Below are 57,141 nucleotides of genomic sequence, written 5' to 3'. Positions count from 1 at the left end.
CCTCGCCGCGATGTACGACTACGCGGACGGCTCGGTGGCCATGTTCACCTTCACCGCGAAGGCGGACGGCGGTTTCGCCGATCCGGTCAAGTCGTGGAACGTTCCGCCGGGCCAGTGGTGGCCGGAGCACGTGAAGCTCGCCTCGGGCGACTTCGACGGCAACGGCCGCGACGAGGTGGCGGCCTTCTACGGGTACGCCGACGGGCGGGCCGCCCTGTTCACCTTCAAGCCGGACGCGACGGGCAAGTTCGCCGACCCGGTGAAGTCGTGGAACGTACCGGAGAAGTCCTGGTGGGGCGAGAACGTCAAACTCGCCGCGGGCGACTTCGACGGCAATGGCAAGGACGACGTGGCGGCCTTCTACGGCTACGACGACGGACGGGCCGCCCTGTTCACCTTCACATCCACCGCGACGGGCGGATTCGGCGCCCCCGTACGGTCGTGGAACGTTCCCGAGAGGTCGTGGTGGGGCAAGAACGTCAAACTCACCTCCGGCGACTACGACGGCGATCAGCGCACGGACCTCGCCGTGATGTACGGCTACGACAGCGGAGCGATGGCACTGCACACCTTCCGCGCGAGGGCGGACGGAGGCTTCGCGGACCCGGTGAAGTCGTGGAACGTCGCCCCGGGGGAGTGGTGGGCGCACAACGTCCAGATCACCTCGGGCGACTTCGACGGCAACGGCCGGTCCGACGTGGCGGCGTTCTACGGGTACGACGACGGGCGCGGCGCTCTCTTCACGTTCACGTCGGACACGCTCGGCAGATTCGCAGCGCCGATGAAGTCGTGGGCCGTACCGGCGAAGTCGTGGTGGGGTGACAGCGTGCGGCTGGGCTGACAGCCGGAGGGACGACGGGCGGGCCGGGCGGTGAACTCCGCCGGGCCCGCCGCCGCCGACCGCTCAGCGGCCGTCGATCAGCGCCTCGGCCAGCTCCGGGGAGAACGTGCCGGCCGGCGGGGAGCCCGCCGGGCACTGCGAGGAGTTGCCGTCCGAGTCACCCGGGTTCTTGAGCCACAGCCGGTACTCCGCCCCGCCGGCGCTGCCGACCCGGGACGTCACGCCCAGCTTGCGCGCGGACGGGTTGCAGAACCCGACATGGCCGCTGCCCGGCGAGCCCGGGACGACGTAGCCGCCGTTGCCGTTGCGGGACGTGTCGACCACCCAACGGCTCGTCAGGCCGAAGTCGGCCTTGAGCTGGGCGGCCAGCCGCTTGGCGTAGTCGTCGGCGACGACGGTGTCGTCGAAGTTGGACACGTTGACCGAGACACCACGGGCCATGGAGACACCGGAGCGGCCCAGCAGGTATGCCATCTTCTTGAGGCCTATGCCCTGGGTGCCGCTCAGGTCCGGACCGAGCGTCCAGGTGGCGTTGCCCGCGTCCAGGTACGTCTGCACGAACTTGCCCTGCTGCCGCAGGTGCTGAGTGGCGTACGAGAGCATGTCGAAGCGCTGCTCGGCAGCCCCCTTCATGCAGGCGTCGTCGGAGGACTGGGCCACCGCGTCCGGCTCCAGCACGACGATCGCAGGACGGCCCGCGATGCCCTGCGCGAACTTGTCGATCCACGCCTTGTACAGATCCGGCGAGCCGGCCCCGCCGGAGGAGGCTCCGCCGCAGTCCCGGCCGGGGATGTTGTAGGCGACCAGGACCGGCACGCGGCCCTGTGCGGCGGCGGCGCCGACGTAGTCGGACACCTCGGTCTGGATTCCGGTGGCGGCGTTGTCGTCGGCGTCCCAGTCCCCGAACCACTTCACGGTGTTGTGGTCGGCGATGGCGGCCTTGATCTTCGCGGCGCGGGTGTCGCCCGGGTTGTTCTTGACCCAGGTCGCCGCGTTGTTGGCAGGGTCGACGTAGAAGCCCTCGCGGGCGGTGGAGGTGGTCAGGGAAACGTTGTCGATGACGACATCCGTCTTCACCGGCTGGCCGCCGAACTGGAAGGTGACCGCTCCGGTCGTGGTGTCGATTCCGGAGGTGAACGTCAAGGTGAAGCGCTTGGACACGGTCGTCAGATCGACGGTCCGGTCCAGTGCCGCGGTGTAGGGGGCGGCACCGAGCTGGGCGGTCGTGCGCAGCTTGGCCGCCGCGGAGGCCTTCGCGTCGAAGGACAGCGTGTACCGGACGCCTGGGCGGAGCCGGACGTCGTTCTGGCCGACCATGGCGTCCCACAGGTTGCCCGTCCCGGCGCCGACGGTCGCGACCATCGCCCCGCCGGTGGAGGCCATGGTGGCACCGGAGGACCACCAGCCGGTGGTCCCGGCGGCGAACGTGCCGTTGTTCGCCAGCTCGCCGTAGACCGGCTGCGCGTCGACCGCGGAGGCGGACGGGGCGGTGGACGTCAGCAGAGCGGCGGCCAGCACGGGGGCAGCGGTCGCCCGTAACAGTCCGAGTGTCGTGTTCATGGGGAACGGTCCTTCTTCCAGTCGTGACGGGCCGGCCGAGAACGGCGAAGGAACCCTCATGTGAAGGTCCCCCTCTTCGCGCGGTTGATCAGCAAAACGCACGGACCCACCTCCATGATCGCCCGACTGTCGATCACGGCACAACAACGTCCCGTGGGGAAGCCGTTCCGCTGCGGCTTGACGCCCTTCACTTTTCTCCACGCGCGCCGCGCACCGTTTGCGAGGGGGTCTCCCCGTACGTCTTGCGGTAATAGCCGGTAAAACGGCCCAAGTGCGTGAACCCCCAGCGCAGAGCCACGCCGGTGACGGTCTCCGTCGTGTGGCCGTAGGCGGCGGCGAGGAGGTCACGGCGCGCGCGGCCCAGCCGCACGCTGCGCAGATACGCCAGCGGGGTGACGGCCATGTGTGTCCGGAAACCCTCTCTCAGACTCCACACGCTCACCCGGGCGGCCTGCGCCATGTCGGCCACCGATATGGGTTCGTGGGCGTGTTCGACGCAGAAGTCCGCAGCGCGCCGTACGGCGGCGGGCAGGGCGGCCGGGCCCCGGCCCGCCACCGAATCGACCAGCGTGTGCGGTTGTGCGTCCAGCAGCCCGTTCACGAGGAGCTGCTCGAAATGCTGTACCGCCAGCGGTGAACGGACGGCGAGGCCGGAATCGGCGAACTCGGCGAAGTGCTTCACCAGACTCAGCCACGCCCTCACCGGCTCCGCCGCCTCGTCAAGCACGGGCATGAAGTCCAGGGACCTCTGCGGCGGGTCGCTGAGCCGGAGGCCGAGAGCCTGATCGACCATCGGACGGGGGATGATCAGGACCCGGTTCAGGCTGTCCTGGTTCCAGCGCATCGATACGTTCTGCCCCGGCCCGATGACACTGAGCGGCGAGGAGAGCGCCTCTCCGTCCACGGTGATGGAACCGCCGCCGGCGAGCGGAACATGCACGTTGTAGAAGTCCAACGGCGCTCCGGGGGTGACCTCGACCTCGGCGCCGTACCCCAGCTCGTACAACCCGATCTTCCCTTGGTGGGCACACCGGAAGTGACCGTCGAGCGGATGATCAGCCCGCACCGACAAGCGATTAGGAGCGAACCTCGTGCTGATCAGATCATGCAGCTCCTCCACGTCGCTCCCTCGGAAGAGGAGACCCTGGTCTCCAGCCGCCGCATCCTCTAATTCGGTTTCGTCCATGGCAGGCGTACGCCTCTCTCGTGTGGTGGTGTGGATCTCGGCAGGCCGCCCCGCGGGCGGGCATCCCAGCATTGATCACGCTGAAAGCCCGCAAACCACCGGGGTGCTCATCGTGGAGGCAGGCTCAAGAGGTGAGCAGTTCCACGGCTTCGTCGGTGCCGGGGTCGCGTCCGCCCGAGCGGACCGCACGTCGAAGCGGTGATCGGCGATGCGCCCGCGTGGTGGGACGCTCGCCTGATCGAGCGGATCGTCAGCCACGGGGAGCGGGAGTTGGGCAGCCGTGATGTCTCCGGTTCGCGGCCGGGGACGCGTGTCGGCAGTGATGGCGTACTTCGAGGCCGCGGGCCGGGTCAGTCGTCGAGGCGGGTCGTGCCGAGCCGGCTGACCATGGCCGGGTCGCGGTGGTCGAAGAACAGTGACCTGCCGGTGTCCAGGGTGGCGATCTGGGACATCTGGTCCTCGGTGAGCCGGAAGTCGAAGACGTCGAGGTTCTCCGCCATGCGCTCGGGGCGGACCGACTTGGGGATGGTGACGATGTCGCGCTGGATGAGCCAGCGCAGGACGACCTGTGCCACGGACTTGCCGTGCTGGTCGGCGATGCTGCTGAGGACCGGGTGGGTGAAGAGGTTGTTCCTGCCCTCGGCGAACCCGCCCCAGGACTGGATCTGGACCCCGCGCTCGCGCATGATCTCCTGGTCGGCGGTGCGCTGGAAGAACGGATGGGTCTCGATCTGGTTCACCGCAGGCGTGACCTCGTTGTTCTCGATGAGGTCGACGAGCCGGTCGGGGTAGAAGTTGGCCACGCCGATCGCCTTGATACGCCCCTCCCGGTACAGGTCCTGCATGGCACGCCACTGCCCGTAGACGTCGCCGAAGGGCTGGTGCATCAGGTACAGGTCGAGGTGGTCCAGGCCCAGCTTGTCCATCGACCTCTCGAAGGCCCGCCTGGTGCTCTCCTCCGCGGGGGCGTCCTGGACCCACAGCTTGGTGGTGACGAACAGCTCCTCGCGCGGGATCCCACCGTTCTTGATCGCGCGGCCGACGGCTTCCTCGTTGCCGTAGGCGGCGGCGGTGTCGAGCAGACGGTAGCCGACGGCCAGGGCTTCGGTGACGGCCCGCTCCGTCTGCTCCGGCGGGATCTGGTAGACACCGAAACCGAGGATCGGCATCTGGACGCCGTTGCTCAGCGCGACGGTCTGCATGAGGTTTCCTTACCGTGGTTCGGGTGGGCTGCGGCCCGGGTTCCATATCCGGACTCCGTACGGCGAGGCGTGGCTGACCGAGCCCGCAACCAGCGGACCGCTCATCGCCACATTCCCGCGCCCGGGGTGTTCCCGCGAGCCGGGACGGCGGCGGCTGCGCAGGGACGCGGCAGTGCCGCCGGGCAGGTCAGTACGTGAACGCGGCCTTCTCGGTGGTGGACCAGACCGTGGTGCGGGCCGATGCATTCCCCCGTTCCGGCCGGCACAGAACGTGCTCAGGTGGTCCAGCAGGGTGAGGTGTACGACGTGGCGCGGGCGGCGGGCGGTCGGCCGGCTCGGGGCCTGATTCCGCCGACGGGACGCCGGGCCGGGTCTGTGGTCGCGGGCGGTGGCTGAGGCGGTGGACGCCGAGGCGGTGCGGGCGGCGCACCGGCTGGCGGAGGCCCTGGGGGTCCAGCTCCCGCTGCGCCGGCCGCCCGGAACGTTCCCTGCGGGGTACGGAGCAGGACCACCGCGCCGGAAACCATCAGCTCACGCGCGGCGGCTCGTCCGGGATGCCCGATCGGCGCTGGGACTGAAGCGAGCAGGCACTGCGCACCCTCTCACCGAGGAAATCAAGACCGGCGAGACGCGGGCAATCCCGTCGGTCGCCTCGCTGTACCGGGCGCTCGCCGAGGCCGAGGACGCCACGGCGGACGAGGCCAGGATCCTCATACGTCGCCCTGCCGCCGCCCGCGCGGCCCGGTGTGGCCTGCGGGCGGTGTTCCAGGCGGGGCCGGGCCGGCGCTCTCTGTTGTCCGCGCCCTCGGTTCCGCCGGTGTGGGGCCGTAGGGCAGCACTCTCTGTCGCCCACCCCCTCAGTCCGCAGGAAGCTTGCTCACGCAGTCAGGCTCGCGGTCAGTGCATGAGACGGCCGTGAGGGGAAAGCCGCCGGGTATGACACGCACACCGAACCCAGAGCACAGTGACAACGGCGAGCACCTCACCGGCCGGGATGGCCGCGCGGGCCCGGATGAGCAGGTCGAGGAGCAGGCGCCGGATCGGCCTTCTGAGATGCCCAAGCGGTCATGGCCGGCGGTGCTGCGCGGCACGCTGAAAGAGTTCAAGGACGACGAGCTGGCAGACCGGGCGGCGGCGCTGACGTACTACGGGGTACTGGCCCTCTTCCCAGCGCTGCTGGTGCTGGTGTCTTTGCTGGGCGTCGCCGGCGAGTCCGCGACGAAGCAGGTGCTGGACAATCTTCAGAAGCTGACTCCCGGCTCCGCGCGCGATGTGATCAGCAATGCGGTGCAGCAGCTTCAGGAGAACAGCGGCGTCGGCTCGCTCCTGGCGATCGTCGGACTGGCCGTCGCGATCTGGTCCGCCTCCGGGTACGTCGCCGCGTTCATCCGCACCTCCAACGCCGTCTATGACATGCCCGAGGGCCGCCCGGTGTGGAAGGTCCTCCCGCTTCGTCTCGCCCTGACCGTCACGCTGATGATCCTCGCCGTTGCCAGCGCGCTGATCGTGGTTTTCACCGGCGGCCTCGCCCGCCAGGCCGGAGCCGCCCTGGGGATCGGTGACAGTGCGCTGACGGTGTGGTCAGTCGCGAAGTGGCCAGTCCTGGTGCTGCTCGTCACGATCATGATCGCGATCCTGTACTGGGCGGCGCCGAACGCGAAGGGCCGCGGCTTCAAGTGGGTGACCCCGGGCAGTTTCCTTGCCCTGGTGATCTGGATGATCGCCTCCGCCGGCTTCGCGTTCTACGTCGCGAACTTCGCCTCCTACAACAAGACGTACGGCACCCTCGCAGGCGTCATCATCTTCCTGGTGTGGCTGTGGATCACCAACCTCGCGATCCTCCTCGGCCTTGAGTTCGACGCCGAAATGGTCCGCCAGCGCGCGGTCGCGGGAGGCCATCCTCAGGACGAGGAGCCGTACGTCGAGCCTCGCGACACCCGCACGTGGAGTGATGAAGACCGGCGCCGCCTGGAGTGAGCCGGTGTGGAACGGCCTCTGGCCGAGAAGCCGCTGGGCATTGAGACCTCGACATTCGCGGCCGCCGTCCGGGACTGCCGCCGAGCCGATCCGCACCATGCCTCTTCTGCGACGACGACCGCACCGGCCCCGACCTCATGCGCCACACGGTCGAGGGAGCCAAGGCGGAACCGTCGTGCCACCCGCCACAGACCAGACCGACCACTCCCGGCTGCGCGACACTGCTGGGACGGCTACCAGAGATCAGCCCGACCCGACACAACTCGGCCCGGCACATGCGGGGCTTTCAGCCCCTGCCGCCGAAGTTCCAGGCTTCGATGTCGCGGTAGCGGATCGGTCCCGGGCCCCGGCCGAGGTTGCTTCCGACCAGGTGCAGGCGTTCGGCGTGCCAACGGCGGCCGGTGAACGCGGCGAGTCCGGTGGCGGCCTCCACCGCGCAGGAGGGATCGTTCCGGCGGGAGCGGGCCAGCGTCAGATGGGGGTGCAGCGGCCGGTCCTCAAAGACGACACCGCAATTCTTGACCACGGCGCGCACCTCGGCGGCGAGCACGTGCAGCCCTTCGAGGTCCCCACCGATCCCACTCCACAGCACCCGCTCGCCGAAGTGCCCGCCGCCGTGCAGGGCCAGCTGTACGGGCCGGTGCTGCGCCGCGAGGTCGGCGAGCGGTGGCCGCAGGAGGGGAACGGCCGTAACGGGGAGCTCGCCGAGGAACGCGAGAGTGATGTGCCAGTCCTCGATGCGGTTCCACCGCATGCGCGGGTACGCGTCGTAGGCGGGCCGCAGCTCCCGTGCCAGCTCCTCTTTCGCATCGTCGGGCGGGGCGAGGGCGATGAACACACGAATGGTCGAGACCTGAATCTGTTCGTTCACGAGAGACTTCGTACCGTGCCTCGGGTGGTTCAGTCATCTTCTGTTCCGTACTCGCAGTGTGGCCTGCACCACGCCTCTCCGGCATCTCACCCGGCGCCCCCTCCCGCCTTCGCTGCCTGTGACCGGGGGAGCCGGCACGTCCCCGGTGAACCCCGGTCCTGTGGGTCCGGTCAACGGCCAGACTCGCCCGCGACGGCGGAGAGCGGCAGCCGTCCGGGTTGGCAGCCGTCTCGTCCATGGTTGCCGTCGTTATCAAAGAGCGCGGGCGTTGCCGCGCCATCCAGTGACTGGCCCGCGCGAGCGGCCTCGCCCCTCAGTGGCTAGAACCCTCGCAGGGGGCAGCGCGGCGCCGCGGTCCCTCCACTCCGAGACGCTGACCGGGGGCAGTCGTCGTGTCGCTCCGTGCCGATTCACCCGGTCGGCGTAACAGAGGCGTCATCGGTGTCGGCCGTTGCCTTTCACCCTGAACAGCGCCTGGCGCGGTCCCTTGCACACCGTGATGCCTGTCGGACGTGACGCTGCCGCCGGATATGCCCTGCTCAGCGGGGTCGGGAAGGGACATCCGCCGACAGCCCGACTTGACATGGCACGGCCCCTGCCGCCGGTAGCAAATTTCCTTCCCCTTCAACACGCCAAAATCTGCTCTGGCCGGAGTAGACATTGGATGGTGGTGTGGTTATGGTTTCTCTCGTAGCCGAGATCAAGCAAGGCCCGGCAGAGATGAACTGCCGGGCAGCAGTATGCAGTTGGCGTGGCGGTGCAGTGGTGGAGTTCGGAAGCCGGGTTGTTGCGGGATGGCGACGGGACTGACGACTGGACCGGGTGGCTCGCAGTGTTCAGGGGCCGCCAAGGCAGTTTCCGTAGGTGCAGTGCAGCAGTACCAGCAGCAGTGCAGTACTCAGTGGTCTCTCAGTGAAGGCGTCGGCTGCGGGCGCGCGTGCTGGGAGGTCCGGCAGTGGGGTTCCAAGCCGGTGAAGACGCAGGATGGGCGACGGGGCTGGCTGCCGGACGAAGTGGCTCTCTATCGCCACGAGTAGTTGGCAACACCAGCAGTACTCAGCGGTTGCAGTACAGCGCTTTACCCGCAGTGCGCAGTGTCAGCAGTTCCCCGCAGTACCAGTAGTGGCAGTACCGGTTTGACAAGTAGTCGATTCCAGAGGGAAGAACGGAGGAGTGGAGCGCCATCAGGATCGCCCGGGCGGCGGAAAGAGCCCGGGTACCGCAAGACCTCAGATTGGCAGGTGGTCTCCGGTCACGCACCGCGATCCCCGCACCCTTGCCCAGACGTTCCTCGGGGCAGGCCTGCGGACACAGTAGGCCGGCGCAGTATTACAGCCGGCAGATGGTGTTGTTATTCCTTCGGGGCCTTGGTGCCGTACGGCACCAAGGCCCCTCCACGCGTTCCGTTCCCCCTCACGCCTGATTCCCAGTGGGGTGCTCTGACGGCAGAGGGTTCCCGAGGCCGCCTCGATGGCAACGACTCGACTTGTCGAACACCCGCCCACCGCGCCGTAGAAGCTGCACGCGCCGTCGCAGCGGACGCGCCGCCCGCCCTCGATGTCCGGTGGGTAGACGATCACCGCAGAGCGGGGGAGAGGTTTCGTGCGTCCCAGCATTCCCCGGCGTGGGCGCGGACCGGCAGTCGGCTGGCGCCGTGCCGCGCTCAATCAACCACGCGGGCGGGCCGGGCACCGGCCCCCACGGAAGCGAGGACCGCGAACCCACCGCCGCCCGGCCCGGGCGGAGCGTGCCGCGAGGGGCACCACGATCCAGGGTGACGACCTGCCGGCCGGCTCACCAAGCCTGGCCGAAGACTGGGAGGCCGCCTGGTACTACGCCTGCTACCCGCCGCTGGCCCGGCGGGGGGACACTGCCGGCCGTGCCCCTTACTGTGGCGGGCATGGGCTATGGCGTGTACATCGCCTGGCGTACGCCGTGGTGGAGAGGGTGAGCTGATCACCACGCAGGAGTGGGCGGTCGTCCCTGCCGACTCCGACCTGGAGATGGTTCAGGGCTAAGGGATGACGTGCTCGTCATGGCGGTGGATGTGGACGGTCGGTTCCAGACCCGGGTCCTCGTCGCGGGCTGGCCGTGTAACCACAGTGTGCAACCGTCTTCACCGGGCTGCTGGTTGTGGTCGGCGACGGCGACGGGCCAGATATTCCGGGCGTTGTGTCGGCGAAACCGACCGGCCATGACACACTCAGAACTCATCTGTCGGTGGTCGAGGTCCGCCACGGTTGCCGAGGTGCCCGACGACGCGCTGCTGCGGGTGCTCACCCACCGTCTCCCGGGCGAGTCGGCCTATTCGGATCCGAACGTGAACCCGCGTGAACCGCCGGGAAGCGCGACGCTTCACAACGCCGGTACTCGGAACGTCCAAGCAAACCAACGCTGGCTGGGAGTTCGTAATGGCGCGGATGGTCCTGCGTGACAAGACCGCGAAGAATCCTGGAGGGCAGGTTTCCGGAAAACCTCCCCTGTCTGCGCTCGGCCGGGTGCTGGCCATGATGCTGGCCTTCGTGGGGGCGGTGGCCTTTGCGGTGGTGCTGGCCCGGCTGACTCTGGAACCCTCGGCAGCTTCCGTACAGTTGACGCACAGTAACCTGCGCCCTGGTGACTCCATCCGTGCTTATCTCGAGCAGCCCCTGTCTCGTGACACGGTCAAGCAGCTCGGCGGCAATATCGTGTTGGGGATACCGTTCGGTGTGCTGCTGCCGGTACTGGTGCCCCGAACGCGAGGACTCCTCCGCGTGGCGGCAGCCACCGCTCTCGTGATGATCCTCGTCGAACTCGTCCAAGGCGCCCTCATCACCGGGCGCGCCTTCGACATCGATGATGTTCTGCTCAACACTACGGGTGCCCTCATCGGTTATCTGCTGATCGGCCTCTGGCTTGGCCGCGCAGTGCATCCCCGACGCCGGCACTGGTGGCACCGGTTCACCAAACGCGAGATGAGTTCTACGGACCCGGCATAGGTCAATCCTCGGTGCGGGAATCGCCGCTGCGGCAGGTGGCTTGCCGCCTCTGCGCCGACGTCGGCCACCTCGCTTTTCCGCGTCCGCGGAAGCGAGTGGATGCGTAGCCGACGGGGGCAGGGGGAGCACCACGGCCGGCCCCCGCGAACCGCATCCGCGCCTGCCCTTCGCAGCGTGGTCACCAGCCTCCCGAACTGGCGAGAGGCTCGGCCCGGTAAACGGGGCTATCCAGGACGGCTCCGACGCCGTGATCACATCAGCGTGATCATTGCACTGGGCGAAAGCCTCACCCGCAGGTGGGAGGTGGCGCTTCAAGAACACCCAGTCCAGGACCATCGTTCTTTTTTGGAGTTCGACGACCCCACCAGCGGGCGCTCCTGGCCCACCGCCAGTTGACTCCGCGCGTCATCGTCAGGGAATCAGGGACCGTCCAAGGCGGCCCACGCCCCATCGGCATCCGGGCGGATCTCTACGTAGCGAAGGGCATGCCCGCTGGAGGAGTCCACTGCTCAAGGGCGCGCCGAGAAGGCGCCTGTGCCGGACGTCGTGCGGTGGAATGTCTCCGGCTGCCGCGACGACAGCGTGCGGTCAGGACCTCGAAGGTTCAACGCAGCAGCACTGATGCTGCCATCGCACCGGGGCTGGCTTCCGGACGGGGCATGGGTAGATGTGTGGGCGGCGAGGTGTTCTATGAGACCGCGTTCGGAGGCTCGGTGTAAGAGCCTGTCGTGGGGGAGCCGGCCGGGGTGTAGTAGACGGAGCGCCCCTGCTTGGAGCGCTCGAGGAGCCCGCGGGCGACACCCTGTTCGAGGGTGTTGCGGATGACTGCTGCCTGCACCGTGCGCTCAGGATGGGCCGCGCTCACCATGTCTGTGACTTCGGCTGCGGACTTGGGTTCTGTCTGACCGGTGATGACAGCGGTGACAAGCTCACGCCAGGAAGGACCCTCGGTCTTCTTCGGAGTCCGGGCCTTCGCGGCGGCCTCCCGCGTCCGGGAAGTCTTACCGGTTTCCGACTTGAGTGCTGCGGTCTTCTCCTCCTCCGGAGAGCCACTGCGCGCGGCAGGCACTGATGTACGCCTCGTACCACGCTTCGCGACCTGAGTAGTCGCAGACTCCGCCGCGATACCCAAAGCCTCCTGCATCTTCAGGAGAACCTTCTCGTTGTCCTCCAGCTGGCTCAGTTCCTCCTGCAGCCGCTGCAGTTCGGTCCGCGTCTGCTCCTGCGCAGCCTGGTTCGCTGAGAGATCGCCGGCGATCTGCTGCGCGTAATCGGCCTTGATATGAGCCGCGCTGGTTGCTGTGGTCATGGGTTCCTCGCCATCTTTCGTGTTGATGCGTGTGATGCGATGGTACGCAGTGCGGGTGCCTGCAACGCCGAACCGCGTACCCAGAACCGGTGGCGGTAGTCGGGCCAGGCGGCTGGGTGCGCATCGCGTGCCTATTGGCCGGAGAGCACTTGTTCGGTAGCTGTCGCATTCCTTTCAGCACGCGGCGTGGCGGGGGCTGGTGTTCCTACAGGTACACCGCCTACTCCGCCCTGAGACAGGGAGTTTGGCTGACGTCAACGAACTCATGCAAGCGGCACTGCAAGACCCACTGCACGGGGGCCACGGCGGCGGGGTCCCGCACCATCGAGGCAAGCGGGATGACGGGCGTCGAATTCCGCATCAACACGTCGTTGCCGTTCGTGCCGGTGAGGTTCGTTGAATGCGTCCTGCCGGTGCACGCGAACATGCTCACGACGTCGCGCGCGATGACGGGATCGGGGCCACCGCCCATCCGTTGGTCAGCGAGACGGGCTGTCCTACGGTTTCGGCGGTACGGCGGACGCGGGCAGGTCGAGAACACGGGCGAGGGCGGTGGAGACGGCGGCGGAGTGGTCAGGCAGGTGCTTGGAAATCCAGGCTGCTGCCAGCGCGAGGAAGCCGGCCAGGTCGCGCTCGGCGTCGGCGAGCAGGTGGCGGAACTCGGTCACGGACAGTTCGATCACCCGGCTGTCACTCTGCTCGGCCTCGACGGTGAGCCGGATGGTGTCGCCGACGCGTTCGGCAACGGACGACTGGGGGTCGTGGCCGAACCAGAGCGCGCTGTCCCCGTCGAAGAACTGGTGCCAGTCGCGCCAGTCCTCCAGCCCGTCGCAGCAGCCGGGCACGAAGCTGATGCCTGTGGAATGGTCCGTGACGCGCAGGCCACCGGATGCGTAGAGGTTGTCGCAGGTCAGCAGCCCGTGCAGGAATCCACCAAGCGGGTCGGCCGGCCGAGGCGGGCAGCCGCCATCCTGATCGGGGTCGACGTCATTCCAGCCGACGATACTCATCACCGCCGTCCCGACTTGGGCGGGTGAGAGCTCACCGCTGAGTGGCAGGAAGCTGAACGGCTCAACTTCGGCGACAGGCCAGAGGTCGAAGCCGTCGGCGTTGTATATCTCCAGGACGGGCTGCATCACGATCACCTGGTGAAGTGTTCCGCACCCCCGCCCCTGTCGCCTCCCGATTGCACCGAGCATCCTCGTCCCCGCCAAGCCTGAACCAACAAGGGAAGCTGAGTCCCTTCGGTTGTGCCTCCCTGAGCACATGCCAGGTGCGTGCCGACAACTGAACTCACGGATGAACTCACGGAATCACAAGATCCCCGTCAGAGACGAAAACGTGAATGCTCACAAGAACCCGCTCTACTCGGACTCACTGGTGAGGCAGGCGTGGCAGAGGCATCCGTCCGGGTGTCTGATGACTCGACGCCCTTGCGTGGGGACGTCGTATGCCTGTCCGCGTGCAGCTTGAAGTGGCGGCCGCAGTGGATCGTGTCTCGTTTGGTGACCGAGCACCATGGGCTTCAGGGCTTGGCTGTCGTGGGTAGCAGGGTGAGAGGGGCGTCGCGCGACAGACGCCGGATTCCGGGTGCGCGGTACAGCAGCGCGAGGGCCCCGCCCGCGCGCCGACCACGATCAGCGGCTCCAGCCACAGGCCGGTGACGTCCTCCCCGTACAACGCGCCCAGCAGGCTGAGCATGCCCATGACCAGCGCGACGAGTACGAGCGACAGCGCGGTGACGCCCACAGCACCACCGCAGCCACCTCCAGGACCCGGCCGAACGCCGTGGGGCTCGGGTTCGGGGTTGCTGTGTGCGTGTCGGACTCCCTGGTGCTGACCTTCGGTGACGTGATCAGTCTGGGAGACGGGCGTGGGCAAGGGCTGAATACGCGTACTCAGATCGTGGCGGCGGCCGCATGCTCAAACTGGTGACGGCCAGGCCCGGCGCATCGCGTAGCGGGTCATACGTCGAGGGACTCGCGTTCCTGTCACCGAACGCGGAGCGGAGCACGGCGGTAGGGGCGCCGACACGGGCGATGGGGCAGAATCCCGCGCTGTGATGATCACCGCTCTCGAACTCAACCGGGCGACCCTCAGCCGCCAGCTGCTGCTGGAGCGTGAGCCGCTGACCGTCCCCGACGGGCTGCGGCGCGTGGTCGCGCTTCAGGCGCAGCACCCGGCCTCGCCGTACGTGGCGCTGTGGAACCGGCTCGCCGGTTTCGATCCCGCCGAGCTGGACGCCGCCTACACCGGACGCTCGGTGGCCAAGGCGACCCTGATGCGCATCACCCTGCACACGGTGCACGCCGAGGACTATCCGGTCTTCCGCGCGGCGATGCAGCCCACCCTGTACGCCTCCCGGCTCGGCTTCCGCTTCGCGGCCACGGGGCTGACCCCCGCGGATGCCGACGAACTGGTGCCGGAGCTGCTGGCCTTCACCCGCCGGCCGCGCACCTCGTCGCAGATGCGGGCGTGGGTGGAGGAGCGGGTCGGCGCCGAGAGGAAGGACGGGGCGTGGTGGGGGCTGAAGGCGTACGCGCCGCTGCACCACGCCCCGACGGACGCGCCGTGGTCCTTCAGCCTCCGGCCGTCCTTCCTCACGGCCGGGACGGGGCACCTCCCCGCCGGGCGGGCGGTGGAGCCCCAGGCGCTGCGGACCCTGATCCTGCGCTACCTGGCGGGGTTCGGGCCCGCGTCGGTGGCGGACGTGGCGCAGTTCGCCATGGTGCGGCGGGCAGACGTCCGCGAGGCGCTCGGCGCTCTGGACAGCGCCGTTGAGCAGCTCCGGGGACCGGACGGCGATACCTTGTTCGACCTCCCGGGCGCTCCCCGGCCGCCCGCGGAAACCCCCGCCCCGCCCCGGCTGATGGCGATGTGGGACAGCGTTCTGCTGGCCTACGCCGATCGCGGTCGGGTGATACCCCCGGCCTACCGTCCTCTGGTGATCCGGAGGAACGGCGATGTACTGCCCACCCTGCTGGTGGACGGCCATGTCGCCGGTGTGTGGCGCCAGGTGGACGGGCTCATCGAGGCGACGGCTTTCCGTCCGCTGTCACCCGCCGTCTGGGACGGGCTCGCCGCGGAGGCTCAGCGACTGGCCGCGCTGCTCGGCGACCGCGAGGCGGCGGTCTACGGCCGCCACCACCACTGGTGGGCGAAGCTCCCCGAGGCCGAGGTGCGGCTGCTGTGACCGGCCGTTCTCCCGCCCGGACTTCCGTGGCACGTGGTGGAGAATGCCGCCTTCGGGGCGGAAGACCTCGTAACGGCGGCGGTTGAGTGCCGTTGTAGCGATTCCGTTCCCTCGCAGGCCTTCTGACCTGCGAGGGCGGCTCCGCATACTGACGCCGTGACTGACATCGTCAAGTACCTGCCCCAGGCCGCGATACCCGCGGGCGGCGCCTCTGTCTGGGAGGCCGAGGACGCCCGGCGCTGGCTCGGCGCACGTGCTCCGGCGGCCTTCGCGCCCATTCTCGGCGGCTGGGTCCTCGCGCCGCCGGTCCTCCTCGCGGTCATCCTGCTCGGATGGAACGGCCCCGAGATCCCGGAGGTCGGTACGGCGTGGGCGGGCTACCCCGCGGCGGTGCTCCTGCTCGTCCTGCCCGCCTGGTACCGCTTCCTGCCGGTCGCCACTGCCGTATCCGTGCCGGTGATCGCGCTCGACGCGGCGCTCGGGCTGTACGGATCGGAACCGGGCGACCGGGCGGGCCGGGCGGGCGCGTGGCTGGTCCTGGGCCTCTGCACCCTGGCCCTCACCGGCGTCCTGCTGCGCCTGCGGGCACGGCGGCGCCAGCGGGCCCTCTTCCTCGCCGCGGCCGGCGCCGCCCGCCACCCGGTCCCCAAGAACCTTCCGAGGGGCCACCACCGCCGCGGCCTCCGGCTGAACCTCACCGGTACGGCGCTTTGTGTCGCCGCCGCCGCCTTCCTGTTCTGGGGCCTGGAGCGGGACCTGGAGGCGGCGGGCAACGGGGCTCCGTACGACGCCACCGGCCAGCAGGTCGTGGCCCTGCTGCTGCTCGCCCCCGGTACCCCGCTCCTCGGCCGCGGCATCGCGGCATGGTGGGCCGCCCGGCGGCTGCACCGCGGGCCGCAGCCCGTCCTGCGCGTCGGAGTCCGGCACGACACGCTCACGGACTGCGACTGGCTCTTCGCGGACGCCCGGATCACCACCGCCGAGCCCCTGGTCGGCTTCCGCGACCGGTTCGACGACCGCAGCGGCCCCGACGGGCGGATCCTCGTCGGCGGGCCGACGAAGGCGCTGCGCGAGGAGCACCACGACATCAACGAGAGGCGCGAGCCGTACGAGGCGATCATGTACGGGCTGCCCTGTGAGGGGGCCGAGGTCATCGTCGAGTTCGCCGTCTACCGGAGCTACACCGAGATCGTCTCCAGCGTCACGGCGGCTCCGCTGCTGGCCGTCCGCCGCCCCGGGCTGCGGCTGAGGGAGTGGAGTCCGGCCCGTACCTCGTACGCGTTGCAGCGCGAGGCCGACGAGGAGCGCGACCGCGAGCGCCGCGAGGAGGAGGCCGCCCGCCGTCGGGAGAGTTCCGGCAGCTCCAGCTGCGGCTCCTCCGGCGGCTGCGGTTCCTCCAGCAGCTGTGGCAGCGGCTGCGGTGGCGGGGGAGGCTGCGGCGGCGACTGAACAGGGGCTCTCCCGCCAGGCCGCGGTGGGCCGAGGCGACGGGTTCGCGGCGCGGGCGGCGCGGCGGTGTTCGGCGTTGACGCGCTGGGCTGTCGGGCCTGATACCGCACCGACCTACTGTGTACGCAGGCCTGCCCCGAGGAACGTCTGGGCGAGGGTGTGGGGATCGCGGTGTATGACCGGAAGCCATCTGCCTCTCTGAGGTCCTGCGGTACCCGGGCTCGTTCCCGCCGCCCGCCGTCGGCGGGGTCGCGGTCGATGCCGGCGAGCATGGCGGTGACGAACTCCTCGCGGGTCACGTGCCCGTCGCCGTCGGTGTCCGTGGTGGTGCACAGGTGCTTCCACCAGGTCTCGAAGGCCTCGTAGACCTGTGCTTCGCGCTCGGCGGACAGGTGCAGGGCCGGCAGACGTTGTGCGCCTGGCCTGGAGGTCGGCGCTGCCGACGCGGCCGTCTCCGGTCTGGTTCAGGACTTGGCGGAACAAGGCCCGCAGGCGGGCCGGGCGGCTGTCGCCGGCCTTGCTTCGCCGGGGTGCGGGAAGCCGGCCCCGGCCGGCAGCCGGATCGGGACGCCGCCGGGTACCGGTGGCGGAGGGCCGCGTCGCGGGAACGCCGTCCACCGGGGTGCGGTAGCGCCAGTGCTCGGGCAGCGCGTACATCAGCGTTCGCATGCCGCGGTGCAGCGTGAAGGAGACCAGGGTCGCGCGTCGGGTACGGGGCAGATCGAAGCGTTCCTGGAAGGACTCGGGGAGGCCGGCGAGGGTCAGGGAGCGCAGCGTATGGGCGGCGTATGGGCGGCGTATGGGCGGCGACGGCGCGCAGAAGCGGCCAGGCCGGCTTCAGGCGGCCGAAGCGGCGGGGTGCCGGCGCTTCGCGGAGCATGTCGAACAGGAGTAGCGCACGCGCTCGTTGTATTCGAGGCGCTCACGGATGGCGCGCGGTCCATGTAGGCGGGCACATCCGCCGCCGTGGCCGGGGGAACAGCTCGTCGGGCAGGGCGAATTCCGCGCACACGGTGCGGAATTCGCCGTAGATCTGTTGCCCACACGCGCACCGTGGCGTGGGATCGGCGGTCTGCGGGACCAGCAGCCGCCATTACGTCTCCTCAAGGAAGGGAAGCGGAAGGGGCACCGGGGACGACCGGAGAGAGACGACGCGGTATCCGCAGAACTCGACGCGCGAACGGGGGAGAGGGACCGGACCCGGTCGCTGAATTCAGCCGTCCGGGAGACGACCGCCCACCTGACGCGAAGGGCCGGCGATGTGTCGCGTCGCCCGCATCGTCAACGCATCCCGCACGCCCCGCCGCCCGCTCCGCGGCGGGGGGCGACAGCCCCGCGTCCTCACTCGACGACGAGGTCCGCCCGGGCCCGCCCCGGTGCGATCAGGCGGGCGTTCGCCTCGTCCGACCGGGCCACCCACGCCACCGCGTACGCCGCTTCCTTGCCGTGGCGGACATGGCGGTCGACGAGCCGCCGCACCCGGGTCTCCTCGTCGGGCGCCAGGAACCAGACCTCGTCCAGCAGCGGCCGCACCGCTGCCCACTCCCCCTCCTCGTACAGCAGGTAGTTCCCCTCGGCGATCACCAACGGAACGCCCGGGTGCACCGGGATGCTCCCGGCGACGGGTTCCTCCAGTGAGCGCTCGAAGGCCGGCGCGTAGACCACGCCGGAGGCGGGACCGACCAGCCGGTGCAGCAGGGCCGCGTATCCGGCGGCGTCGAAGGTGTCCGGCGCGCCTTTGCGGTCGGCCCGTCCCAGGCGTACCAGCTCGGCCTGGGCGAGATGGAAGCCGTCCATCGGGACGACGACGGCCGACTCCGGCCCCAGCGCCCGAGCGAGGCGGGCGGCCAGGGTGGACTTCCCGGCGCCGGGCGGCCCCGCGATCCCGAGGACGCGCCGCCCGCCCGACGCCGCCAGCGCGCGGGCCCGCCGGTGCAGCTCTTCGAACTCCATCCCCACATCCTGCACGAGCCGGCGGACCGGGCTCGATCCCGGCCTCCGTGTGATGCGGACGGGGCCCACGGCGGTGTCGTCCTCAGTGGGTGAAGAGTTGCCGCGCGGAGGGTGTCCGTCGGCGAGGGCGGCTGGCGGGGCCGCAGGGCCGCAGCCGCCGGTATGGCGGGTATGGCGGGTATGGCGGTGGCGGAACTGCTGTCCAACGGGGTCGCGAAAGAGCTCGTCGAGCGGCGCGGCCTCCTGAGGAGTGGATCCCGCACGACGACGTCGAGGACCGGCCCGACAGCTCGTCCTTCCCTTCCGGGCATACCGCCGCGATCGGCGTCGCGGCCGCCGCGCTGGTCCGGATGGTTCCCCGTCGCCTGATCCGCAGCGTGGGATGACCACGAGTGGCGGGCGGGTGACCGACGGGCCGCTGGGTATGCGCGCCGTGAGAGAAGCGTGCACATTCAACGAGGTGGGTCTGCCACGAAGGTTCGTTCCCGCATCCCCGTACCCGAGAAGGCCATCGACAGCGTCAAAGCCGGCGTGGCCGAGTTCAAGGAGAAAGCACACCGATGAGCAATCAGCCGCAGGGCAATGAATCCGCGCCTACTCCAGAAGAGCTGCGCGAGCAGGTCGAGTCCACCCGCCAGGATCTCGGCCGGACCGTGGAGGCGCTGGCGGCCAAGGCCGACGTCAAGGCGCAGACCAGGGAGAAGGCGGCCGAGATCAAGGAGCAGGCCGCCGAGAGGGCCACCCTCGTCACCGACCAGCTCCGTGAGGAGGCAGCGCGGGCCGCTCAGCTGGTCAAGGACAAGACACCCGATCCGGTCCTCGACAAGGCAGCCCACGCCGCGGCACAGGTACGCGACACCGCGACCCGCGCCGGACAGCTCGCCGCCGAGAAGACCCCGGACCCGGTCCTCGACAAAGCCCGTCAGGCGGCGACCGCGGCGCGGGGCAACCACACCACGCTGCTCGCCACGGCCGCGGCGCTCGTTGTCCTCCTGTTGCTGCGTCGCAGTCGGCGGCGTCGGTGAAGGCATCCAAGATGGCCTACAAGCCGGTCGGCCTGGTGCTCGGCGCCACGAGCGGCATGATCGCCGGGACGGCCTTCAAGCAGGTATGGAAGATGATCGCCCACGACGACGACGCCCCTTGCGCCACCGACGAGAACCGCACCTGGCAGGAGGTCCTGCTCGCCGCAGCGCTGCAAGGCGCCGTCTTCGCCGTCGTCAAGGCCGCGGTCGACCGGGCAGGAGCCGCCACCACCCGGCGCCTTACCGGCACCTGGCCCGGCTGAACCGAGCCAGGCGGCGTCGGCCCGTGCCCGAGGACCGGCGTCGCCAGGCCCGCAGCCCGAAACCATGGCAGGACGTCGTGGCCACGGGCCGCAATGCCCTCCCCGCCACCACACTCACCCCCCACCGCGACGGGGAGCGCCGGCACATACCGGTCCGGTGCTCTGGGCACACGAGATGTCATGCACGGACAACACGCGCATCCCACGAGCAGCACTCTGTTCGGCTCGGCCCCCACAGCCCTGACACCCCCGCCCGGCCAAGTCGGCGGCAAGCACTCACGCCGCCGCCGGATCGCCGGCCGACTCCGCCGCCGGATCCTCGCGTACCGGGCGATCGAGTTCCTGTCCACGCACATCCCTGACGCCTCCGGCCCCGGCGACGAATGCCTGCTCTTCGTCCACGTGCGCCAGGTCGTCGGCCAGGTCCACTACCGGATCTGCTCCAACTGCGCCCAGGGCGTCATCACCGTCGTCGTCATCGACGAGCGCTTCCACGGCACAGGCCTGGGCACACGCGCGCTTTCGCACCTGCGTTCCCGCCACCCCGGAATCGCCTGGTTCAGCACGCTGAGCATGCGCACCACACGGGATGTCCTGTGCCGCATGCGCATTCCCACCATCACCTCCTCCGACATGCCCTGTCCCCATGCACGCCGGCCACGGTCCCACCCGGCACACACCACCGTCTGACCCTGTCTCGGCGACCGCGGGCTCGCCCAGCAATCATCGAATGCCGGCAGGCAGCCAGGGCAGGGGCGCGGCGCCGACCCGCGTGTCCGTGCGGTCCTCGGGGACGCCGTCTTCCTTTCGGACGTGCCGGCCATCAGCGGGCTGGACGACCGGACCTCTTCCCACGGCGTTCTGGAACAGGCGCATGCCCGAGCCGCGGTCATGACAGGAGGGGCGCGTGGCCTCCGTTCGGGCAGAATCCGCAGCCACCGGTATGACCCACCGGCTCTGGGCAGGAGACCGTGCATGGAAACCACACAGATCCATTCCGCCGCCACGTCCGCGACTCCGCTCCGTGCCGTCGCACTCGTCTGTACCCTCTCCCCTTCCCCCGCCCCCTCCAGCTCGCAACTGCTGGCCGAGCAGACCATGGCCGCCCTCGGCGAGCACGGGGTGACCGGCAAGGTGATCCGGGTCGCGGACCACGACGTCAAGCCCGGCGTGAAGACCGACATGGGCGGCGGTGACGCCTGGCCCGAGATCCGCGACACCATCCTCGGCTCCGACATCCTCATCCTCTCGACCCCGATCTGGCTGGGGCACGCCTCCAGCATCGCCCAGCGGGTCTTGGAGCGCCTGGACGCCGAACTGGGCGAGAGCGACGACGACGGCCGAATGCTCACCTACGGCAAGGTCGCCGGAGTCTGCGTGGTCGGCAACGAGGACGGCGCGCACAAGGCCGGCGCCGACCTGTTCCAGGGCCTCAACGACGTGGGGTTCACCCTGCCGGCGAACGCCGTCACCTACTGGGTGGGCGAGGCCATGCAGGGCACCGACTACCAGGACCTCGACAAGACCCCCCACAAGACCGCCGCCACCACCTCCACCCTCGCCGCCAACGCCGCGCACCTCGCCCGCCGCCTCAAGGCCTCGGCGTATCCCCGATGAGTTCTCAAAGGTCACCACATCGGAGCTCCCGCAGTCCCGCAGCGAGCCGATGATCTGCTGGCCGCTGTCGTTCGACGACAGGCCCCGACCGGCTTTCGGCGAGGAGGCGGTCCAGCCGCCCGTCCAGATCCCCGGCTCCGGCCGCCGCCGTGTTCACGAGATGGCCGAGCGGGTGTTCGGCAGGCACATGGGGCGCTGACCTGCCGCGCCGAGCCGCTCCGGCGGGCGCCCCGGGCCGCATCCTTCAGGCGGCGCCCCTGTCCACTCCCGCCCAGCGTGCTGAGCCGCGTCCGCCGGTATCCGCGAAAGCATGGAAACCGCGGGCGGCGCCCGGTGTTGGCGCATGGGGCCCTCAGGGGCGGGTAGCCGCGCCACCAGACGTCCTGAAGGACGACCCGCATCTGAGGACGCGGGGCTGCCGACGCCATGGAAAGGGTGCGCATGTCGCACGTCGAGGAGTACGTCGAGGTCAACGTTCCTGTACGCACGGCCTACAACCAGTGGACGCAGTTCGAGGAGTTCCCCGCGTTCATGGAGGGGGTCGAACGCGTCGACCAGCGCACGGACACGCTCACCCACTGGGTGACGAACGTGAACGGTGTGCAGCGCGAGTTCGACGCGCAGATCACCGAGCAGCTCCCGGACCGGCGCGTCGCGTGGATGACGGTCGACGGGGAGGCCCGCCAGGCCGGGCTCGTCACCTTCCAGCCGATCGACGCGACGACCACCAAGGTCGTCCTGCGCATGAACTGGGTGCCCGACGGTCTGGCCGAGACGGCCGCCGACAAGCTCGGCTTCGTCAAGCGCCAGATTTCGGGTGATCTGAAGCGGTTCAAGCTGTTCATCGAGTCGCGCCCGGTCGAGACGGGCGCCTGGCGCGGCGCGATCTGATCCCGACCGGAGACGGCGGCCAGGGCAGGACGGGCCGACGGAATCCTCGGCCATCTCGGCCACGTGGCGAGCTGGTGCGCCGGCCGGTACCGCGGACTCAAGCCGGCTCGGCGACGACGGCTTCCCCGTGGCGGACGCCCGGGTGGATCGACAGGACGCGGTGCGTCTTCGGCACTGACGTCCAGGCGCAGCCGTGTGAGTCGAAGCGGGTGGTGGAAGACGCCGCCGTGGTCGATGGCGGTGTCGGCGCTGATCTTCGCCACCAGTTCGGGACGGACCGAGATCGCGTCGAGGACGTCACGGCTGCCCCAGGCCGAGGCGAGGGGCGGAGGACCGTGCCTCCGATGCGGGAGCTGGACGCGGACGAATGAAGCACCGGGGGCGGGGCAAGCGGAGTCAGGGCGGGGCACGAAAGTCGCCGCGCCCGACGTACGGCAAGAGAACGGACGGCAGGGAATCCCTTGGCGTCCTCTGTTCACCGGAGGAGTTGTTTTCGCGTGACTGAGCATGTGTGGAGTTACAAGTCGACCTCGGGTCATCTGGCCGGTACCGATCTGACCGGCTACAAGGTCGAGGCCACCGACGGGAGCATCGGCAAGGTCGACAGGCACTCCGATGAGGTCACTGACGCGTACCTGGTCGTGGACACCGGGGTCTGGATCTTCGGGAAGGAGGTCCTGCTGCCGGCGAGCACCGTCGTCAGCATCGACCCCGAGGAGCGGAAGGTCTTCGTCGACCGGACCAGGGGCCAGATCAAGGACGCCCCCGAGTTCCACCGGGACAAGCACCTCGGTGACCCTGGATACCGCGATGAACTGGGCGCCTACTACGGCACCGGCGGCGGCGTCCCCTTCGGCTTCCCGCACGCCTGACCGGGTCGGACAGTGGGCCCGGGCTCCTCGAGTCCGGGCCCACTGCCTTGCCCGGCCCGTGATCCGCTCGCAACGGGGGGCGACGGTGCGCACGCGCCGTTCGGCACCGAACTCGACCTCTACCGGGCCGGCAGCGAATACCTCGTCCCGTCCCTGGCCCCCGACGGCCGGCACCCGCCCCGGGTCCGGATCGGCGGACCCGACCGCACTCGGCGCTACGACATGGCCCTGCTCCACGTCTCGTCCATGAGTTCCGGCGCATTGTCGGCCCGAGTCGTAGCCCGCGCAGCACACGGGTCAAGTCCCGTGCGAACGTGGATAACTGGAGGGAAGCGGGAGCCGGGCCACCCCGCCCGCCGGGCACAGCACCGATAAGGACGGCGTTCGAGGGTAGACGCGATGTGAGGCGCCACGGCGGATCCAAAGTTCCACCGAATTCCCAACGCGAAAACGAGGCATCATGATTCTCGTCGGACTCATTCTCGTGCTCATCGGATTCCTGACCGGAATTTCCCTCCTGTGGACCATCGGGACCATCCTGCTCGTGGTGGGTGCAGTGCTGTGGATCCTGGGATCGGTTGGGCGCGCGGTGGGCGGCCGCCGCCACTACTGGTAGCGGGTGGGCCCCCACGCCGGCCCTCGTCCCCGGACCACCTGGGATCCCGCCGCGGCCGTGGCGGAGAGGGTCTGACCCGCCTTGACGTCGTCGGCCTCGCTCTCCAGCTTCGCGACGCCTCCCACGACGTTGAACACGAACCGCTTGAGATTGCGGCTCTCCGACACCTCGTCGACGCCGTCGATGCGCAGGGTCAGCGTCTGGACAACGGTGCTTCGAATCGGGTCAACAACCTGACGAACCCTCAGTCTGAGTCGCCCGGCCCCGAACGGACCGACGGCAGCAACAAGCCGTCCTGCGGGCCGCCTGAGCGGCTGCCTCCGACGCACCCCGGCGCGGGCCACCACCCGGTGGCGGCCCGCGCTGTCGTGTGTCCGGGGGCCGGCCCCGGGTGCCCCCGCAGGGGTGAATCTTGCCCTCACGTGTACTACTCGCAGCAACACGAGATACTCGCCTCCTGGGCACCTGGCCCGTGCGAAGCCCAAGAAGCACGGCATGCCCTGACCGCAGCACGAGCCCATGGCATCGTCCAGGCCGTCCACACCCCTCCTGACCTGCACGTATTCAGAACAGAAGAGGTTCAGTGCTCGCAGAGGGAGAATTCTCGTTCGTAGAGCTGCTCGTTGTGTTCGTCGACGAAGAACTTGCGTTCATGCATGAGTTGTTCGCGGTAGTTCCTGGCCTGTTCAAGCGTCATGGTCGAGGTGTCGGACCATGGTTGTTGGGGCGGCACATCGGATGTCGAGACGATCTTTTCCGACGGGTCGACCAGGAAGAACGCGAGAATTTTGCGATGTCCCGGGCGGGTGGGGTCCATGAGGCGGAAGGAGCCGACGCGGTGTTGCAGGATGTTCGGGAACGCCAGGCAGCGGCCCGCTGGGGTCGATGTCGATCCCAGCATCTGGTTCAGTGCGTCTTCGTCCTCCAGGCCGTAGACCTCACGCAGGCCGTTGTCGTCGTTCTGTTCGTAGTACGGGTCGTCGAGTGCCGCCCGGAAACTCAGCCGGCTTTCGGTGATGTTCTCGCTGTCCCAGTAGTAGATGCCGGTCGAGACGATCCGCTCGTTCATCATCCCCTCGACATGCCAGGAACCGCCGGGGTACTCGGGCTTGTCCGGGGTGAGATGAATGGTGGCGAGCTTGACGATGACCTGGAGGCGGCGGCCACGCAGGTCGACTCGGGCGGATTCGTCGGGCAACTCGGGCGGGGTGAAGGCCGGGGCGTCCGGGATGGACGGACGGCGGTTTTCCCACCAGTCGTCCTGGGCCTCTTGCCATGCATGGAGGGCTTCCGCGTAGGCCCCATCATCACTGTAGGAGGATTTGTCCGGATACTCCGGCTCCGAGTCGTACCACCCGAAAGGATCCGCCTCGATCCGCAGGGGCCGCGGATGGCGCAGATCGGTGAGCACGTTCTCCAGCAGCGGGCGCAAGCGCGCGAACAAGTCTGGCAGGACGGAGGCCAGTTCGCGATGAGTATCGGGGTGGACGTTGTTGACGTACGAACGGAAGGCGACATCGCCGTCGTCACTGACGTCGACGTCCGTGGGTAGCCACTGGAATTTCTCCGAGAATTCGTACCTCGAGTGGCGGTCCGTCGGATTCTGCCAAGCCCGCTCGGGCGCACCGCTCACCTCTCTCACCAGGCAGAACAGTGAGGGATGAACCAGATCCAGTACCTGGCCGTCGGATCCGGGATGCCAGTCCCGTGCTGCTTCGGGGACCTGTTCCAGAACCCGAACCGCCTCGCGCAGCCGGGATCTGAGCTTGTCGTCGACCAGTGTGTCCGACTGCCACACCCCGTCGACTGCGGACACCTCGACGCCGGTTCGTCCGTCCCGCAGCGCGGCGTAGTGCAGGAGCTCGGCCAGCACGTAACGAACCTGTGCTTCGGTGAGGCCCTGGGCGAGCGCTTCTTGGGTCCACCTGGCGACGATGTCGGCATCGTTCATCTTGTCGAACCACCCCGGCTTCGCCCTAATGTGTGAGCTGCACTGCATCATCTGAAGTTCCCGCAGCGTTCGGGGTGTCGCGAGCGATATGGAACGGGAAGCATGAAAGGGCAGCGGGAAAGCAGACAGGCCAGTCAATTCTCTTGGTCCTCTTAGTCGGTGTGCGGTGGCGGGAAGGATACTTCAGCAGACTGACACCGCTGCCGTGGTCCCTGTCCTCGCTGGTCCGGGAGCCAGGGCTTCGACGTAGTCGCGTGATGTCCGGTTCGCGCTCATCCGAGGCCGAGGAGCGCGAGCGCTTGGGCGTCGGTCCCGGCCGGGTTCCGTCTGCGGAGCCGGTCGGCGGGGCGGCGGGCGGGCCGGCCCCGTCCCGGATCAGCAGCGGCAGGGTCGTGGTCGCCACGGTGAGCCGGTAGTTCACGCCCTCCTGCGGTGAGAGCCGCGGCCGCGCGCGCGAAGTTCACGAGCCGATGGAGGTGCGCCCTGCCGATCCCGAACTCCTGCTTGACGTGAGAGAAGGCCCAGGTCACCGACCTGGGCCTTCGTCATTGTCACCGATCGCCGTGCTGTGGCTGTGGTCAGCACCGACCAATGACGGCGTTGCCGGGAGCAGTGGTGTCGGTGCTGGTGTAGAACTCCATGGCGGCGGCGAGCCATTCCTCGACGCTCAGCGAGCCGTCGCCGTTCCGGTCCAGGACGCGGAAGGCTTCCTCGGCCTCCTGCGCCGACACTCCGAGAGCGCACTGGAGGGCCTTGAACTCACTGATGTCCACGACACCGTCGTCGTTGGAGTCGGCGAGCGCCACATGCGCGGCGACAGCAGGGCGAACGATGCCGGCGATCCGCTCGTCGTCCCTGGCGGCCAGGAGTGCGTTGATGAACTGGTCGGCCGAGATGCGTCCGCCGGAGGCGGTACCGGCCAGCTCCGCGATGCCCGTCCAGTAGTTCTCGCCGGCCTGGTGGGCCGCCTTCGCCTTGGGTGAGTCGACGCTCTCCCCGGCCGCGTCGATCAGGCGCCCGGCGAGGGCCTTGAAGTCGTCCCTCTCCAGGTAGCCGTCCCCATTGGCGTCGAGATAGCGGAAGCGGTGCTCAAACTTGCGGCGCAGCAGATCGTTGGTCATGACGTCCTCCAGGGAGCTGGGCGGCTGCGTACGGTCTTCGAAGGCAGCGCAAAGCAAGGGGTATGCGGGGAATTGATGGCCATCGCTACTATATGCAATCAACCACTCGCTTTGCGCAATGGTCGGTTCCGGTTCCGGTTCCGGTGCCGTGGTCGCCGCCGGGACGGCGGGTCAGCTCGGAGGCCGGCAGGGGTCGGCCACGAGGAGGTGGACGTCCAGGGACAGCTCGGCAGTGGAGCGGAGGCAGAATCCCGCCCGGTCGAGGAGGGTGTGGTACTCGCGTTCGGTGCGTTCGCGTCCTGCGCCGTTGTTGACGAGCATGTGGATGTCCCAGGGGCGGGCCAGCGAGGAGGCGCCGTTGTCGTGCGGGATGAGGCGTTCCAGGATCAGGAGCGGGGCGCCGCTGTCGGCAATGGCGGTGCGGCAGGCCCGGAGGATGGTGGCGCATTGCTCGTCGTCCCAGTCATGCAGGACGCGTGACAGCAGATAGATGTCGCCGCCGGACGGGACCGCGGTGAAGATGTCGCCGGGAGCGAGGGTGCACCTGTCGGCCAGTCCGCGCTCTTTCAGGTGGCCGCGCGCCCGGTCGACGACCGTGGGGAGCTCTACCAGTACGGCCTTCAGGTGGGGGTGCGCCTCGAGGAGGACGGCCAGCAGGGAGCCGTCCCCGCCGGCGACGTCGACCACTGTGCGGGCGCGGCCGAAGTCGTGAGCTTCGGGCAGGTGAGCGAAGAAAAGACGCCCGCATGCCATGGCCCGGTCGAACAGTGCGCCGACCTCGGGGTGGTCGGCAGCGTGGTCGAAGAACGGCCGCCCATAGACGTGCTCGAAGCCTTGCCGGCCTGTGCGCACCGCGTCGGTGAGGGCTCCCCAAGAGCGGTAGAACGGTCCCGCGTACAGGAGTACGAGGTCGCGCATGCTGGCTGGGTGGTCCGGGTCGAGGAGGCGGCCGGTGTCGGTGAGGGTGTACGCATGGCCGTCCGTGTTCAGCAGCCCCAGGGTGGCGAGGTAGGCCAGGAGCCGGGTCAGGGCCTGGGGGTGAGCGCCGGCGGCGGTGGCGAGCTCGCCGCTGGTGGCGCTGCCGTTGCGCAACGTCTCGGCGATGTGCAGTTCGGCCATGGCGGCCAGGGCTTGTGTCGTCCAGGCTCCGGTCGCGAGGGCGAGCAGGTGCCGGTGGGCGGTGTCGGAACGCGGGAGCCGGCTGGTGCCGGCACGGACGGGGACCGCCCGCGCCGCTGGTCCGGTCCCGCCGGGAAAGGCGTCGACAGGGGAGCCGGGCAGCACGGGTGTGTCGGCGATGTGGTCGGCGAGCACCTCGCTCCAGGTGCCGTCGCACGTGATCTCCAGGCGCCGGTTCAGCGGACCCCCGCCGCCAGTGCTCCGGAAGTACAGGACGGTGCGCCCACTTCCGGCTGTGCCCTCCGCCGGGTTGACGCCGCCTCCGTCCGGCAGGTAGCCCGCCCTGCGCGTCAACACGTCGGCCAGGCCGCGCAGCACGATGTCGTCAGGTGAGGGCACGTCCAGGGCGAAGTGCGCCTCCGCGTCCTGGGTCCGCTCGGCGGCGGCCGCTCGGGCCAGCAGCGGGTCGCCGTCCGGTTGGAGGGAGAAGACCTCCAGGGCAGGGGTGCCGTCGTGGCGCTGGGCGCGGGTGATGGTGACGTCAGCCGCTTGGGCCTTCAGGCCGTGGCGGCGCGCGAACCGGTGCCGGACCACGGTGCTGGGGATGATGGAGGTCACCTCGTACCCGCGCCGGGTCAAGGCCGCCCGGAGATCGGACGCGGTGCGCGGGAAGACCATGAGGGCCCCGTGGGACGGCCGACAGTGCCGCTGGAGGGCCGTTACGACGGCGGAGTCGGCGTCTGCGGAGAGGACCCGTTTCAGTAACGGGCCGTCGTCACCCAGGAACCGGATCAGAGTGTCCAGCCGGGCTTCGTCCTGTTCATTCAGGGCGGGTTCGCCGGTGGACGGAAAGACAGCCGCAGTCATGGACGTACCTCTGAGTGCCGGGGGGAATGGGGGTGGAGCGCGCGATTACTGCTCCGCGTAATCATTCAACTACCCTACGTCCCGTTGACACTTGCCGCCGACTGGACCGGCACGACATGGGAGCCCGCTCTGCCCGCCTATGCATCCCCCGCCGTCCCCGCCGTCCCGGATGTCGCCCTGCACGACCTGCTGCTTCCGCTCCCGCCCGACGCGGCTGACCGTACGGCGCTCGTGGACGCCGCGACCGGTGAGCGCTGGACGCACCGCGAAGTGCGCGCACGCGCTCTGGCGGCCTCGGCCGCCTTCACCGCCGCCGGCGTCACCGCCGGTGAGCCGGTCGCGTTGTCCCTGCCCAACGGGGTGGACTTCGCGGCCGGCCTGCTGGGACTCCTGTCGGCGGGAGCCGTGGTCAGCCCCATCGGCACCGGTACTCCCGCGCGAGCCCTTGCCCGGCAGTGCGCGGCGATCGGCGCCGGCCGAATCCTGTCCCACCCTGCGGGCACCCCGACACACCTAGGCCTCCCCAGCGCCCGACTGCTGCGGCTGCCCAGCGCCTTCCCCGCACCGGTCCGGACCGCTGCTGCCGCCGCCGTGCCCGACGCGGCCACATTCCGTGCCGCACCGGCGTTGCTGCCGTGGTCGTCAGGGACGACCGGTACTCCCAAGCCCGTCGTCGTCAGCCACCACAATGCCGTGGCCGGCCTGATCCAACTGGCCGCAGCCCAGCCGCTGCGCACGGACGACGTCCTCCTCGGAGTCCTGCCGTTCAGTCACATGTTCGGCCTCCAGTACATCCTCAACCACGCCCTGCTGTCGGGCGCGGCGATCGTTCTGCTGCCGCGCTGGGACACGGCGCAGGCCCTGCGGGCGATCGAGGAGCACCAGGTGACCCTGCTGCACGCGGTGCCGCCGATGATCCGCGATCTCGCGCTGTACAGCGGGCCGCGACGGTGGGACCTTGCCAGCTTGCAACAGGTGATCGCCGGTGGCGCTCCGCTGCCGGCGCGGGACGCCGCCCGGTGCGAAGACCGGTTGGGTGTCCCGGTCGACGCCGCGTACGGCCTCACCGAGGTCAATACCTGTCATCTGACCCCTCGGGGCGCGCCCCGCCGGGCGGGCTCGTGCGGACTGCCGGTCCCCGGCACCGAGTACCGCGTCGTGGCGCCGGCACATGACGGCGCCGGCGAAACGGACGCCGCCTCGGTCGCGGACGACGCCGTGGTGGTGGCGGGAACGGTGGGTGAACTCCACCTGCGCGGCCCCCAGGTAGCCCAGGGGTACCTGGACACCGACCGGCAGATCGTCAGGATGACCGACGATGACGGGTGGCTGGCGACCGGTGACCTGGTACGGGTCGACGACGACGGCCATCTGTACGTGGTCGACCGCCTCAAGGACGTGATCAAGTACAACGGGCACCAGATCTCCCCCGCCGAGGTGGAGGCCGTTCTGCGGGAGCACCCCGCGGTGGCCGACGTCGCCGTGGTACCCGTGCCGGACCCACGGGCCGGGCAACTGCCCGCGGCATGCGTGGTCCTCTCGCCCGGAGTCACCCTCACCACCGAACTCATCTCGGACCTCAAGGAGTTCACCGGCCGACACCTGCCTTCGTACAAGAGGCCCCGCATCGTGGAAGCCGTCGCCTCCATCGAGCGCACCGCGTCCGGAAAGCCGCTGCGGCGCCTCCTCGCCGACCGGTTCCGTCGGTCCCCGGCACCGACGCACCGACCCGAACCACCAGACCCACGGCACGCGGCCCCGGATCTGTCCGGCCACACCGTCCTGATCACCGGCGGCTCGCGCGGCCTCGGCCGCGCCCTGGCCGAAGCGTTTCTGGCCCACGGTGCCCGCGTGGCGGTCACCGGCCGTGACCCCGAGACGTTGGCCGCCCTCCGCCGAGACCTGCGCACTCACGGCGACCTGTACACCGCGACCGCCGACAGCACGGACCACGCCGCCCTGCGCGATCTGACGGCGTCACTGCGTTCGTCCTGGGGCGCCATCGACACCCTGATCACCAACGCCGGTGTCCCCGGCCCCTGTGGTCCGGCCTGGGAAAACGACCCCGAACAGTGGTGGCACGCCCAAGAGGTGAACCTGCGCGGCACCTTCCTCGCCTGCCACTCCGTCACCCCCTCGATGGCGGAGCGCGGCAGTGGGCGTGTCATCACCATCACCAGCAACGCCGGCCGCCACCGCTGGCCGCACATGTCCGCCTACTCCGTCTCCAAGGCCGCGGTCATCAACTTCACCGAGAACCTCGCAGCCGAACTACGCCCCCACGGAGTTCGGGCGTTCAGCTACCACCCCGGGCTCCTCACCATCGGAATGGCCACTGCCCAACTCGCTGGGCAGCACCCGCCGGGAAGCTGGGACGAGCGCATCCAGCAGTGGTACCTGCGCCACCACGCCGCGGGACACACCACCGCGACCGAACACAGCACCCGCGGCGCCGTCCTGATCGCCGCAGGAGCCGCCGACCACCTCTCCGGCCACTACCTCACCCCCGACCACCCTGCCCTCAACAGCCACCAGAGCCTCCACAGTGACCCCCCGCAGCATGGGGCGAACCCCGCAGGCTCGGTCCCGGGCGAGATTGTCTGATCAACGGCTCTGTCGCAGAGACCGGCCCGGCCACCGGCTCCCCCGGCCGAATCCCGGTCCGCCGGGCCCGACCGTAAACCGCAGCGACGCGAGACACCCCGGCGCTGCCATGACAGCCGGGGTGGCCGGCTGCCGCCGCTTCCGCTTGAGGTGGCCATGGTCAGGGTGTAGGGCTTGACCGAGGAGGACCTCGCTCAATGACGTCGCGCCGTTACAGCATGCCCACGTCACTCACACCGGCACACCCAGACCATGCGCGAGCATGGCGCACGGCCCCTTCTCGACAACCGCCGACAGGCGCTCGCCGCAGACCTCCAGGGCATCACCATCGCGGTGTGGGCGAACACCCTCCCCCCTCCAGCGTGGCGAGCCCTGGTACGAGATTCGGCGTCGACGACTCGGACGGGCGCCGCGCCCGCTACCCCGAAGCGGCCGGTCGATGACGGCTGGGCAAGCGCCTCGGCGTGGCTTGCCCGCCTCGGGCTGTCAGCCGGAGACCTCGCCCGTTCGAGGGAATCGACTGCCCGTCCCCTTCGCTCACGGCCGACGGTCAGTGGAAGTATCGGTCGAGCCACGATCCCGCGGCAGGAGGTGCGCGAGCCGCAGTCCGCGTCGTCCGGTGTGGTTTCTCGCGCCCATGGAGATCCGGGTCATGGCTGCTGCGCCGCGAGTCGGGAAACGGCACGCGGTGGGTGGTCCCGGGCGGCGGCGCGGCGTACCGACACGCGCCGCCCGGAAGACAGACTGGAGAAGGGTGTCGGTCAGGTCCCGGTGAGGTGCTCGGGGCGGACCGGCGTCTTGTTGAGCTCCAGGCCGGTCGCGTTCCGGATCGCCGCGACGACGGCCGGGGTGGACGACAGGGTCGGGGCCTCGCCGATACCGCGCACTCCGTACGGCGCGTTCGGGTCCGCCAGCTCGAGGTAGTCGACCGGGATGGTCGGGGTGTCGAGGATGGTCGGGATCAGGTAGTCCGTGAAGGAGGGGTTCTTCACCTTCGCGGTCTTCGGGTCGACGATGATCTCCTCCATCACCGCGACGCCGAGGCCCTGGGTGGTGCCACCCTGGATCTGGCCGACGACGGACAGCGGGTTGAGCGCCTTGCCGACGTCCTGCGCGCAGGCCAGCTCGATGACCTTGACCAGGCCGAGCTCGGTGTCCACCTCCACCACCGCGCGGTGCGCGGCGAAGGAGTACTGGACGTGGCCGTTGCCCTGTCCGGTGCGCAGGTCGAAGGGCTCGGTGGGGCGGTGCCGCCACTCCTCCTCGACCTCCACGACCTCGTCCTCCAGGACGTCCACGAGGGTGGAGAGGACTTCGCCGCCGTCGGTGACGACCTTGCCGCCCTCCAGGAGCAGTTCGGCCGTGGCCCACGCCGGGTGGTACGGGCCGAACTTGCGCCGGCCGATCTGCAGGACCTTCTCGCGGACGAGTTCGCAGGAGTTCTTGATGGCGCCGCCGGTCATGTACGTCTGGCGGCCCGCCGAGGTCGAACCGGCGGAGCCGACCTGGGTGTCGGCCGGGTGGATGGTCACCTGCGTGACACCCAGTTCGGTACGGGCGATCTGCGCGTGGATGGTGACACCGCCCTGGCCGACCTCTGCCATGGCCGTGTGGACCATCACGACGGGCTCGCCGTTGATGACCTCGATGCGCACCTTGGCGGTCGAGTAGTCGTCGAAGCCCTCGGAGAAGCCGACGTTCTTGATGCCGACCGCGTAGCCGACGCCGCGGACGACGCCCTCGCCGTGCGTGGTGTTGGACAGACCGCCGGGCAGCGCGCGGACGTCCGCGCCCTCGCTGGACTCCCACTGGCGCTCCGGCGGCAACGGGCGGGACTTGACGCGGCGCAGCAGCTCGGCGACCGGGGCGGGCGATTCGACCGGCTGCCCGGTCGGCATGATCGTGCCCTGCTCCATCGCGTTCTTCTGCCGGAACTCCACCGGATCCATGCCCAACTTGGCGGCAAGCTTGTCCATTTGGGCCTCGTACGCGAAGCACGCCTGGACCGCGCCGAAGCCGCGCATGGCACCACAGGGCGGGTTGTTGCTGTAGAGGCCGATCGCCTCGATGTCGACGTCGTCGATGACGTACGGGCCGACCGAGAGGGACGCGGCGTTGCCGACGACCGAGGCCGTGGACGACGCGTAGGCGCCGCCGTCGAGCACGATCTTGCACTTCATGTGCGTGAGCTTGCCGTCCTTGGTGGCGCCGTGCTCGTAGTAGAGCTTCGCCGGGTGCCGGTGGACGTGCCCGAAGAAGGATTCGAAGCGGTTGTAGACGATCTTGACCGGCTTGCCCGTGCGCAGCGCGAGCAGGCAGGCGAGGATCTGCATCGAGATGTCCTCGCGGCCACCGAACGCGCCGCCGACGCCGGCCATCGTCATGCGCACCTTTTCCTCGGGCAGGCCGAGGACCGGGGCGATCTGCTTGAGGTCCGAGTGCAGCCACTGGGTGGCGCAGTACAGGTCGACGCCGCCGTCCTCGGCGGGGATGGCGAGACCGGACTCCGGGCCGAGGAAGGCCTGGTCCTGCATGCCGAAGGTGTACTCGCCCTCGACGATGACGTCGGCGCGCTCGCGGGCCTCTTCCACGTTGCCGCGGATGATCGGCTGGCGGTGCACGATGTTCGGGTGCGGGACGTGACCGGCGTGGTGGTCGTCGCGGTTCTCGTGAACTCGTACAGCGTCGGGAGCGGTCGCCGAGGCCTCATCGGTGATGAGGGGCAGCTCCTTGTACTCGATCTTGATCTTCGCGGCGGCGCGGCGCGCGGTCTCCGGGTGGTCGGCGCCCACGAGGGCGACCGGCTCACCGTGGTGACGTACCTTGCCGTGGGCCAGGACAGGGGTGTCCTGGAACTCCATGCCGTAGTACTTCATCGCGGCCGGCAGGTCGTCGTACGTCATGACGGCGTAGACGCCGTCCATCGCGAGAGCCTCGGAGGTGTCGATGGACACGATCTCGGCGTGGGCGACCGTGGACCGCAGGATCTGGCCCCACAGCATGTCCTCGTGCCACATGTCCGAGGAGTAGGCGAACTCGCCGGTGACCTTCAGGGTGCCGTCCGGGCGCAGCGTCGACTCGCCGATGCCGCCCTTGGTCCGGGAGCCCTGGGTGACGTTGGTGGGGATACCGGTGGTGGTGCCAGCCATGATCAGACCGCGCCTTCCTGGAGTCCTTGTCGTTCCTGTCGCTCCTGGCGAGCCGCGGCCAGGCGGACCGCGTCCAGGATCTTCTCGTAACCCGTGCAGCGGCAGAGGTTGCCGGAGAGCGCCTCGCGGATGTCCGCGTCGGACGGCTCGCTGTTGCGCTCGAGGAGCTCGTCGGCGGCGACCAGGAGACCGGGGGTGCAGAAGCCGCACTGGACGGCGCCGGCGTCGATGAACGCCCGTTGGATCGGGGCGAGTTCGGTGCCCTCACCGGTCTGCGAGTCGGTGCCCTTGGCGGACCACTGCTGTGCGTCCCGCAGGGAGGTGCCCTCGCCATCGTCGGTGCCGCGACCCCCGTGCGCGGCACGCTGCTCGGCGTGGTCGGCGAGGCCCTCGACCGTCACGACCTCGCGGCCCTCGGCCTGCCCTGCGGCGACGAGACACGAACACACCGGGACGCCGTCGAGACGCACGGTGCAGGAGCCGCACTCGCCCTGCTCACAGGCGTTCTTGGAACCGGGAAGCCCCATGCGCTCGCGCAGCACGTACAGAAGGGACTCGCCCTCCCAGACGTCGTCGACCTCCTGCTGACGGCCGTTGACCGTGATGTTGACGCGCATGGTCACGCAACTCCTTCCGCTCCACGGCCCTTGCCGCCGCGGTACGACTCCCAGGTCCAGCCGAGCGTGCGGCGGGCCATGATGCCCACGGCGTGCTTGCGGTAGCTCGCGGTGCCGCGGACGTCGTCGATCGGGTTGGCGGCGCCGGAGCAGAGCTCCGCGAACTGCTTGGCGATCGACGGGGTGATGATCCTGCCGTTGTCCCAGAACCCGCCCTCTTCGAGCGCGGCGCCCAGGAACTCCTCGGCGGCCTTGGCCCGGATCGGGGTGGGCGCCGCCGAGCCGATGCCGGTGCGCACGGTGCGGGTCTGCGGGTGCAGCGCGATACCGAAGGCGCACACGGCGATCACCATGGCGTTCCGCGTGCCCACCTTGGCGTACTGCTGGGGGCCGTCCGCCTTCTTGATGTGGACGGCCTTGATGAGCTCGTCCGGGGCAAGCGCATTGCGCTTGACGCCGGTGTAGAACTCGTCGATCGGGATCAGGCGCGAACCGCGGACCGACTCGACCTCGACCCGGGCGCCGGCGGCGAGCAGCGCGGGGTGCGCGTCACCGGCCGGCGAGGCGGTGCCGAGGTTGCCGCCGACGCCCCCGCGATTGCGGATCTGCGGCGAGGCCACGGTGTGCGAGGCGAGCGCGAGACCGGGGAGCTCGGCCCGCAGGTTCTCCATGATCTCGGTGTACGGCACGGAGGCGCCCAGCTGGACGGTCTCCTTGTCAACGTGCCACTCCCGGAGTTCGGCGATGCGGCCCAGGTCCAGGAGGTACTGGGGGCGACGGTGGTCGAAGTTGATCTCGACCATCACATCGGTGCCACCCGCAATCGGAACAGCCGTGGGGTGCTCGGCCTTGGCGGCGAGCGCCTCCTCCCAGCCGGCGGGGCGAAGGAAGTCCATGAGCGGCTCTCCTCTCTTCGTGTCGGGTCGTTCGTGGCGGGACGTTCGCCTGGCGCGTTCGCCCAGCGCGTTCGTCCAGAGCGTTCGTTTCGAGTCAGGGGCCCGAAGCCGCTATCGGCCGGGTGCACAGAAGTAGACAGCGCGATCAAGGGGGCGAGGCAGTCACCGATCGCTCAAAGCAGGCTTCTCCGTCGCCTGTGGACGACTGTCCTTTCCCACCGCATCACGACGTTGAACTGCGGCGATCCATGTTCCACAAGTAGCGGTGCGTGAGAGGGTGGCGATCATGCGACTACGCGAACTCCTGGACATCGACGAACTGGGGCTGCTTCTGCTCGTGGGCCAGGGCACCGACGGCGTGCTCGATCGCGCCATACGCGCCGTCCCGACCATCGACCTGGCCGACCCCGGTCGCTTCCTCACCGGCGGTGAACTCGTCCTCACCGAACTCGCCTGGTGGCGGGAGGACGGAGACGCCGAGGGTTTTGTGCGCATCCTCGATCAGGCGGGCGTCGCAGCCCTCGCCGCCGGCGAAGCCGCACACGGACTCGTCCCGGAAGACCTCGTACGCGCCTGCCGACGCCACGGGCTTCCACTCGTAGCCGTGAGACCTGAAACATCGTTCAGCGCGGTCACCGAACACGTCCTGCGCCGTCTGCACGGCGGGCACGCCGGCGACCTCGCCGCCGTGGTCGAACGCCACCGACGGCTCCTCATGGACCAGAATGCTCCGGACTCCATACTGGAGCTCCTGCGGCACAGCCTCGGCTTGGACGTGCGCGTTCTGTCCCCGACTGGACGTCAGATCGCCGGGCCCCGCCCTCCGCTGCATGCCAAGACGGCGGTGGCACTGGCCGGGAGGTATCTCGCCGCGCGCCGCTCGTGCGAGGCGGCTCCCCACCGGGTCACATTCGGGGATCGGCTCTACTCTCTCGTGCCGGTACACGCCGCCGGGCCGTCGACCGCGGCGGAGCCCGCCGCCGAGTTGGGTGACTGGCTGCTGGTCGTGGAGGCCGACACGTCAACCTGGCCCGCGACAGATGTGGAACTCCTCGACCGGATCGTCGAACTGGCCGCTGACGCGCGATCCGCACACGACCAGGCGAAGGTGGCGCTGAACGACCTGGCCCGTCAACTCCTCGACCTGCTGCACAGCCGCGTTCCACCCGACGAGATCCCCGTCCGGCTGAGCAGCACCGCGCAGGCCGTCGTCAGCCAGAAGGACACCTGGCAGCGCTGCCAGTTCGTGGTCGCCAGGGGAGGGTGGCACGGAACCTGCCCCATCCCCGCCTCGGCCCTGCGCGTACTCCTGGAGGAGGCCCTGATCCAACAGGACGGCCCGGTGCCGGTCTCGCCGCAAGACATCGCCGCCACCGTCGACGACGAACACGCCGTACTCTTCGTGCTGGTCCCCGAGCCCACCGACGCGCTCCCCGAACCGGTCCTCGACTGCGCTGCCCTCCAGCGGAGACTCGCCGCGGCGCTCGGGCGCTGGCTCGGCCCGACGGGCCGCCTCTCCATCGGTGTCAGCTCTCCGGTGGAAGCGGCCGGGAGCGCACGCCGAGCGCTCGACGAGGCCCGCACCGCCCTGCGGGTCGCCGATGGCGGCCCGGAACGAGTGACCGTACGCGGCCCCGACGACCTCACCTCGCACATCCTGTCGCTGCTGCCCCTCATCCCGGCCGAGACCCGGCAAGCCTTCGCCGCCCGCCTACTCGGCCCCCTGCGCGACCACGACAGCCGCCACCAGACCGATCTCCTGCCCACGCTGGAGAGGTTCCTGGAGTGTGACGGGTCCTGGACCAAATGCGCCGCCCAACTCCACCTGCACGTCAACTCGTTGCGCCACCGCGTCGCCCGCATCGAGCAGCTCACCGGCCGGGACCTGGCCCGGCTCGAGACCAGACTGGACTTCCTTGCGGCCCTGAGGGCCGGCTGAGACTGGCCGATCGCCGCGGTCGTACTCGCCGTGTTCGCCGTAAGGCTCCGCGACGTGTGAGCCACCGCGCGGAATCCATGGGGTCCGCGCCGGACTTGGTTGCTTCGAGCCCCCTGTATGGCTCGGATTCGCTGCTGGACAGCGGAATTTACTTGGGTCATACATCGTTCACGGGATGCTCCTCCCCGGACGTTCCATGAGTGGACGTAGGGGGGACTTTCGGGCGGTCCGCCAGGCGGGCCGCCCGACCGTGAACAATGCGGGGGCACAAGGGTGTTGGTCGGAGAACGTATGCGAACCCTTCGCCTGGAGCGCGGCTGGTCGCTGTCGCGGCTGTCGGAACTGGTCCACTACAGCAAGGGCTATCTCAGCCGCGTCGAGAACGGGTCCCGTATGCCGTCGCTCGAACTGGCCCGGCTGTGCGACCACACGATGGGCACGGACGGCGAGCTGGCCCGGCTGCTGACGACGGACGGACCGCTGGAACCGGTCAGGCGGCCGGAGGCCGTCGAAGGTACGGAAGGCGCCGGGGCGCCGGCCCCGCCCGCGCGGCCCGTACCGGCACAGCTCCCCGCCGTCGGCCAGATGTGGGGGCGGCACGGGGAACTCGCCCGCGTCGAGGCGTTCCTTGCCCGCCAACGAGGGCCCGCCGTCATCGCGCTGGACGGGATAGGCGGCGTCGGCAAGACCACCTTCGCCGTCTCCCTCGCCCGCAGCCTGAGCCCCTCCTACCCCGACGGAGCGCAATTCGCGGACCTCCAGACCCACGGCCCCGCCGGTCTCCCCGCCGTACCCGGCGACGTCGCCGCCGGGCTGCTGCGCACCCTCGGACCCCTGACCGCAGGCGCCTCGGTCGACCCCTCCGAGCGGACGGCACTGCTGCGCAGCGCCCTGGCCGAGCGCCGGGTCATCGTGCTGCTCGACGACGCCGACTCGGTGGCGCAGGTGGCCCCGCTGCTGCCCGCCGCCGGGAGCAGCCTGTTCCTGGTGACCAGCCGCCGGCGGATGGCCGGGCTGAGCGTCCGGCACGGCGCGCTGCGCCTGAGCCTGGACGCGCTGGCCACCGACGAGGCCGTGCTCCTGCTGCGCCGGGAGCTCGGCCGGCGCGCGGCTCCCGCCGCCGAGAACGGGCAGGACGCGGCGGACACACCCGCCGGGTCCGACGACGCCGACGAGGTGCTGGCGGTCATCGCCCAGCGGTGCGCCTACCTCCCGCTGGCCCTGCAGATCGCCGCCGAGCGCATGACCGAGCAAGGGCTGGCCTCCGCCCCCGCGCTGGCCGCCGAACTGGGCCGGGCCCGTACCCGGCGGCGGCGAGATCCTTCGCCTGGCCACGCTGAAAAGGCTCACTGTCCCCGATAGGGCCGGACTGCTCTTGTGGTGCCGGGCGATCCGCCGGTGGGCGGTGAGCCCGGCTCACGACTACGGGTGCGCCTTGAGGCACGGCCGTCAGGCGGTCGGGGGGATCCGTAGTGATCTGATGAGTTGGGTCAGTTCCTCGCGGAAGAGCTTGCCCGGGTCGAGTGTCTGATTCCCGAGGTGGCCGTAGACCTCCAGCGACACCAGGCCGTGCAGGTGACTCCAGATGCGCAGGGCGAGAGCAACGCCTGCCGGGGGCAGCGCCGGGAAGGCCGGGCGGACCTTGGCGAGCAGGTCGGCGTCGAAGTCGGACCATCGGAAGTCGCTGTCGGCGTAGCGGGATTCGGCGTGCGGCCAGGCTTCGGCGGCCAGGGCGGTAATGCCGGTGCAGACGCGGTGGGCCGCGTCGGGGGCGGCGCCGCCTTCAGGCGCCCTGTAGCCGGGGACAGGGTCGCCGTAGATGAGGCGGAAGCCTTCGGGGTGGGTCAGGGCCCAATCCCTGAACGCGGTTGCCCATGCCTTGATCCTGGTGGCCGGGTCCGCGGTGGGTGCGGTATTCCATGCGTTGTCGACCGTGTCGGCCAGCGAGGTGTACACGTCGTGGATCAGTGCTGTGACCAGGTCGTCGCGGGTGGCGAAGTAGCCGTAGATGGCGTTGGCGGTCATGCCCATCTCGCGGGCGATGGCCCGCAGGGTGATCGCGTCCGGTCCGCCCGAGGTCATGAGGGCGAGCGCGACCTTCTTGATTTCGGCGGTTGTCTCGGCGCGCAGCCGCTCGCGGCGTCCTGTGATCGTTCCCACCGCACTACTGTACAGCGTGCTTGCACTGAGCGCCGTACAGTAAGTTCACGCCGTATAGTTTTCTGAGCGCCGTGCATAACCGCCGTTACGGCAAGACAACTGGGGAGAGTCAGTGCACATCGGAGTCATCGGAGCCACAGGCAGCATCGGCAGCCGAGTCGTCGTCGAAGCCCTTGGCCGCGGCCATCAGGTGACGGCCCTCAGTCGTGACGCCGGACAGGTCGAGGAGCCGCGCGAGAACATCGTTTGGAACAGCGTCGACGTCCTCGATGCCGGCAGCATCGCCGCGGTCCTCCCAGGGCTGGACGTGCTGATCAGTGCGTTCCAGCCCGGCAACGGCGCCAAGGACATCGCCGACGTGGTGGCCCGCTCGATCGCCGACCCCACCGTGTATGCCACCGCCGCGCGAGCCCTGCTGAAAGCACTGGAAAGCCACCCGAGGACCCGCTTGATCGTCATCGGCGGTGCCGGCAGCCTGGAGATCGAACCGGGTCTCGTGCGGGCGGACTGCGACGCACTCCTGCACGAGACCCTCGACGAGATCGGCCTGCCGCGGGAGTACTCCGCCGCCGTACGGGGTCACCGCGACGCCCTGAACGTACTGCGGACATCGAACCGGCTGTGGACCTACTTCAGTCCCGCAGAGGACATCGCCCCCGGCGAACGCACGGCCCGCTTCCGCATGGGCGGCGACCAGCCGGTCCTGGATGCCGAGGGACGCAGCCGCATCTCCATGGAGGACGCGGCCGTTGCTCTGATCGACGAAGCCGAACTGCCTCGCTTCGTCCAGCGCCGCTTCACCATCGGCTATTGAGCCGACGCGGGCGGACCCTCGCGACTGATGCGTACCCGGCGCCTCCTGAGATGCGCCACGGTCGGGGCAGGCGGGGCTCGATCATGGGGCTGCGTCTGCGGGTGGGGGAGTGGTCGATACGGTGACCGGCACACCCACCCGCCCACCCCATGCCATTCCCGTCACCCGCCGTTGGGCGAGTCCTGGTTGCGGACGAGGTGGGTGAGTACGGTGCGCGCGGCGTCGCCGGGGTCCTGGTCATGTCCGAGTGGCAGCGCTCCGCTGGTCCACAGGGCGGCGAAGCCGTGAGCGACGGACCAGGCTGCCAGCTTGGCATGCGCCGCGTCGCCGTCGCCGGCGAGGTGGGCGACGGCTTCGGCCAGGGCTTCGTCGGCGCGCCGGCGGGCTGCCGCCACTTCGGGTTCGTCGGGGTGGTAGAGGCCGGGCTGGAACATCACCTCGAAGCAGGCGCGGTGGTCAACAGCGAACCGTACGTAGGCGACGCCTGCCTCCAGCAGGTCATCTCCGGCGGCGCGTACCGCGTCGGCCAGCAGGTCGTAGCCGCGGGCGGCGAGCGCGGTGAGCAGGCCGGCCTTGTCGCCGAAGTGGTGCGTGGGGGCGGCGTGGGAGACGCCTGCGCGGCGGGCGAGGTCGCGCAGGCTCAGCGCCGAAGGGCCGTTTTCCTCGATGGCCTTGGTCGCGGCGGCCAGAAGGGTGTCGCGGAGATTGCCGTGGTGGTAGGGCCGGTCGGTCATGCACCCCATTCTATCTTGTCGTTGACAAGTTCCCTCGGTCTGGGCAATCTTGGCGGCGTCAAGTTCGTGTCGGGGGAGCCCCCGGCGCGTGACGAGGGGGACTTCTATGCAGCCTTTGATCGCTCTCATCTCCGGCTTCCTGCTTTCCCGGTTGGCCGGGTTGGCTGGTGTCACAGCTCTCGACGGCTGGCAGCCCGCCCTGCGCGTAGGGCTGGCCGCGATGTTCCTGCTGACCGCGTTCGCCCACTTCTTCCCCGCACTGCGTGCCCGCCTCGTGGAGATGGTCCCGCCCCGCATACCACGGCCCGAAATGCTGGTCACCGTAACGGGAGTGCTGGAAGCGGCTGGTGCGATAGGGGTGCTGGTACCCGCGACGGCGCCCTGGGCGGCGGCGGGCCTGCTGCTGATGCTGCTGGCGATGTTCCCCGCCAACGTGTCGGCCGCCCGACGCGGGCTTGCCCACGCCACTCGGCTGGGACCCCGTACCGCCCTTCAGGCGGGCTTCGTCACCGCGGCAACGCTGGCCATAGTGTGATCGGCCGCACGCCACAGGCCGGACCCCGGCCCACGCGGCCCGTCAGCTCCGGGCCGCGTGCCGGTGACGGGTCAGGCGCGCAGGTAGCGCAACAGGACGGTACGGGAATCGAGCACCCGGGACCCTTCCAACCGCAGCCCGATGCGCTGATCGCCGTCGCGGAAGACCGGTTTGCCGCCCCCGAGGATCACCGGGTGCACGACGATCTGGTATTCGTCGATGAGGTCGCGCGCGGTCAGGGCGGCCGCGAGTTCCGAACCGCCGACCAGCAGCAGGGTCTTGCCGGAGTTCCTGAGGGTGGTCAGCTGCTCGGCGTAGTCCTCCCTGAGGATCCGGGTGTTCCACCCCGCCTCCTTCAGCGTGCGGGACACCACCACCTTCGGAGTGCTCCGCCACACCGGGGCGAACCTGAGGTCGTGCTCGTCATGGGAGAGCTCCTCGGCCCGAGGCCAGTAGCCCGCCATCAGCTCCCACACCTTCCGTCCGTACAAGAAGGCGTCGGCTCTGCCGGTCAGGTCGTGCGAGTAGTCCGACAACTCGCCTCCCATGGCCGGCCAGTCGAACTCACCCTTGGGTCCTTCGATGTAACCGTCCGCCGACTGGTGAACGAAGTGAATGATCCTGCCGGGTGCAGGCATCGTGACAACCCCTTCCAATAAGGCCACCCCTCTGCGGGGGCGGACGCGCAAAGTGCCGCGCCCAGCCTGCTCCGCGGGAGACAAGCCGAACAAGATCCTTCTTCTAAAGCGTGCTTTACCCCAGCTGAACGATGACGGCACCCCGACGATTCGACACCTTGGCCGCGCGCCCACCGGCCAATGGAGGCGGCCCCATGCTCGAACGCATCGAACTGCAGGCATTCCTCACGCTGGCCGAAGAGCTGCACTTCGGCCGCACCGCACAACGCCTGGGCGTGTCGCCGGGCCGTATCAGCCAGACCATCAAGCACCTGGAGAAGCGCATAGGCGCACCCCTTTTCGAGCGGACCAGCCGCAATGTGCGGCTCACCGACATCGGCCGCACACTCCACGAAGAGCTGCGCCCTGCCGCCGAGCGGATCGCCCGCGCCCTCGACGACGCCCGCGAGGCGGCCCGGGGCTTCGCCGGGCCGCTGCGGGTCGGATTCTCCGCACCGTGGTGCGGGGAACTGGTGATGCGCACTGCGGACGCCTTCCGCACCAGGCACCCTGCCTGCGACGTGCACGTCCGGGAAATACAGCTCAACGACCCCCTCGGTCCGCTCCGCAAACGGACCGTCGACTTGCAACTCACCGAGTTCCCGATCCGTGAACCCGACGTAGCCACCGGCCCGGTGATCTACCGCCAACCCCGGGCGCTTCTCGTTCCGGCCACGCATCCCTTTGCCGCACGAGGCCGCGTCAGCGTCGAGGACCTGGCCGACAGCACCCTCGTCGCCGTTGCCGGAGACATCCCCGCCTACTGGCTGGACCACCACTTCCCCCGGCGCACACCCAAGGGCCGTCACATCCCGCACGCCGCACCGGTCACCTACTGGCAGGAGGCCCTTTCACACGTGGCGACCGGCCGCGGCGTCTCGCCCCTCGCAGACCGCGCACAGGAGTACTTCAGCTACCCCGGTACCGCCTTCGTTGCCCTGCCCGACATGCCGCCCATCGAATACGGGCTGCTGTGGCCGGCTGAATCCCGCAACCCTCTCGCGCAGGCGTTCCTCCAGAGCCTGCACAGCCGAGCACTCCGAGAAGCGACCACCACCTGACCGGCACCGCAGCACCCCAGCCGCATGCCCCTTGGACGAGCTTCTGGACCTGGTGCCGGCTTCCACGCCAGGAACCGCACGACCAGCTCCACTCCGTTGGGCGCCGGGCCGATCCACGCACCGGACGCCTCGTTCGCACCCTCACGGCTCGTGCGGTTACTCGCCGAGCGCGGCTCGCACCGCCGTGAGACTCTCGACCAGCAGCACGGAGCCGGCCTGGGCAACCACCCCGCGACCGCCACTCTCGACACGGACACGCGGGTAGGACCCGCTACTTTTCTTCACCTGGTTGCGGGTCCGACGCAGGTCGCAGAGCCTGGCCCCGACGTCGGCCGGGGTCCGGTGCGCCGTCGTGCGAGGCCGGCTGGAGCGGTCGTGCAGCCCGGACTCGCCTTCGGCCCGCCACCGCCGCATCCATTCGTGGGCCGTGGCCCGCGATATACCCGTCTCGGCGGCCACGTGTGCGACCGGGCGGCCCCGATGCGACCCGTTCGACCAGCAGGCGCCTACCGAAGACGGTCAGCCGGGCATGGGGCGTCAGACGGGCCGGACGCGGCGGCGAATCCTGCCGATCTCCGGATTCCTCGCCAGCTCCGGGTAACGCGAGCAGAGCTCATCGAGGAGGTCCCGCAGAAACGCGGCCGTCGCAGAGCGGAATTCCTGGTAGGAGACGGTTCCAGAGGGCCCCCGCTCCTCCCGGATCCGTACCTCATCACCCTTGCGGGTGATGAGGTACTCGCCCGCTCCCTCGGCTGCGGAGTAGCGCCGCTTGGTCTCCTCCCGCAGATCCTCCGCGATGCAGAACAGCACGTACGCGGTGTCCAGAACGGGCCCTGGTCCGCTGAAGTCGGCGCCTCCGACCCGGAACGTCAGCTCTCCCCAGAACGTCTCGTACGTCAAGTCATAGAGGTCGGCTGCCGCGAGCTTCCTCCGCAGCTCGGGCGTGTCCTCGCCGTCGACGATGCCATCCACCCGGCCGGCGAGTTCCATCACCTGAACTCCTCTCCGTAGCTTCTTCTCGTGTCCGAATGGGCGGCTCTGCGGCGTCCCCCGGACAGTACAGAGGCGGCCCGTGGCGGCCGCGTGATCCCGACATCCGGTCCTCACCTGGCTCAGCAGGTCCCGGCGCAGCGCTCGAAAGACACTCGGAGGGGAAGGAGGCTCGAACGTATCACCACCGATGGCCCGTCCGGATGCACAAGGTCCGCCAGCGGTATCCGTCCGCTCACGAGCACCGTTTCATCTGGCGCGGCCCCGCATCAGGCGTCCAGCGGCCGCGGCCCTCCTGCTGGGGCAGAAGGTCTGGTGGCCGACCGCCAGTGACTGCCCAGTGAGTCACCAGCCCAGTCCGGCCCGGCGGGGCTTCGGTTCGCAGCGTCCAACCGCGAGCCTGGCTCCTCGGGCTTCGCCTGGGCGGCGAGTAAGCACGCGACCTGACATCGCGCTGGAGGTCACGCTCGGCAAATGGCAGGAGCTCCCGCTCCGCGCAGCCCACACCGTCGGCCTCACCCGGGCGCTTCCAGAACGCCGCCGGCACCATCGGCACGCCCGGGATCGACCGCCCGGGACACTGGGCGCACTGCGGCGGGACCGGCGAGACCCGCCCCCTGTGGGGCCGCCGAGAGCCGGGCAAGCCCAAGGGGGCCTGGGTAAGCCTCCCCGAACGGCGGCTTGCCCAGGTATCCGATCGGCGATGGGCTGGCTTGCCCAGCGCCGAACACGCCGGCCGGGGCGCATGAGGAGACGGTGCGGAGCTTCGAGACGGGGGAGACGGTCGCAGGGCGCGACGTGCACCGCTCCGGACGGGTGTGGAGCGAGCAGGCGTTACGGGTCGCCGCCGACACGGGCGAGGCGCTGGTGACCGCCTGCGCGCCGGGAGCGGAGGCCCGCTGGCCCGCCCTGTATGCCAAGGCCCGCGCCGACGGCGATCGGTCGATGTGCACCGAGGTGTTCCGGGCGGGGCGCCGGCTGCGGAACTGGTACATCGACTTCGAGCGCCCCACCGTCCGCACGGCCGCAGGGTTCGACACTTTCGACCTGACCGTCGACCTCGTCATCGACCCCGGCCTGGAGCGACGGCTCGGCATCGTCACCGACGCCGAGCACCCGGCGGTGGATCGCGCCCGAGGCCGCCGCGGACCCCGCCCTAGAAGGGTTCAGCGGCCCGCAGGAGGCCTTGCGGAAGGTAGGGGGATTCGACGCGGATGTCCCAGCCGCGGCGGCGGGCGTGGCAGGCCAGGGCGAGGATGTCGAGGTTGCAGGACGCATCCGGATCGTCGGCGCGGTCGGCGACCTGGTAGTAGTCGCGGTGGGCTTCGAGCGCGTCGGCCAGGGCGAGGTTGAAGCTCTCCTCGTCGCCCTCCACCAGTTGCGACAGCAGTACGGCCGGCGGCATGGCGAAGCCCCAGTCCCTGGCCTTCTCGGCCTGCTGCAGCGCGCGCTGCGCGGCCGGTTCGGGGTCGGTGCCCTTCAGGTAGGCGTGAAGGGCTTCGCGGTACGCGCTGAAGGCGGAGCCGTCCGGGCGGGCGAAGGCAGGGCCGGTGAGGACCAGCGGGGCGAGGTCCTCGCGTGCGCCGGTGATAAGGGCGAACGCAGTGGCCTTCTGCCAGTTGTGGGCGCCGGCTTCCTCCTTCCGCTCGGCCGGGTAGCGCAGCGTGCGGCCGTCGATGGTTACCTCGGCCTCGGTGCCCGGCTCCGCCAGCGCGATGCGGAACAGGGCCGCCCCGATGCGAGAGGCCAGCCGAAGGGTTGCGAGCTGGGCGTCCGTGACGTCGCCAGGGTTCCCCGCCCGCCACTGGAAGAGGCGCTCCTGATCACCCATGGCGCTGCCGAGACGCCAGACAGCGAGGAGCTTTCCGTCGACGGGGGTGAACGCCTCTTGCAAGTCCTCCTCGTACATGGCCTCGATCCGCGTAAGCCCGTCCCGCTCACAGGCGGGCCGTTCCACCACCAGCGGGCCCGCGGCAAGCGCGGCCACCGCGTCCGGCCGCCGGTCCCGGCCGAACCCAGCGACCCGCGGGCCTCGGCTCTCGAAGCCGGTGATCAGGGCGTGCGGGAGATAGCCGGTGCGGACGGCCGGTGCCCAGCCCAGCGTCCGGTACGCGAGCGCGGCGAGAGCGATGGGGACAAGCGGGAGCAGAGTGCTCGGAGAGGCCGTGGGGCCCTGCAGGGCGGCGTGCCTGGCCAGGAGGTCGGCGAGCGCGGCATCGAACGCCTCCCCGTCCTGGACGACCAGGGCGCGCAGCGCGTGGAGCGCCGCGCTGTCCGTCCGGTCCAGGAATGGCTCGCTGATCTCCTCGGCGCGGGTACGGATGCGGCCCAGGGCCGCGTCAATGGCGGCGAGCTTGGCCTGCGCGCTCGGCGGGTACTCCTCGTCGTCGCCGGTGTCGTCCAGGACCACGGCCGTCAATCCTGTGGCGAGTTCGCCGAGGGGCGTTCCCTGCGCCTGCTCGGCGAACTTCTCCCGGGCGAAGTGGAAGGCCTCGCCGTGCCACTTGGCTTTGTCCCTGAGGACCGACAGGCAGAGCGCGTCGATCCATTCCCCGGGCGTGACGCTCTCCTCGGGGGCATCCTCACCCGGGTCGTAGCTCATGCCGAAGTTCACGTACTCCAGGAAGACCTGGAAGCTGCAGTGCGGGTGGTACGCCGCGTAAGCGACGGCGCCGGCCGCGGCTTCGGAGGCGTCCTTGAGGGCGGACTTGGCCTCTGGGGTGTCGAGGTCGGGTGTCTCGACGGAGAGGGCGCCCAGGTAGTCGAGGAACTCGTCGGCGATCGACTGCCATTCGTAGGTGGCCATGCGCCCGGCCCGCGACATGGACCGTACCTGACCCCCGATCCGGTTCGTGAAGTCCTCGCGCGCTGCCGACATGACGGGTCCGCCCACCTGGTGACGCTCTATCCGCACTGCCCTGCTCTTTGATCGAATCTCTGCGGACAGCCTAGTCGCGGGATCTGACAGGCCAGCCCGGCACGGGCTGTAGCCGGGCTCACCGAGGGACTCGGCGGGTGCGTCAGCGGCGGTGGTGCGGCCAGCCCGATGAGGTGGATGGCGGTGCGACTGCAATGCCGCGCTGGGGCTCGGCTCAACGAGCACCCCCACTGCCCGGAAGTGGTGATCCGCGTCGCGGTGACCGTTGTTGGCCGCGCGCCAGGGCCGGGAACGCCGCGCCGTGCCTTACTCCTCGATGAGGCCCCCGATCATTGGCGCGGGGAGGGCCAATCCGATCCGGAGTCAGATCTGCTCCACCGCAGTGATTGAGGGGGCTGCCGATGGGCAGTCCGGCAAACCGACGCGGAGGCGGCGGACGGCGCGGTGGAGAGGTGGTGCGGTATTCGTCACCGGACCTTCCGCTGCTGCGGGGCCTCCGGCGTCACCACGGTCGGCGGGTGGCAGCAGCTCCACCGGCTCCAGGTCGCGGGTCGGGAACCGTTCCGCCGGATCCTGCGTGAGCTCTTGATGGGCAGTCGGCTGATGGAGGGGATCTGATGAGAACGCGGACGATGGTGAGCGTGGCGGTTTCGGCATGCGTGGCGCTGGTGGCGTGCGGATGCGGTCCGGAGAAAGCGAAGGAGAACGCTGACGCGAAGCCTTCGCAGCCGTCCGCGTCCACACCGGCGAAAGTGCCGTCGGGCACGCCGTCCGCGTCCGCCGGAACCGAGAAGCCGTCGGCCGCTGTGACCGGTAACCAGCCCGCGCCCAGGACGAAGGAGCGCGCGATCCAGCGGTACGAGCAGTACCTCCACGGCCTCGGGCGTGAGGACATCGGCACGGTCTGCGAAGTGGCCGGGCCCGGCGCGAAGAAGGCAGAGGACCAGGGATTCGGTCCGTGCACGTCGACGTACGTGATCGTGTTCCAGATGATCTCACCCGCGCAGAAGAAGGCCCTGCAGACCGCGACGGTAGATCCGCAGCGCGTCCCCGTGCGCACCCTCGACAAGATCGAGATGCCGCTCGAAGCGGTCAGGTCCTCCGTCACCTTCTCCGAGGAAGACCTGGGCAGCTACACGCTGGAGTACCTCAAGAACGACTACTACGTCACCGACGGAAAGTGACCCTCCGTACGCGGAGACCCTTGCGGCAGAAGCGGATTCGTTGGCGATCGGACCAAGGGTCTGGATACGGGCGCGCTGACCTGTTCGAGAGCCGTGACGACACCGCAGCGAGGTCCAGTTCGTGCCGGGGGGCAGGACGCGGTCCCGGAGGAGGAGTTCCGGACGCCGGGAGGACGGGGTGGTCTGGGGCGCCGGGCGGGGATGGCGGTTACAGGGCTGGACGGGCGGCTGGTGGTCCGCGACAGCTCGGGCCTGGTTCCGTCGGCGGACGCCGGGCGGGGGAAGTGGTCGCGGGCGGTGGTGGAGGCTACGTACCCGGCGGCGCTGCGGGGCCCGGTGGGTGCGGGGCGGGCGGCGGACCGGGCTGACGCAGGCCCTCGGCGTCCCGTTGCCGCTGCGCCGGCCGAGCGCCAGAACTCCGCTGTCGCCGCCCCGCCCGCCGGCTGATCACGAACCCGATCCGGCAGGATGCCGTCCCCCGGCCGCGGTCAGAAGGCGTTGCGCCGCCGAAGGCCGAACGTACGGCCGTCCGGGTCGATGAGGAGCCGGTGCAGCGGCATGGTGAAGCGGCGGGCGGCGTACGAGAGGTCGGGCGGACGGTAGGCACGCAGTCGGCCGGGCGGTTTCGGGCCGCGGCGGCCGCCCTCGTGCCAGGCGTCCAGCGCGGCAGCGCTCGCGGCGAACGCCTCGAAGGCCCGTAGCGGGTCGCACAGCGGGTCCGGGCCGCCGGGGGCGTCGGGCTCGGGGACGTCGAGGTGCTCGCGGGAGAGTTCCAGCCGCAGCTCCCTCGCGAAGCGGCGGGCGCCGTCACCCAGCCCGGCGGGATCGGCGGGCGCGCGGGCATCCACGTCGTCGTCCAGGACAGCGCAGTTGAGTTCCGAGTCGTGGGTCCAGGACCGGAGGTTGATGTTGTCGGATCCGATCGTGGCCCACACGTCGTCGACGTCGCACACCTTGGCGTGCACGTACACAGGAGTGCCGGCGCGGTTCTCCAGCCCGTAGACCGCCACCCGTCCGCCGCCCGCCTCGCGCAGTTTGTCCAGCGCCTTGACCCGTCCGACCAGGTTCATGGGCAGGGACAGCCGGCCGTCCTGGTCGGGCACGGTGGGTATCACGGCGATCAGGCGGAGTTCGGAGTTCTCGCGCAGCGCGCGGGCGAAGCACTCCACCACCTCGGGGGACCAGAGGTACTGGTCCTCCAGGTAGATGAGCCGCCTGGCCCGCTTCAGCGCCTTGAGGTAGCTGCGCGCGACGCTGCGCTCCCCGTCCGGCGCGAAGGGGTAGCCGTGCAGCAGCCGGTTCGGATAGGTGCGCAGTACCTGCACGGTGTGGTGGCCGCAGGGCGGGGGGTCGGGGAGTTGCGGCGGGATGGGATCCGCGTAGGTGTCCTCCCCGTTGATGAGCTCCCGCAGCTTGACGAGCGGGCTGCGGCTCAGCGCGGCCGGGTCCTCCCAGCGTTCGCGGAAGCCCGCCTCGATGTCACCGACGGCCGGTCCCCGGACGGCCAGTTGGACGTCGTGCCAAGGTGGTCGGGGACCGTAGGCGGCCGCCAAGGGCATCGCCTGCGGATCCCCGTCGTGCGAGGCGTCGTCGTTGCGGCTGTGGCACAGGTCGATCCCGCCGACGTAGGCCACGTCCAGGGCGGGGCGGCCGCGGTGGCGCAGGACGACCAGCTTCTGGTGGTGGCTTCCTCCGGGGCGGACCCGCATGTCGAGCAGGCATTCACCACCCGCCGCCTCGATCTCCTCCCCGAGGTGCCGGTTCTCGCTCTCGCTGAACCGCAATCCGTCCAGGTGGGAGCGCCAGATGAGGCCCTTGACGATCACGCCGCGCGAGGCCGCCCCCGCCAGCACGGCGCCGATCTCCGTACCCTCGCCGTCGAGCCGTTCGTCGGGGTCGCCGCGCCAGTCCGTGAAGAGGACGAGGTCTCCCCGGCGCTGGGCCCGGATGTTCCGCAGGAGCTCCGCGAAGTACGTGGAGCCGTGCACGAGCGGTCGCGCCTCGTTGCCGCGGGTCCAGGCGGCGCCGTCGGGGTGGCGTCTGTCCACCCGCGTGGCGGTGTTCCCGCGTTCACCAGCGGTGAGCATCCAGTCACTGCGTCGCATTTTTGGTGCCTCCCTGGACCGGCTACCCGCCCGGCGCGGTTTCAGGCACCGTGTTCCGGGTGCGTGGCGGCGCCGCGTCCGCCGCCGTGCCGCCCGCGCCCGCCCCGGCACCGGGTGCGGCCCCGTCCGCGCCTGCTCCCGCTCCGGAGCCGGCCGTGGCCCCGGTTCCCGGTCGGCAGCATGCCCATTCCGACGCCACAGGGCGTCAAACGGCTCGACGACCTCGCCACCTCGTGATGTTGGTCCAAGCGAACTTACAGATACTGCCCCGTCTCCTTGTCCCCGAAGATCCATCGGTCCTTCCTCGTCGGGATCAGGCTTGCCTCAGGGCCTGGACAACTCCCGCCGGCGTTCACTTGAGCCCAGCCGATCCCCCGCTGGGCGAGCATGTCATCCGCTGGTTACCAGGGGATGTGGGTGTGGATGGTTTTGCCGCCGTCGGGTGTCGGCTCGATGCGTACGTCGGTGGTGAGGTGGTTGATCAGGATCCATCCCCATCCGCCGGTGCCGTCGGTGTGGGGTAGGCGCGGCTGAGGCGGGTCGGGGTTGGTATCGGCGACGGCGATGTGGATGTGGTCGCCGTGCAGGGCGAGGTGGAGCGTGCAGGGGCCGTCGGTGTGCCGGATCGCGTTCGAGACGAGTTCACCGACGACCAGGAGCGCGATGTCGGCGCTTCCTGGGTGGGTGGGGGGCCGGACGTGGGCGGCGTTGGCGAGGAAGGCGCGGGTCGCCTCACGTGCTGACGCGGCGGCTTCACCGGCAGGCGGCAGCCTCTGATCGAGCACGGGCGCTTTCATGGGACCTCCTTCCGTCTTGGGTGCCCGTCGTAGTGCGCCTGCCCCATCGGGCGGCCCCGACGCGGGTAGGCCCGCGCTGGGAGTGGCGCAGCACCTGCGCGGGCCCGGGACCGCCTGCTTGGAACGGAGGGTCTGGCTGGCTGCCGGCACGTGGGTCTTCTCCGCGCGGGGCAATTGCCTGGGTTGCTTCGGCGGGCCGTGCATCGGGGGGATCGTTTCCCCGGTGAATTGAGCCACCCACTCGGGTTGAGTTGGCTGCTCGTGTCATGTCCAGGCACTGGCCGGGCGCGCTACACCCGGCCATGTGATCAAGAACCTGATGTGGGGAGGTCCGGCTCGGTTGGGTGCCCGGTGGGCACGGTGACGGTGGCCTACAAGGTGTACGGACACGCTGTACGGACACGCTGTACGGACATGGTGCCGCTGTACTGCGCCGTGGACGTTGCCGTGTTGCCGCTGGTGCGGCCGTCAGTGGATTGGCGGCAGTTCTTCCGGACCGGACGGGCCGCCGTTCACCGCTCGTCGCGCTCGTTCCGGTCCACCCGGGGGAGGACAGGGTGCTGCCGGCGGAGGTGGGTCGGATCGCCGGGGTGGGCCGGGCCGCGGTCGTGAACTGGCGCCGGCCCCTGCCCGGTTTCCCGGACCCGATGGGCGGCACGGAAGCGCATTCGGAGTTCGAGCGGCGTGCGGTGGTCGACTGGCTGGTGGCCCACGACAAGATCGCCGTCCCCACCGGCCTGCCCGCTGCCACGCTCGTGGTGTCCGGCTCCGGTGGTCGTACGCGCACGGTTCGGTTGCCGGACGCGGAAAGCGGTTCCGGGCCCTGGTGGTTGACAGCGACGACCAGCAGTACAGGCGCAGGCCGTTCGCCTGAGCGCGATGGGAACCCTCCTCCTTCCGTGCCACCCATCCGGCTTCCACAAAATGTTGACGCACCTCTATCGGAAAGACCTTCGCCTGACAGACGATTCAGGTACGCTCCCCGCTTTCATCTGACGTCTCGTCGGTGCAGGGGAAGAGTGATCCGACCCGTGTTCGTTGGGAGGCAACACGACATGGACCCGCTCAGCGATCGTCCCGGCACCGCCTCAACCGCCGCACCGGACTTAGCCGCACGCATGTCCGAGCCGTTCCGGACCGAGGTGCGGCTCGCCGACCCGCACGCGGCTGCCACGTCCGCCACCCTTGCGGACCACCCCGTACTTCCGCGGGAGCCCGGAGCGCCCAGCCGTCGCGGCGTTCTGGCCGGCCTGGGGATGGCCGTGGCCGTTCCGTCCGTCCTCGGCGTCGGCCGGACGCAGCCGAGAGGCGGAACGCTGGCAGGGCGGACCACTGTGCTCAGGAACGCCGCGCTCCTGCTCACCATGGACCCCGCGCTCGGTGACGGCCCCCTGGGAACGGTCGAGCACGCGGACGTCCTCATGAAAAACGGCGTCATCGCGGCCGTGGGCAAGCAGCTGCTGACGCCTTCCGGTACGCAGGTGATCGATGCCACCGGCAAGCTGGTGATGCCGGGGTTCGTCGACATCCACACTCACCTGTGGCAGTCGTCAATGCGCGGCGGTTGCGCGGACCGCGACCTCTTCGGGTGGCTAGCCGGCTGCAACCGGGCAACGTTCCCCCGGATCACAGCAGCAGACATGTACCGCTTCGTCCGCCTCGGAGCCCTCGACTCCGTACAGTCCGGCGTGACCACGCTCGTGGACTGGGTGGACGCTATCCCCTACGACACGACGGTCCAGTACGTGCGGGCTCTGGCCGATTCAGGGGTGCGTTTCACCTACGCGATGTTCCAGGCCGAACGGGACGCCGGGCTGATCACGCGGGTGAAGCGGGAACTCATAGAACCGCTTCCGCTTGCCTCGGTGCAGGTCGCCACGCACGCGGCTCGAGCCATCCAGGGCCTCAACCGAGTCCACTGGGAAGTAGCTCAGGACCTCGGCGTCATGCTCAACAGCCACGTCCTCGAACGCACCGAGCAGCGCGCGGACGATCCGATCGGCGTCCTCACGGACATCGGCGCGCTGGGTCCGCGGCTGCTGATGAACCATGCGATCCACCTGACCGACGACGAGATCGCCGCGGTGGCCGCGCACGACGTACGGGTCTCGCACTGCCCGTTGAGCAACATGCGGCTCGCCTCGGGGATCATGCGGCTGCCGGACCTCGGGCGGCGCGGCGTCAAGGTCGGGCTCGGCCAGGACGGCGGCACCAACGACACCTCGGACTTCTTCGCCCTCATGAAGACGGCCATCGGCCTCCAGAGGGTGCGCTCGCTGGAGGTTTCGGTGTTCCCCAAGGTTCACGACGTGCTGCGGGTCGCCACGCTCGGCGGCGCCGAAGCGATCGGCATGGCCGACAAAGTCGGCTCGCTGACACCCGGTAAGCTCGCCGACGTCATCGTGATCGACCCCGCCACGCTCAACTTCGCGCCACGGTTCGACTGGGTCAACCAGATTGTCTTCAACGGCCGCCCGGAGAACGTCCACGCGGTCTTCGTGAATGGTCGGCCGCTCAAGCTCGACGGCCGCCTCGTCGACGTCGACCCCGACCGCATCGTACGGGAAGCGGAAGCGGCAGCGACCCGGCTCCGGGCCGGCTCCTGATGCCCTCCTTGGATGATGGTGGCCACCGGGTTGTAGATGACGTACACGAAGGCGGCGACTCCCAGCCAGACCACGTTCGGCAGTATTGAGCCCCGGAGAACAGTGATGAAGCTGACGGGCATTAGGCCGTCCGGCAGCACCCGTCCGTTCCACCGTTCGATGTGGTTGCGCGTCACACGGTGCTTGTTGGGCATGCCCTGATCAGATCACCCTCGCGCTGGTTTGCGGGGGTGCCGTCAGAAGCCGGGCTGCCAGGGTGCGGGGGTTCCCAGCGAGCCGCTGTCCGCCGGCGGGGAGAGCTTCGAGGGAGCGTTCCGCGACGCCCACCGCGCTGGGGTAAAGCAGAAGGGCCCGGATCCTTGTGGATCCGGGCCCTTCTGTTCAGTAGCGGGGACAGGATTTGAACCTGCGACCTCTGGATTATGAGCCCAGCGAGCTACCGAACTGCTCCACCCCGCGTCGGTAAACCTCACCTTACGGCACTGCAGCACCGCCTTTTACCGTCTTGGCCCTGCTCGGGGCTCTGGCCGTCCGGCGATGGAGATGAGTTGGATGTGCGCATGGTGGCGGGTAGAGCTGCCCGTCGACGGCCCGCCTGACAGGCAGTGGTTCGCTGGGTTCACACGGCATCATGCGGCCCACCTCATCCCGATCGCGTCCAGCTGCGCGATCCGATCGTCGCTCAGTGACATTCTCCGTGTGCGGGAGGGCGGGCAGTCCCCGCTCGTCGACGCTGATGGTTTCGACGTGTTTGCGGGGGACGGTGAGGTGGCCTTCCCGCTGGTAGAACTGGGCGGCTGCCGCCAGGTTGATCTTCCATTTGTCGGCCTGGCTGGTCCGCCCCAGGGCCCGGACTTTCTCCCGCTCGCTCGCCGGCTCCAATTCGAGGATGCTCTCCAGCAGCCACTGCTGCCCGGGCGCGAGGGTGTCCCAGCCGAAGCGCTGCGCTTTGACCCACTGCCCAAGGTCTTCGCCCTGGACGACAACATCGCCCGGCTCCACCGGCATTCGGCCGCCGGCTTCGACATGACGTCGCACGAGGTGAAGCAGCGCTGCCACGCGACGGGCCAGACCGGCCACCAGGGTGGCGGCGTGGCGGTGGGCGGCCGGCTCGGGCCTGGTTCCGCCGGCGGGCGCCGGCCGAGGGGAGTGGCCGCGGGCGGTGGTGGAGGTCGTCGATCCGGAGGCGGTCCGCGCGGCTCTGCGGGACCCGGTGGGTGCGGGGTGGGCGGCGGATCGGCTGACGGAGGCCGTGGGGGTCCCGCTCCCGATGTGCCGGCCGAGGGTGACCGCCTCGGCGGTCGGCCGCCTTGTCCGAGCCGGGCTCCTCGTCTACCTCGGCGGTGACGTCGAGTCCCCCGATGCTCGCCCGGACCAGGTGGCCGCCGTCGGCCGCCGCCGCGACCTCGTGGGCGGGGGCAGCAACACCGGTTCCGCCCACGACTCTGGACTGCTGTGAGCGCCCCTTGACCGGCTTCGACAACGGATGGACCGCCTGAGCCGAATACAAAGCGCAGACAGAATAGCAAAAGGGCGGCGAGGAAGCGCCGCCCTTTTGTATCCCTATTGCGTGCCTGATCGACAGCCCTGCGGGCTGGTTAGCGGACTAGCTACAGCCCCCGCTGAATCTGCGCCTCGTCGATCTGCTGTTCCTTCTTCGTTTGCTCGTCCTTGATGATGTACTTCACGGGGGATGACTCGTTCTGGACCCTCTGGATCTGGCCCGTGTGCTTCTGCTTGTCCGGCCCCGTGTACTGCACTCGGTCGCCCTGGTTGTATTCCATCGCTGTCTCCACTTCTCGAAGTTGACCTCATGGACGGGCTGGCCTTTTTGAAGCGTGGCCTCACCCCGCCGCGTGCCCGCTTCCAAACGCGGGTCGCGTTGTACAGAAAACCGTGAATCGTGCCCGTCAGCCACCGCTGACGGCCGAATGAGGGAACGCAACTTCTACCAAGCCGCCGGAGCGACTGACCGGCAAGCACCAGCTGAGTTCTAGCCGCCGGTCCCCGCCCGGAGCAGGCCCAGCAGGTGGGCGAGCACCTCGCCTCAGCCGCCCGCGGGCGGCCTTGGGAGGGTGTGCGGTTCGCGACGTGGGGGAGCCGTGACGTCCTGGACGTGGTGTGGGTCCGCCCGGCGCTGGTGGCGGAGGTCGGCGCCGAGCAGCTGCTCGTCCTCGGACGCTACGACCAAGACGGTCGGCTCCGCGCGGTCGGCCGCGCCACGCCCCTGAAGCCGGACGCGGCCCGCCGGCTCGCCGACCACCTCACCGCCGCCGGCTCCGACCATCCGTGGACCGGCGTACGGTTCGCCGCCGCCTGGGGCAGCCGCGAACCCCTCGACCCGATCCTCGTCGTCCCCGAGCTGGTCGCCGAAGTCAGCGCGGACACCGCCATCGACCGAGGAGCATGGCGGCACCCACCCCCGCGCTTCGTACGACCGCGCCTGGACGTCACCGTGGCCGACGTCCCGGGATTCGGGGAAGGCGCGCAGCCCTCCAGCGGTTGACCTGCCGCAGCCCGCGATGGCGCGGGCT

General features: G+C 69.8%; 45 protein-coding genes, 1 tRNA gene and 3 pseudogenes (1 of these 49 only partly in view). 22 read left to right on the top strand and 27 right to left on the bottom strand.

The window, feature by feature from the left end:
• Positions 1-841 carry the 3' portion of a transglycosylase family protein gene (locus ACWDYJ_RS18950; RefSeq protein WP_451566699.1) on the top strand. It extends 650 nt beyond the left edge of the window, so the window shows 841 of its 1,491 coding nt (coding positions 651-1,491); its start codon lies off the left edge, out of view; it ends in the stop codon at positions 839-841.
• Between the two features lie 63 nt (positions 842-904).
• Here ACWDYJ_RS18950 and ACWDYJ_RS18945 read toward each other — a convergent pair whose 3' ends face one another.
• The 3 genes from ACWDYJ_RS18945 to ACWDYJ_RS18935 all read right to left on the bottom strand — a co-directional run bounded on the left by ACWDYJ_RS18945 (position 905) and on the right by ACWDYJ_RS18935 (position 4,789).
• Positions 905-2,401, bottom strand: a complete 1,497-nt coding sequence (locus ACWDYJ_RS18945) for a glycoside hydrolase family 6 protein (RefSeq protein ID WP_451566698.1) — start codon at positions 2,399-2,401, stop codon at positions 905-907.
• 187 nt (positions 2,402-2,588) lie between these two features.
• Entirely contained in the window at positions 2,589-3,521 is a 933-nt protein-coding gene (locus ACWDYJ_RS18940; RefSeq protein ID WP_451566697.1) for an AraC family transcriptional regulator, read from the bottom strand.
• 416 nt (positions 3,522-3,937) lie between these two features.
• A complete protein-coding gene (locus ACWDYJ_RS18935; protein WP_451566696.1) occupies positions 3,938-4,789 on the bottom strand; it encodes an aldo/keto reductase in 852 nt (283 codons plus the stop codon).
• A 936-nt stretch (positions 4,790-5,725) separates the two neighbouring features.
• Between ACWDYJ_RS18935 and ACWDYJ_RS18930 the strand changes: the two genes are divergently transcribed.
• Positions 5,726-6,766 carry a YihY/virulence factor BrkB family protein gene (locus tag ACWDYJ_RS18930; protein WP_451566710.1) on the top strand — a complete coding sequence of 347 codons (1,041 nt, stop codon included), beginning with the start codon at positions 5,726-5,728 and terminating at the stop codon, positions 6,764-6,766.
• A 286-nt stretch (positions 6,767-7,052) separates the two neighbouring features.
• On the opposite strand, the gene thpR is transcribed toward ACWDYJ_RS18930, so the two are convergent.
• On the bottom strand, positions 7,053-7,637 hold the full coding sequence (gene thpR, locus ACWDYJ_RS18925; protein WP_451566695.1) for an RNA 2',3'-cyclic phosphodiesterase: 585 nt from the start codon (positions 7,635-7,637) through the stop codon (positions 7,053-7,055).
• Between the two features lie 2,420 nt (positions 7,638-10,057).
• Here thpR and ACWDYJ_RS18920 point away from each other — a divergent pair.
• On the top strand, positions 10,058-10,615 hold the full coding sequence (locus ACWDYJ_RS18920) for a VanZ family protein (protein WP_451566709.1): 558 nt from the start codon (positions 10,058-10,060) through the stop codon (positions 10,613-10,615).
• A 107-nt stretch (positions 10,616-10,722) separates the two neighbouring features.
• On the opposite strand, the pseudogene ACWDYJ_RS18915 reads toward ACWDYJ_RS18920, so the two are convergent.
• The 4 genes and pseudogenes from ACWDYJ_RS18915 to ACWDYJ_RS18900 form a co-directional block, all read right to left on the bottom strand.
• Positions 10,723-10,930, bottom strand: a pseudogene (locus ACWDYJ_RS18915) (hypothetical protein); the annotation flags it as partial.
• 373 nt (positions 10,931-11,303) lie between these two features.
• Positions 11,304-11,924, bottom strand: coding sequence for a hypothetical protein (locus ACWDYJ_RS18910; RefSeq protein ID WP_451566694.1), 621 nt, complete (start codon positions 11,922-11,924; stop codon positions 11,304-11,306).
• 497 nt (positions 11,925-12,421) lie between these two features.
• A complete protein-coding gene (locus tag ACWDYJ_RS18905) occupies positions 12,422-13,060 on the bottom strand; it encodes a hypothetical protein (RefSeq protein WP_451566708.1) in 639 nt (212 codons plus the stop codon).
• A gap of 278 nt (positions 13,061-13,338) precedes the next feature.
• Positions 13,339-13,471, bottom strand: a pseudogene (locus ACWDYJ_RS18900) (IS5/IS1182 family transposase); the annotation flags it as partial.
• A gap of 515 nt (positions 13,472-13,986) precedes the next feature.
• Between ACWDYJ_RS18900 and ACWDYJ_RS18895 the strand changes: the two are divergent.
• Both ACWDYJ_RS18895 and ACWDYJ_RS18890 read left to right on the top strand, forming a co-directional pair.
• A complete protein-coding gene (locus ACWDYJ_RS18895) occupies positions 13,987-15,117 on the top strand; it encodes a winged helix DNA-binding domain-containing protein (RefSeq protein ID WP_451566707.1) in 1,131 nt (376 codons plus the stop codon).
• 156 nt (positions 15,118-15,273) lie between these two features.
• A complete protein-coding gene (locus ACWDYJ_RS18890; RefSeq protein WP_451566693.1) occupies positions 15,274-16,566 on the top strand; it encodes a hypothetical protein in 1,293 nt (430 codons plus the stop codon).
• Between the two features lie 1,341 nt (positions 16,567-17,907).
• On the opposite strand, the gene ACWDYJ_RS18885 is transcribed toward ACWDYJ_RS18890, so the two are convergent.
• Positions 17,908-18,519 (bottom strand): nucleoside/nucleotide kinase family protein, encoded by a 612-nt coding sequence (locus tag ACWDYJ_RS18885; protein WP_451566692.1) that lies wholly within the window; start codon positions 18,517-18,519, stop codon positions 17,908-17,910.
• 560 nt (positions 18,520-19,079) lie between these two features.
• Here ACWDYJ_RS18885 and ACWDYJ_RS18880 point away from each other — a divergent pair.
• The 7 genes from ACWDYJ_RS18880 to ACWDYJ_RS18850 all read left to right on the top strand — a co-directional run bounded on the left by ACWDYJ_RS18880 (position 19,080) and on the right by ACWDYJ_RS18850 (position 23,803).
• Positions 19,080-19,544, top strand: a complete 465-nt coding sequence (locus tag ACWDYJ_RS18880; RefSeq protein WP_451566691.1) for a DUF3618 domain-containing protein — start codon at positions 19,080-19,082, stop codon at positions 19,542-19,544.
• A complete protein-coding gene (locus ACWDYJ_RS18875; RefSeq protein WP_451566690.1) occupies positions 19,541-19,807 on the top strand; it encodes a DUF4235 domain-containing protein in 267 nt (88 codons plus the stop codon). Before ACWDYJ_RS18880 ends, ACWDYJ_RS18875 begins: the two co-directional genes overlap by 4 nt.
• A 180-nt stretch (positions 19,808-19,987) precedes the next feature.
• A complete protein-coding gene (locus ACWDYJ_RS18870; protein WP_451566689.1) occupies positions 19,988-20,497 on the top strand; it encodes a hypothetical protein in 510 nt (169 codons plus the stop codon).
• 285 nt (positions 20,498-20,782) lie between these two features.
• Positions 20,783-21,424: a flavodoxin family protein gene (locus tag ACWDYJ_RS18865; RefSeq protein WP_451566688.1), complete on the top strand. Its 642-nt coding sequence runs from the start codon at positions 20,783-20,785 to the stop codon at positions 21,422-21,424.
• Positions 21,425-21,865: 441 nt separating this feature from the next.
• Entirely contained in the window at positions 21,866-22,315 is a 450-nt protein-coding gene (locus tag ACWDYJ_RS18860; RefSeq protein WP_451566687.1) for an SRPBCC family protein, read from the top strand.
• A 497-nt stretch (positions 22,316-22,812) separates the two neighbouring features.
• Positions 22,813-23,187: a PRC-barrel domain-containing protein gene (locus tag ACWDYJ_RS18855; protein ID WP_451566686.1), complete on the top strand. Its 375-nt coding sequence runs from the start codon at positions 22,813-22,815 to the stop codon at positions 23,185-23,187.
• Positions 23,188-23,647: 460 nt separating this feature from the next.
• Positions 23,648-23,803: a DUF6131 family protein gene (locus tag ACWDYJ_RS18850; RefSeq protein ID WP_451566685.1), complete on the top strand. Its 156-nt coding sequence runs from the start codon at positions 23,648-23,650 to the stop codon at positions 23,801-23,803.
• Here ACWDYJ_RS18850 and ACWDYJ_RS18845 read toward each other — a convergent pair.
• The 4 genes from ACWDYJ_RS18845 to ACWDYJ_RS18830 form a co-directional block, all read right to left on the bottom strand.
• Positions 23,794-23,970 carry a hypothetical protein gene (locus ACWDYJ_RS18845; RefSeq protein ID WP_451566684.1) on the bottom strand — a complete coding sequence of 59 codons (177 nt, stop codon included), beginning with the start codon at positions 23,968-23,970 and terminating at the stop codon, positions 23,794-23,796. The two genes, ACWDYJ_RS18850 and ACWDYJ_RS18845, sit on opposite strands and share 10 nt — an antisense overlap.
• Before the next feature lie 413 nt (positions 23,971-24,383).
• Complete coding sequence (locus ACWDYJ_RS18840) at positions 24,384-25,892, bottom strand: DUF4246 domain-containing protein (protein WP_451566683.1); 1,509 nt, start codon at positions 25,890-25,892, stop codon at positions 24,384-24,386.
• Positions 25,893-26,332: 440 nt separating this feature from the next.
• Positions 26,333-26,875, bottom strand: a complete 543-nt coding sequence (locus ACWDYJ_RS18835) for an EF-hand domain-containing protein (protein ID WP_451566682.1) — start codon at positions 26,873-26,875, stop codon at positions 26,333-26,335.
• Between the two features lie 171 nt (positions 26,876-27,046).
• Positions 27,047-28,861, bottom strand: coding sequence for a methyltransferase (locus ACWDYJ_RS18830; protein ID WP_451566681.1), 1,815 nt, complete (start codon positions 28,859-28,861; stop codon positions 27,047-27,049).
• An 84-nt stretch (positions 28,862-28,945) separates the two neighbouring features.
• Between ACWDYJ_RS18830 and ACWDYJ_RS18825 the strand changes: the two genes are divergently transcribed.
• Entirely contained in the window at positions 28,946-31,465 is a 2,520-nt protein-coding gene (locus ACWDYJ_RS18825; RefSeq protein WP_451566680.1) for an SDR family NAD(P)-dependent oxidoreductase, read from the top strand.
• A 761-nt stretch (positions 31,466-32,226) separates the two neighbouring features.
• Here ACWDYJ_RS18825 and pucD read toward each other — a convergent pair.
• Genes pucD through ACWDYJ_RS18810 form a run of 3 tightly spaced genes read right to left on the bottom strand, consistent with a single transcriptional unit; the run spans position 32,227 to position 36,127 of the window.
• Positions 32,227-34,614, bottom strand: a complete 2,388-nt coding sequence (gene pucD, locus ACWDYJ_RS18820; protein WP_451566679.1) for a xanthine dehydrogenase subunit D — start codon at positions 34,612-34,614, stop codon at positions 32,227-32,229.
• Positions 34,615-34,616: 2 nt separating this feature from the next.
• Positions 34,617-35,231, bottom strand: coding sequence for a (2Fe-2S)-binding protein (locus tag ACWDYJ_RS18815; protein ID WP_451566678.1), 615 nt, complete (start codon positions 35,229-35,231; stop codon positions 34,617-34,619).
• Between the two features lie 2 nt (positions 35,232-35,233).
• Positions 35,234-36,127, bottom strand: a complete 894-nt coding sequence (locus ACWDYJ_RS18810; protein ID WP_451566677.1) for an FAD binding domain-containing protein — start codon at positions 36,125-36,127, stop codon at positions 35,234-35,236.
• Positions 36,128-36,413: 286 nt separating this feature from the next.
• On the opposite strand from ACWDYJ_RS18810, the gene ACWDYJ_RS18805 reads away from it, so the two are divergent.
• Together ACWDYJ_RS18805 and ACWDYJ_RS18800 are read left to right on the top strand one after the other, a co-directional pair.
• A complete protein-coding gene (locus tag ACWDYJ_RS18805; protein WP_451566676.1) occupies positions 36,414-38,066 on the top strand; it encodes a PucR family transcriptional regulator in 1,653 nt (550 codons plus the stop codon).
• 291 nt (positions 38,067-38,357) lie between these two features.
• Positions 38,358-39,428: a helix-turn-helix domain-containing protein gene (locus ACWDYJ_RS18800; RefSeq protein ID WP_451566675.1), complete on the top strand. Its 1,071-nt coding sequence runs from the start codon at positions 38,358-38,360 to the stop codon at positions 39,426-39,428.
• A gap of 87 nt (positions 39,429-39,515) precedes the next feature.
• Here the strand turns inward: ACWDYJ_RS18800 and ACWDYJ_RS18795 are convergent, their stop codons facing one another.
• On the bottom strand, positions 39,516-40,226 hold the full coding sequence (locus ACWDYJ_RS18795; RefSeq protein ID WP_451566674.1) for a TetR/AcrR family transcriptional regulator: 711 nt from the start codon (positions 40,224-40,226) through the stop codon (positions 39,516-39,518).
• 112 nt (positions 40,227-40,338) lie between these two features.
• Here ACWDYJ_RS18795 and ACWDYJ_RS18790 point away from each other — a divergent pair, with 112 nt between their 5' ends.
• A complete protein-coding gene (locus tag ACWDYJ_RS18790; RefSeq protein WP_451566673.1) occupies positions 40,339-41,040 on the top strand; it encodes an NAD(P)-dependent oxidoreductase in 702 nt (233 codons plus the stop codon).
• A gap of 161 nt (positions 41,041-41,201) precedes the next feature.
• Here ACWDYJ_RS18790 and ACWDYJ_RS18785 read toward each other — a convergent pair whose 3' ends face one another.
• Positions 41,202-41,774, bottom strand: coding sequence for a TetR/AcrR family transcriptional regulator (locus ACWDYJ_RS18785; protein ID WP_451566672.1), 573 nt, complete (start codon positions 41,772-41,774; stop codon positions 41,202-41,204).
• 106 nt (positions 41,775-41,880) lie between these two features.
• Between ACWDYJ_RS18785 and ACWDYJ_RS18780 the strand changes: the two genes are divergently transcribed.
• A complete protein-coding gene (locus ACWDYJ_RS18780; RefSeq protein ID WP_451566671.1) occupies positions 41,881-42,309 on the top strand; it encodes a DoxX family protein in 429 nt (142 codons plus the stop codon).
• Between the two features lie 71 nt (positions 42,310-42,380).
• Here ACWDYJ_RS18780 and ACWDYJ_RS18775 read toward each other — a convergent pair whose 3' ends face one another.
• A complete protein-coding gene (locus ACWDYJ_RS18775) occupies positions 42,381-42,947 on the bottom strand; it encodes a dihydrofolate reductase family protein (protein WP_451566670.1) in 567 nt (188 codons plus the stop codon).
• Positions 42,948-43,141: 194 nt separating this feature from the next.
• On the opposite strand from ACWDYJ_RS18775, the gene ACWDYJ_RS18770 reads away from it, so the two are divergent.
• Positions 43,142-44,047 (top strand): LysR family transcriptional regulator, encoded by a 906-nt coding sequence (locus tag ACWDYJ_RS18770; protein ID WP_451566669.1) that lies wholly within the window; start codon positions 43,142-43,144, stop codon positions 44,045-44,047.
• A gap of 291 nt (positions 44,048-44,338) precedes the next feature.
• Here the strand turns inward: ACWDYJ_RS18770 and ACWDYJ_RS18765 are convergent.
• From ACWDYJ_RS18765 to ACWDYJ_RS18755, 3 genes and pseudogenes are all read right to left on the bottom strand, one after another.
• Positions 44,339-44,588: pseudogene (locus ACWDYJ_RS18765) on the bottom strand (helix-turn-helix domain-containing protein); the annotation flags it as partial.
• On the bottom strand, positions 44,585-45,037 hold the full coding sequence (locus ACWDYJ_RS18760; RefSeq protein WP_451566668.1) for a hypothetical protein: 453 nt from the start codon (positions 45,035-45,037) through the stop codon (positions 44,585-44,587). The pseudogene ACWDYJ_RS18765 and the gene ACWDYJ_RS18760, both read right to left, overlap by 4 nt.
• A gap of 1,156 nt (positions 45,038-46,193) precedes the next feature.
• Positions 46,194-47,915, bottom strand: coding sequence for an immunity 49 family protein (locus ACWDYJ_RS18755; protein ID WP_451566667.1), 1,722 nt, complete (start codon positions 47,913-47,915; stop codon positions 46,194-46,196).
• Positions 47,916-48,721: 806 nt separating this feature from the next.
• On the opposite strand from ACWDYJ_RS18755, the gene ACWDYJ_RS18750 reads away from it, so the two are divergent.
• On the top strand, positions 48,722-49,099 hold the full coding sequence (locus ACWDYJ_RS18750; protein WP_451566666.1) for a hypothetical protein: 378 nt from the start codon (positions 48,722-48,724) through the stop codon (positions 49,097-49,099).
• Positions 49,100-49,587: 488 nt separating this feature from the next.
• On the opposite strand, the gene ACWDYJ_RS18745 is transcribed toward ACWDYJ_RS18750, so the two are convergent.
• Both ACWDYJ_RS18745 and ACWDYJ_RS18740 read right to left on the bottom strand, forming a co-directional pair.
• Positions 49,588-51,204: a phospholipase D family protein gene (locus tag ACWDYJ_RS18745; protein ID WP_451566665.1), complete on the bottom strand. Its 1,617-nt coding sequence runs from the start codon at positions 51,202-51,204 to the stop codon at positions 49,588-49,590.
• Positions 51,205-51,605: 401 nt separating this feature from the next.
• Complete coding sequence (locus tag ACWDYJ_RS18740; protein WP_451566664.1) at positions 51,606-52,001, bottom strand: ATP-binding protein; 396 nt, start codon at positions 51,999-52,001, stop codon at positions 51,606-51,608.
• A gap of 557 nt (positions 52,002-52,558) precedes the next feature.
• On the opposite strand from ACWDYJ_RS18740, the gene ACWDYJ_RS18735 reads away from it, so the two are divergent.
• Positions 52,559-54,607 (top strand): amidohydrolase family protein, encoded by a 2,049-nt coding sequence (locus ACWDYJ_RS18735; protein WP_451566663.1) that lies wholly within the window; start codon positions 52,559-52,561, stop codon positions 54,605-54,607.
• A 385-nt stretch (positions 54,608-54,992) separates the two neighbouring features.
• Here the strand turns inward: ACWDYJ_RS18735 and ACWDYJ_RS18730 are convergent.
• Positions 54,993-55,066: transfer RNA gene (locus tag ACWDYJ_RS18730), tRNA-Met, on the bottom strand.
• Positions 55,067-55,081: 15 nt separating this feature from the next.
• Positions 55,082-55,666 carry a hypothetical protein gene (locus ACWDYJ_RS18725; protein ID WP_451566662.1) on the bottom strand — a complete coding sequence of 195 codons (585 nt, stop codon included), beginning with the start codon at positions 55,664-55,666 and terminating at the stop codon, positions 55,082-55,084.
• A gap of 103 nt (positions 55,667-55,769) precedes the next feature.
• On the opposite strand from ACWDYJ_RS18725, the gene ACWDYJ_RS18720 reads away from it, so the two are divergent.
• Positions 55,770-56,066: a hypothetical protein gene (locus ACWDYJ_RS18720; protein WP_451566661.1), complete on the top strand. Its 297-nt coding sequence runs from the start codon at positions 55,770-55,772 to the stop codon at positions 56,064-56,066.
• A 151-nt stretch (positions 56,067-56,217) separates the two neighbouring features.
• Here ACWDYJ_RS18720 and ACWDYJ_RS18715 read toward each other — a convergent pair whose 3' ends face one another.
• Positions 56,218-56,391, bottom strand: coding sequence for a hypothetical protein (locus ACWDYJ_RS18715; protein ID WP_451566660.1), 174 nt, complete (start codon positions 56,389-56,391; stop codon positions 56,218-56,220).
• A gap of 293 nt (positions 56,392-56,684) precedes the next feature.
• On the opposite strand from ACWDYJ_RS18715, the gene ACWDYJ_RS18710 reads away from it, so the two are divergent.
• Positions 56,685-57,113: a hypothetical protein gene (locus ACWDYJ_RS18710; RefSeq protein WP_451566659.1), complete on the top strand. Its 429-nt coding sequence runs from the start codon at positions 56,685-56,687 to the stop codon at positions 57,111-57,113.
• The last annotated feature ends 28 nt before the right edge of the window (positions 57,114-57,141 follow it).

The organism is Streptomyces sp. NPDC003042, from assembly GCF_053591315.1.
The sequence above is the reverse complement of the archived record's forward strand: the minus strand, read 5'-3'. Positions and strand labels throughout refer to the sequence as shown.

What these genes read in the sequence shown, in the direction of transcription:
- ACWDYJ_RS18860 (WP_451566687.1), top strand. Translation starts at nt 21,866, where the DNA reads ATGTCGCACGTCGAGGAGTACGTCGAGGTCAACGTTCCTGTACGCACG.
- ACWDYJ_RS18740 (WP_451566664.1), bottom strand. Translation starts at nt 52,001, where the DNA reads ATGAAAGCGCCCGTGCTCGATCAGAGGCTGCCGCCTGCCGGTGAAGCC.
- ACWDYJ_RS18880 (WP_451566691.1), top strand. Translation starts at nt 19,080, where the DNA reads ATGAGCAATCAGCCGCAGGGCAATGAATCCGCGCCTACTCCAGAAGAG.
- ACWDYJ_RS18760 (WP_451566668.1), bottom strand. Translation starts at nt 45,037, where the DNA reads ATGGAACTCGCCGGCCGGGTGGATGGCATCGTCGACGGCGAGGACACG.
- ACWDYJ_RS18745 (WP_451566665.1), bottom strand. Translation starts at nt 51,204, where the DNA reads ATGCGACGCAGTGACTGGATGCTCACCGCTGGTGAACGCGGGAACACC.
- ACWDYJ_RS18885 (WP_451566692.1), bottom strand. Translation starts at nt 18,519, where the DNA reads ATGGAGTTCGAAGAGCTGCACCGGCGGGCCCGCGCGCTGGCGGCGTCG.
- pucD (WP_451566679.1), bottom strand. Translation starts at nt 34,614, where the DNA reads ATGGCTGGCACCACCACCGGTATCCCCACCAACGTCACCCAGGGCTCC.
- ACWDYJ_RS18775 (WP_451566670.1), bottom strand. Translation starts at nt 42,947, where the DNA reads ATGCCTGCACCCGGCAGGATCATTCACTTCGTTCACCAGTCGGCGGAC.
- ACWDYJ_RS18715 (WP_451566660.1), bottom strand. Translation starts at nt 56,391, where the DNA reads ATGGAATACAACCAGGGCGACCGAGTGCAGTACACGGGGCCGGACAAG.
- ACWDYJ_RS18930 (WP_451566710.1), top strand. Translation starts at nt 5,726, where the DNA reads ATGACACGCACACCGAACCCAGAGCACAGTGACAACGGCGAGCACCTC.
- ACWDYJ_RS18870 (WP_451566689.1), top strand. Translation starts at nt 19,988, where the DNA reads ATGCACGGACAACACGCGCATCCCACGAGCAGCACTCTGTTCGGCTCG.
- ACWDYJ_RS18895 (WP_451566707.1), top strand. Translation starts at nt 13,987, where the DNA reads ATGATCACCGCTCTCGAACTCAACCGGGCGACCCTCAGCCGCCAGCTG.
- ACWDYJ_RS18770 (WP_451566669.1), top strand. Translation starts at nt 43,142, where the DNA reads ATGCTCGAACGCATCGAACTGCAGGCATTCCTCACGCTGGCCGAAGAG.
- ACWDYJ_RS18785 (WP_451566672.1), bottom strand. Translation starts at nt 41,774, where the DNA reads ATGACCGACCGGCCCTACCACCACGGCAATCTCCGCGACACCCTTCTG.
- ACWDYJ_RS18920 (WP_451566709.1), top strand. Translation starts at nt 10,058, where the DNA reads ATGGTCCTGCGTGACAAGACCGCGAAGAATCCTGGAGGGCAGGTTTCC.
- ACWDYJ_RS18780 (WP_451566671.1), top strand. Translation starts at nt 41,881, where the DNA reads ATGCAGCCTTTGATCGCTCTCATCTCCGGCTTCCTGCTTTCCCGGTTG.
- ACWDYJ_RS18865 (WP_451566688.1), top strand. Translation starts at nt 20,783, where the DNA reads ATGGAAACCACACAGATCCATTCCGCCGCCACGTCCGCGACTCCGCTC.
- ACWDYJ_RS18945 (WP_451566698.1), bottom strand. Translation starts at nt 2,401, where the DNA reads ATGAACACGACACTCGGACTGTTACGGGCGACCGCTGCCCCCGTGCTG.
- ACWDYJ_RS18910 (WP_451566694.1), bottom strand. Translation starts at nt 11,924, where the DNA reads ATGACCACAGCAACCAGCGCGGCTCATATCAAGGCCGATTACGCGCAG.
- ACWDYJ_RS18810 (WP_451566677.1), bottom strand. Translation starts at nt 36,127, where the DNA reads ATGGACTTCCTTCGCCCCGCCGGCTGGGAGGAGGCGCTCGCCGCCAAG.
- ACWDYJ_RS18755 (WP_451566667.1), bottom strand. Translation starts at nt 47,915, where the DNA reads ATGTCGGCAGCGCGCGAGGACTTCACGAACCGGATCGGGGGTCAGGTA.
- ACWDYJ_RS18830 (WP_451566681.1), bottom strand. Translation starts at nt 28,861, where the DNA reads ATGACTGCGGCTGTCTTTCCGTCCACCGGCGAACCCGCCCTGAATGAA.
- ACWDYJ_RS18850 (WP_451566685.1), top strand. Translation starts at nt 23,648, where the DNA reads ATGATTCTCGTCGGACTCATTCTCGTGCTCATCGGATTCCTGACCGGA.
- ACWDYJ_RS18905 (WP_451566708.1), bottom strand. Translation starts at nt 13,060, where the DNA reads ATGCAGCCCGTCCTGGAGATATACAACGCCGACGGCTTCGACCTCTGG.
- ACWDYJ_RS18835 (WP_451566682.1), bottom strand. Translation starts at nt 26,875, where the DNA reads ATGACCAACGATCTGCTGCGCCGCAAGTTTGAGCACCGCTTCCGCTAT.
- ACWDYJ_RS18800 (WP_451566675.1), top strand. Translation starts at nt 38,358, where the DNA reads ATGCGAACCCTTCGCCTGGAGCGCGGCTGGTCGCTGTCGCGGCTGTCG.
- ACWDYJ_RS18815 (WP_451566678.1), bottom strand. Translation starts at nt 35,231, where the DNA reads ATGCGCGTCAACATCACGGTCAACGGCCGTCAGCAGGAGGTCGACGAC.
- ACWDYJ_RS18805 (WP_451566676.1), top strand. Translation starts at nt 36,414, where the DNA reads ATGCGACTACGCGAACTCCTGGACATCGACGAACTGGGGCTGCTTCTG.
- ACWDYJ_RS18935 (WP_451566696.1), bottom strand. Translation starts at nt 4,789, where the DNA reads ATGCAGACCGTCGCGCTGAGCAACGGCGTCCAGATGCCGATCCTCGGT.